The sequence below is a fragment of the uncultured Photobacterium sp. genome, assembly GCF_947502415.1.
GTDB lineage: Bacteria > Pseudomonadota > Gammaproteobacteria > Enterobacterales > Vibrionaceae > Photobacterium.
This window is the reverse complement of the sequence record NZ_CANMZV010000005.1, coordinates 173,015-230,685: the sequence shown is the minus strand read 5'-3', so window position 1 is coordinate 230,685 and position 57,671 is coordinate 173,015. Positions and strand designations below refer to the sequence as shown.

The 57,671-nt window shown below is 47.1% G+C and carries 58 protein-coding genes, 2 tRNA genes and 1 pseudogene (2 of these 61 running past the window's edge); 7 read left to right on the top strand and 54 right to left on the bottom strand.

Going from position 1 to position 57,671, the window contains the following annotated elements:
- The 47 genes from Q0852_RS07685 to Q0852_RS07455 all read right to left on the bottom strand — a co-directional run.
- Positions 1–723 carry the 5' portion of a chemotaxis protein CheW gene (locus tag Q0852_RS07685; RefSeq protein ID WP_367278113.1) on the bottom strand. The gene continues 606 nt to the left of window position 1, outside the view, so 723 of the gene's 1,329 nt are visible here — the first part of the coding sequence; the start codon lies at positions 721–723; its stop codon lies beyond the left edge, outside the window.
- The gene (locus Q0852_RS07680) at positions 713–1,492 is read right to left on the bottom strand and encodes a ParA family protein (RefSeq protein WP_299016206.1); all 780 of its coding nucleotides are present in this window, start codon (positions 1,490–1,492) and stop codon (positions 713–715) included. Before Q0852_RS07680 ends, Q0852_RS07685 begins: the two co-directional genes overlap by 11 nt.
- A gap of 10 nt (positions 1,493–1,502) precedes the next feature.
- Complete coding sequence (locus Q0852_RS07675) at positions 1,503–2,642, bottom strand: chemotaxis response regulator protein-glutamate methylesterase (RefSeq protein ID WP_299016203.1); 1,140 nt, start codon at positions 2,640–2,642, stop codon at positions 1,503–1,505.
- Positions 2,643–2,786: 144 nt separating this feature from the next.
- The gene (locus Q0852_RS07670; protein ID WP_299016198.1) at positions 2,787–5,087 is read right to left on the bottom strand and encodes a chemotaxis protein CheA; all 2,301 of its coding nucleotides are present in this window, start codon (positions 5,085–5,087) and stop codon (positions 2,787–2,789) included.
- Positions 5,088–5,096: 9 nt separating this feature from the next.
- A complete protein-coding gene (locus Q0852_RS07665; RefSeq protein WP_299016195.1) occupies positions 5,097–5,810 on the bottom strand; it encodes a protein phosphatase CheZ in 714 nt (237 codons plus the stop codon).
- A 36-nt stretch (positions 5,811–5,846) separates the two neighbouring features.
- Positions 5,847–6,218, bottom strand: coding sequence for a chemotaxis response regulator CheY (gene cheY, locus Q0852_RS07660; RefSeq protein WP_299016373.1), 372 nt, complete (start codon positions 6,216–6,218; stop codon positions 5,847–5,849).
- A 54-nt stretch (positions 6,219–6,272) separates the two neighbouring features.
- Positions 6,273–6,995 carry an RNA polymerase sigma factor FliA gene (locus tag Q0852_RS07655; protein ID WP_299016192.1) on the bottom strand — a complete coding sequence of 241 codons (723 nt, stop codon included), beginning with the start codon at positions 6,993–6,995 and terminating at the stop codon, positions 6,273–6,275.
- The gene (locus tag Q0852_RS07650) at positions 6,988–7,875 is read right to left on the bottom strand and encodes a MinD/ParA family protein (protein WP_299016189.1); all 888 of its coding nucleotides are present in this window, start codon (positions 7,873–7,875) and stop codon (positions 6,988–6,990) included. The genes Q0852_RS07655 and Q0852_RS07650 overlap by 8 nt, the downstream gene beginning before the upstream one ends.
- Positions 7,868–9,517, bottom strand: a complete 1,650-nt coding sequence (gene flhF / locus Q0852_RS07645) for a flagellar biosynthesis protein FlhF (RefSeq protein WP_299016187.1) — start codon at positions 9,515–9,517, stop codon at positions 7,868–7,870. Before flhF ends, Q0852_RS07650 begins: the two co-directional genes overlap by 8 nt.
- An 83-nt stretch (positions 9,518–9,600) precedes the next feature.
- Positions 9,601–11,697: a flagellar biosynthesis protein FlhA gene (gene flhA, locus Q0852_RS07640; protein WP_299016185.1), complete on the bottom strand. Its 2,097-nt coding sequence runs from the start codon at positions 11,695–11,697 to the stop codon at positions 9,601–9,603.
- A gap of 157 nt (positions 11,698–11,854) precedes the next feature.
- The gene (gene flhB, locus Q0852_RS07635; protein ID WP_299016182.1) at positions 11,855–12,985 is read right to left on the bottom strand and encodes a flagellar biosynthesis protein FlhB; all 1,131 of its coding nucleotides are present in this window, start codon (positions 12,983–12,985) and stop codon (positions 11,855–11,857) included.
- Position 12,986: 1 nt separating this feature from the next.
- On the bottom strand, positions 12,987–13,769 hold the full coding sequence (gene fliR, locus Q0852_RS07630; RefSeq protein WP_299016178.1) for a flagellar biosynthetic protein FliR: 783 nt from the start codon (positions 13,767–13,769) through the stop codon (positions 12,987–12,989).
- 34 nt (positions 13,770–13,803) lie between these two features.
- Positions 13,804–14,073, bottom strand: a complete 270-nt coding sequence (gene fliQ / locus Q0852_RS07625; protein WP_007466483.1) for a flagellar biosynthesis protein FliQ — start codon at positions 14,071–14,073, stop codon at positions 13,804–13,806.
- A 19-nt stretch (positions 14,074–14,092) separates the two neighbouring features.
- On the bottom strand, positions 14,093–14,944 hold the full coding sequence (fliP, locus tag Q0852_RS07620; RefSeq protein ID WP_299016172.1) for a flagellar type III secretion system pore protein FliP: 852 nt from the start codon (positions 14,942–14,944) through the stop codon (positions 14,093–14,095).
- On the bottom strand, positions 14,931–15,338 hold the full coding sequence (gene fliO / locus Q0852_RS07615) for a flagellar biosynthetic protein FliO (RefSeq protein WP_299016169.1): 408 nt from the start codon (positions 15,336–15,338) through the stop codon (positions 14,931–14,933). Before fliO ends, fliP begins: the two co-directional genes overlap by 14 nt.
- An 8-nt stretch (positions 15,339–15,346) precedes the next feature.
- A complete protein-coding gene (fliN, locus tag Q0852_RS07610; RefSeq protein WP_299016166.1) occupies positions 15,347–15,739 on the bottom strand; it encodes a flagellar motor switch protein FliN in 393 nt (130 codons plus the stop codon).
- A 16-nt stretch (positions 15,740–15,755) separates the two neighbouring features.
- Positions 15,756–16,808, bottom strand: a complete 1,053-nt coding sequence (gene fliM, locus Q0852_RS07605; protein WP_299016163.1) for a flagellar motor switch protein FliM — start codon at positions 16,806–16,808, stop codon at positions 15,756–15,758.
- A 7-nt stretch (positions 16,809–16,815) separates the two neighbouring features.
- Positions 16,816–17,310, bottom strand: a complete 495-nt coding sequence (gene fliL / locus Q0852_RS07600; RefSeq protein WP_299016160.1) for a flagellar basal body-associated protein FliL — start codon at positions 17,308–17,310, stop codon at positions 16,816–16,818.
- 55 nt (positions 17,311–17,365) lie between these two features.
- Positions 17,366–18,850: a flagellar hook-length control protein FliK gene (locus Q0852_RS07595; protein WP_299016157.1), complete on the bottom strand. Its 1,485-nt coding sequence runs from the start codon at positions 18,848–18,850 to the stop codon at positions 17,366–17,368.
- A 79-nt stretch (positions 18,851–18,929) separates the two neighbouring features.
- Complete coding sequence (gene fliJ / locus Q0852_RS07590) at positions 18,930–19,373, bottom strand: flagellar export protein FliJ (RefSeq protein WP_299016154.1); 444 nt, start codon at positions 19,371–19,373, stop codon at positions 18,930–18,932.
- 77 nt (positions 19,374–19,450) lie between these two features.
- The gene (gene fliI / locus Q0852_RS07585) at positions 19,451–20,776 is read right to left on the bottom strand and encodes a flagellar protein export ATPase FliI (RefSeq protein WP_299016151.1); all 1,326 of its coding nucleotides are present in this window, start codon (positions 20,774–20,776) and stop codon (positions 19,451–19,453) included.
- Complete coding sequence (gene fliH / locus Q0852_RS07580; protein ID WP_299016147.1) at positions 20,776–21,579, bottom strand: flagellar assembly protein FliH; 804 nt, start codon at positions 21,577–21,579, stop codon at positions 20,776–20,778. The genes fliI and fliH overlap by 1 nt, the downstream gene beginning before the upstream one ends.
- A gap of 32 nt (positions 21,580–21,611) precedes the next feature.
- On the bottom strand, positions 21,612–22,652 hold the full coding sequence (gene fliG, locus Q0852_RS07575; protein ID WP_299016144.1) for a flagellar motor switch protein FliG: 1,041 nt from the start codon (positions 22,650–22,652) through the stop codon (positions 21,612–21,614).
- Entirely contained in the window at positions 22,645–24,390 is a 1,746-nt protein-coding gene (gene fliF / locus Q0852_RS07570; protein ID WP_299016141.1) for a flagellar basal-body MS-ring/collar protein FliF, read from the bottom strand. Before fliF ends, fliG begins: the two co-directional genes overlap by 8 nt.
- Positions 24,391–24,405: 15 nt before the next feature.
- Entirely contained in the window at positions 24,406–24,717 is a 312-nt protein-coding gene (fliE, locus tag Q0852_RS07565) for a flagellar hook-basal body complex protein FliE (RefSeq protein ID WP_299016139.1), read from the bottom strand.
- A 139-nt stretch (positions 24,718–24,856) separates the two neighbouring features.
- Positions 24,857–26,239, bottom strand: a complete 1,383-nt coding sequence (locus Q0852_RS07560; protein WP_299016136.1) for a sigma-54 dependent transcriptional regulator — start codon at positions 26,237–26,239, stop codon at positions 24,857–24,859.
- Complete coding sequence (locus Q0852_RS07555; RefSeq protein WP_299016133.1) at positions 26,236–27,306, bottom strand: ATP-binding protein; 1,071 nt, start codon at positions 27,304–27,306, stop codon at positions 26,236–26,238. The genes Q0852_RS07560 and Q0852_RS07555 overlap by 4 nt, the downstream gene beginning before the upstream one ends.
- 138 nt (positions 27,307–27,444) lie before the next feature.
- Positions 27,445–28,902 carry a sigma-54 dependent transcriptional regulator gene (locus Q0852_RS07550; RefSeq protein WP_299016130.1) on the bottom strand — a complete coding sequence of 486 codons (1,458 nt, stop codon included), beginning with the start codon at positions 28,900–28,902 and terminating at the stop codon, positions 27,445–27,447.
- A 290-nt stretch (positions 28,903–29,192) separates the two neighbouring features.
- Positions 29,193–29,597: a flagellar export chaperone FliS gene (gene fliS, locus Q0852_RS07545; RefSeq protein ID WP_299016370.1), complete on the bottom strand. Its 405-nt coding sequence runs from the start codon at positions 29,595–29,597 to the stop codon at positions 29,193–29,195.
- 16 nt (positions 29,598–29,613) lie between these two features.
- Positions 29,614–29,898, bottom strand: coding sequence for a flagellar rod protein FlaI (locus tag Q0852_RS07540; protein WP_299016127.1), 285 nt, complete (start codon positions 29,896–29,898; stop codon positions 29,614–29,616).
- A gap of 26 nt (positions 29,899–29,924) precedes the next feature.
- The gene (gene fliD, locus Q0852_RS07535; RefSeq protein WP_299016124.1) at positions 29,925–31,292 is read right to left on the bottom strand and encodes a flagellar filament capping protein FliD; all 1,368 of its coding nucleotides are present in this window, start codon (positions 31,290–31,292) and stop codon (positions 29,925–29,927) included.
- Between the two features lie 23 nt (positions 31,293–31,315).
- Positions 31,316–31,795: a flagellar protein FlaG gene (locus Q0852_RS07530; protein ID WP_299016122.1), complete on the bottom strand. Its 480-nt coding sequence runs from the start codon at positions 31,793–31,795 to the stop codon at positions 31,316–31,318.
- A 64-nt stretch (positions 31,796–31,859) separates the two neighbouring features.
- Entirely contained in the window at positions 31,860–33,011 is a 1,152-nt protein-coding gene (locus tag Q0852_RS07525) for a flagellin (RefSeq protein ID WP_299016119.1), read from the bottom strand.
- A gap of 975 nt (positions 33,012–33,986) precedes the next feature.
- The gene (locus Q0852_RS07520) at positions 33,987–35,135 is read right to left on the bottom strand and encodes a flagellin (RefSeq protein ID WP_299016116.1); all 1,149 of its coding nucleotides are present in this window, start codon (positions 35,133–35,135) and stop codon (positions 33,987–33,989) included.
- 316 nt (positions 35,136–35,451) lie between these two features.
- The gene (gene flgL / locus Q0852_RS07515; protein WP_299016113.1) at positions 35,452–36,642 is read right to left on the bottom strand and encodes a flagellar hook-associated protein FlgL; all 1,191 of its coding nucleotides are present in this window, start codon (positions 36,640–36,642) and stop codon (positions 35,452–35,454) included.
- 18 nt (positions 36,643–36,660) lie between these two features.
- A complete protein-coding gene (gene flgK, locus Q0852_RS07510; protein WP_299016108.1) occupies positions 36,661–38,544 on the bottom strand; it encodes a flagellar hook-associated protein FlgK in 1,884 nt (627 codons plus the stop codon).
- Positions 38,545–38,777: 233 nt separating this feature from the next.
- Positions 38,778–39,764, bottom strand: coding sequence for a flagellar assembly peptidoglycan hydrolase FlgJ (gene flgJ / locus Q0852_RS07505; RefSeq protein ID WP_299016105.1), 987 nt, complete (start codon positions 39,762–39,764; stop codon positions 38,778–38,780).
- Positions 39,765–39,791: 27 nt separating this feature from the next.
- Positions 39,792–40,883, bottom strand: coding sequence for a flagellar basal body P-ring protein FlgI (locus Q0852_RS07500; protein WP_299016102.1), 1,092 nt, complete (start codon positions 40,881–40,883; stop codon positions 39,792–39,794).
- Positions 40,884–40,895: 12 nt separating this feature from the next.
- Positions 40,896–41,660, bottom strand: coding sequence for a flagellar basal body L-ring protein FlgH (gene flgH, locus Q0852_RS07495; RefSeq protein ID WP_299016099.1), 765 nt, complete (start codon positions 41,658–41,660; stop codon positions 40,896–40,898).
- Between the two features lie 17 nt (positions 41,661–41,677).
- Positions 41,678–42,466, bottom strand: coding sequence for a flagellar basal-body rod protein FlgG (flgG, locus tag Q0852_RS07490; RefSeq protein WP_299016096.1), 789 nt, complete (start codon positions 42,464–42,466; stop codon positions 41,678–41,680).
- A gap of 21 nt (positions 42,467–42,487) precedes the next feature.
- A complete protein-coding gene (flgF, locus tag Q0852_RS07485; RefSeq protein WP_299016093.1) occupies positions 42,488–43,237 on the bottom strand; it encodes a flagellar basal-body rod protein FlgF in 750 nt (249 codons plus the stop codon).
- 209 nt (positions 43,238–43,446) lie between these two features.
- A complete protein-coding gene (gene flgE, locus Q0852_RS07480) occupies positions 43,447–44,754 on the bottom strand; it encodes a flagellar hook protein FlgE (protein ID WP_299016090.1) in 1,308 nt (435 codons plus the stop codon).
- Between the two features lie 22 nt (positions 44,755–44,776).
- Positions 44,777–45,493: a flagellar hook assembly protein FlgD gene (flgD, locus tag Q0852_RS07475; RefSeq protein WP_299016087.1), complete on the bottom strand. Its 717-nt coding sequence runs from the start codon at positions 45,491–45,493 to the stop codon at positions 44,777–44,779.
- 18 nt (positions 45,494–45,511) lie between these two features.
- The gene (flgC, locus tag Q0852_RS07470; protein WP_299016085.1) at positions 45,512–45,928 is read right to left on the bottom strand and encodes a flagellar basal body rod protein FlgC; all 417 of its coding nucleotides are present in this window, start codon (positions 45,926–45,928) and stop codon (positions 45,512–45,514) included.
- A 3-nt stretch (positions 45,929–45,931) separates the two neighbouring features.
- Positions 45,932–46,327: a flagellar basal body rod protein FlgB gene (flgB, locus tag Q0852_RS07465; RefSeq protein ID WP_299016083.1), complete on the bottom strand. Its 396-nt coding sequence runs from the start codon at positions 46,325–46,327 to the stop codon at positions 45,932–45,934.
- A 222-nt stretch (positions 46,328–46,549) separates the two neighbouring features.
- Positions 46,550–47,380, bottom strand: coding sequence for a protein-glutamate O-methyltransferase CheR (locus Q0852_RS07460; protein ID WP_299016080.1), 831 nt, complete (start codon positions 47,378–47,380; stop codon positions 46,550–46,552).
- 19 nt (positions 47,381–47,399) lie between these two features.
- Positions 47,400–48,317, bottom strand: coding sequence for a chemotaxis protein (locus tag Q0852_RS07455; protein WP_299016078.1), 918 nt, complete (start codon positions 48,315–48,317; stop codon positions 47,400–47,402).
- A gap of 133 nt (positions 48,318–48,450) precedes the next feature.
- Between Q0852_RS07455 and flgA the strand changes: the two genes are divergently transcribed.
- From flgA to Q0852_RS07440, 3 genes are all read left to right on the top strand, one after another.
- Complete coding sequence (gene flgA, locus Q0852_RS07450; RefSeq protein ID WP_299016075.1) at positions 48,451–49,158, top strand: flagellar basal body P-ring formation chaperone FlgA; 708 nt, start codon at positions 48,451–48,453, stop codon at positions 49,156–49,158.
- 73 nt (positions 49,159–49,231) lie between these two features.
- Positions 49,232–49,555, top strand: a complete 324-nt coding sequence (gene flgM, locus Q0852_RS07445; RefSeq protein WP_299016072.1) for a flagellar biosynthesis anti-sigma factor FlgM — start codon at positions 49,232–49,234, stop codon at positions 49,553–49,555.
- A 44-nt stretch (positions 49,556–49,599) separates the two neighbouring features.
- A complete protein-coding gene (locus Q0852_RS07440; RefSeq protein ID WP_299016069.1) occupies positions 49,600–50,028 on the top strand; it encodes a flagellar export chaperone FlgN in 429 nt (142 codons plus the stop codon).
- A 126-nt stretch (positions 50,029–50,154) separates the two neighbouring features.
- Here the strand turns inward: Q0852_RS07440 and Q0852_RS23960 are convergent.
- The 4 genes and pseudogenes from Q0852_RS23960 to Q0852_RS07425 form a co-directional block, all read right to left on the bottom strand.
- Positions 50,155–50,508 (bottom strand): annotated as a pseudogene (locus tag Q0852_RS23960) (IS1 family transposase).
- Positions 50,509–50,573: 65 nt separating this feature from the next.
- The gene (locus Q0852_RS23955; protein ID WP_367278116.1) at positions 50,574–50,669 is read right to left on the bottom strand and encodes an IS1-like element transposase; all 96 of its coding nucleotides are present in this window, start codon (positions 50,667–50,669) and stop codon (positions 50,574–50,576) included.
- Between the two features lie 314 nt (positions 50,670–50,983).
- On the bottom strand, positions 50,984–51,409 hold the full coding sequence (locus tag Q0852_RS07430) for a flagellar biosynthesis protein FlgP (RefSeq protein WP_299016062.1): 426 nt from the start codon (positions 51,407–51,409) through the stop codon (positions 50,984–50,986).
- Between the two features lie 8 nt (positions 51,410–51,417).
- Entirely contained in the window at positions 51,418–52,053 is a 636-nt protein-coding gene (locus tag Q0852_RS07425) for a FlgO family outer membrane protein (protein ID WP_299016060.1), read from the bottom strand.
- A 202-nt stretch (positions 52,054–52,255) separates the two neighbouring features.
- Here Q0852_RS07425 and Q0852_RS07420 point away from each other — a divergent pair, with 202 nt between their 5' ends.
- The gene (locus tag Q0852_RS07420) at positions 52,256–53,392 is read left to right on the top strand and encodes a flagella assembly protein FlgT (protein WP_299016057.1); all 1,137 of its coding nucleotides are present in this window, start codon (positions 52,256–52,258) and stop codon (positions 53,390–53,392) included.
- A 61-nt stretch (positions 53,393–53,453) separates the two neighbouring features.
- Positions 53,454–53,530 (top strand) — tRNA-Arg (locus tag Q0852_RS07415).
- A gap of 248 nt (positions 53,531–53,778) precedes the next feature.
- On the opposite strand, the gene Q0852_RS07410 is transcribed toward Q0852_RS07415, so the two are convergent.
- Positions 53,779–53,854, bottom strand: a tRNA-Ala gene (locus Q0852_RS07410).
- Positions 53,855–54,115: 261 nt separating this feature from the next.
- On the opposite strand from Q0852_RS07410, the gene Q0852_RS07405 reads away from it, so the two are divergent.
- Positions 54,116–54,292 carry a hypothetical protein gene (locus tag Q0852_RS07405; protein ID WP_299016056.1) on the top strand — a complete coding sequence of 59 codons (177 nt, stop codon included), beginning with the start codon at positions 54,116–54,118 and terminating at the stop codon, positions 54,290–54,292.
- Between the two features lie 55 nt (positions 54,293–54,347).
- Here Q0852_RS07405 and gltX read toward each other — a convergent pair whose 3' ends face one another.
- Positions 54,348–55,772, bottom strand: a complete 1,425-nt coding sequence (gltX, locus tag Q0852_RS07400; RefSeq protein ID WP_299016054.1) for a glutamate--tRNA ligase — start codon at positions 55,770–55,772, stop codon at positions 54,348–54,350.
- Positions 55,773–56,193: 421 nt separating this feature from the next.
- Between gltX and Q0852_RS07395 the strand changes: the two genes are divergently transcribed.
- Positions 56,194–56,859, top strand: coding sequence for a DUF2057 domain-containing protein (locus tag Q0852_RS07395; protein WP_299016052.1), 666 nt, complete (start codon positions 56,194–56,196; stop codon positions 56,857–56,859).
- A 218-nt stretch (positions 56,860–57,077) separates the two neighbouring features.
- Here Q0852_RS07395 and Q0852_RS07390 read toward each other — a convergent pair whose 3' ends face one another.
- Positions 57,078–57,671: the 3' portion of a porin gene (locus tag Q0852_RS07390; protein WP_299016050.1), read on the bottom strand. The gene runs 516 nt beyond the window's last position; 594 of the gene's 1,110 nt are visible here — the last part of the coding sequence; its start codon lies beyond the right edge, outside the window — the gene reads right to left on this strand; the stop codon is at positions 57,078–57,080.

Genomic DNA, 57,671 nt, shown 5'->3' with positions numbered 1-57,671 from the left:
TTCAGGCTGCAGCACAGGCTCTGCCAATAGCGTTTCTTCTTCAGGTTGTACGGCAACATCAGCAATGGCTTCAGCTGGCATTGCAACCGGAGAATCAAGCTCCGCGTCATGCTCTGGTTCAGGTTCAGGCTGTATTTGGCTCATCTGGCTAAGCAGGCGCTGAACGCCTTCCAGTCCGGGACGCGATTCTTCGGCATAAGGTACAGCCGACACAATTTCAACTTTTTCCTGAACTTGCGGTACCCAGCTCAGTACCTTGCCAAGCGGTGACGACAAATTCAGCTCGACATCGATATCGGCTTCGTAGCTAATATCGGCTTCAGCAGCACTTTCCGACAACTGTTCGAAATCAAACGGCGCCGCCATATTTTCTTGCCTGGCATCTTCAGCAGGTAATTCATCAACATCCGATGATGTCCCCTGAATAGGCTGAGGCTCAGACGAAACGCACTCTTCTGCCGAAGAATTTCCGTTTTCAGCATCCAAACCGACATCGGTCGTATCCGCTGCACCATCCGAACTTGGAGCGTCAATTTCTTCTGCTTCAATCTCTACGGCGTCGGTATCGCCCACTGAACTTTCAGACTCGGGCTCTACTGCTTCAGTATTCTCAGCCTCAGGCTGTTCGACTGCTTCCGGTTCAACCTCTTCAGGCTCAACCAGCAGATCAAAGAAATAATCGTCCAGTACTTGTTCACTGGTAAGACGCTGTTTATCGCTCATCTTGATCCAGACGCTCCAGATAATTTAACAGGGTCTTATAGGCAAAAACGCCACGGCAACTACGAGCAAACAACGATGGCGGCATATGCTTGATACTCGCATCGCGGAACTTGGTATCAATTGGAACCGCTGAGGCCCAAACCTGCTCAGGGAAACGAACCTTCAATTCCTGCAACGTCTGCAACGATGCACGAGTACGCTTATCGTACATCGTCGGTATCACCGTTACCCTAAATCCAGACGCTCGGGATTTTTGCATGATCTGCAGGGTGCGCATCATGCGCTCAAGCCCCTTCATCGCCAAAAACTCAGTCTGAACAGGGATCAAAATCCGATCGCTGGCTGCCAATGCATTAACCATCATCACACCAAGGATCGGCGGGCAGTCAATCAGCACATAGTCATAATCATCCGCAAGGCTGTTTAATGCCTTCTTAAGCACTAGCCCCATCCCGCCACGGTTGCCCATCACCCTGTCCAGCGTCGCCAGCGACATATGGGCAGGAATAATATCGATATTCTTGAACTGCGTATTCAAAATAATCGGACGTACCGTATCACGGGACACCTCATTAAGCTGAAACAGATCAAACAAGCTTGCCGGTACATTATCGGCGTCAAAATTGAGATAGGTCGTCAACGAAGAATGAGGGTCGGTATCGACCAACAGTACCCGTTTATTACGCTCGCTCAACAGCCCCGCCAAGGAAACCGTCGTCGTCGTCTTGCCGACGCCGCCTTTTTGGTTGGCTATACTCCAAACGATCAACGCGAACTCCCTACGCCATCCCGATCTCAACCAGAATGCGCTCGGCAATCCGGTCTAGCGGTAAATCTTCGCTGGAAATACCAGCCTTCGCCACCGCCTGTGGCATACCGTATACCACACAACTGTCTTCATCCTGAGCCCAAATCGTCGATCCACTACTCTTCAGCATACGAGCCCCTTCCCTGCCATCAGCCCCCATGCCAGTCAACACCATTGACAATACCTTGTCATGATAAATTTTCGCAGCCGAACCAAAGGTAACATCAACGCATGGCTTGTAATTCATCCGATCACCGCCATCGACGATGCGAAGCCGCGCCGCGCCAGGACGACCATCCAGCATCATCTGCAAGCCACCTGGAGCCAAATAGGCCATACCTGGTTTCAACGTATCGCCGTCTTCTGCTTCCTTAACCCCGATTTTACAGAGATTATTCAGGCGAGCAGCAAACGCAGCGGTAAACGTTGCCGGCATGTGCTGGATCAATACAATTGGATAAGGGAAATTAGCTGGCAGCTTAGTTAGAATTTTCTGCAACGCAACGGGCCCACCTGTCGAGGTGCCAATCGCCATCAACTGGTATTTTTTACCGGACGCCTTAAAACGTGCCGCAGGTTTAGCTGCCGGGCGAACAGCTGGGCGAGCCTGAGCAGTAGCCGATGCCGTTGGACCTGCAACAGTCTTACGCACTTCACGAGCCGAAGTTGCAGCCGATGTAACAGCAGGGCGGGCCGTACGGCGCATAAATACACGCTTACGAGCCAATTCTCCAACACGTTTTTGCAGCAAACTCACCGCTTCATCACGGTTACGGGCAATATCTTCAAATTTCTTTGGCAGAAAATCCAGTGCACCGGCATCCAGCGCATCCAGTGTTGCTTTCGCCCCCTCATGGGTCAGAGACGAGAACATCAAAATCGGTGTCGGAGCACTCTTCATGATTTCACGCACGGCAGTGATACCATCCATAACAGGCATTTCAATGTCCATGGTGATCACATCCGGCTGAAGCTTCTTAGTCAGTTCAATGGCTTCTTTACCGTTAACGGCGTTACCAATGACCTCAAGACGAGGGTCAGAGTTAATAATTTCACTGACTCGACGACGGAAAAAGCTTGAATCATCCACCACCAATACTTTCACTGCCATATTATTCTTATCCCGTATCTATGAGTTTCCCAGCCTATAACAAACTGAACAATTACCTGGAACGATACTAAAGACACATATCAAAAACCAAGTAATGATTAAGTTCGCTATATTAGGGGCGTAAAAACGCCCCTAATCGGATTTTTAGCGCTCTGCGTAATGCTTCAGCAGATTTGGTACATCAAGGATCAAAGCAATATGACCATCGCTGGTGATCGTTGCCCCCGCCATACCTGGCGTACCCTGTAGCAACTCATCAAGCGGCTTGATCACCACCTCTTCCTGACCGATCAACGTATCAACCACAAAACCGATACGCTGGTGGCCAATCTGAACGATAACCACATGACCATGCTCGCGTTCACGCTTCGGAATACCAACAGCACCCAGCCAATCCTGCAGATAAAATAGCGGAACCGCCTTTTCACGAACGATAATGGTCAACTGACCATCAACGACGTTGGTCTTACGCAAATCAAGATGGAAGATCTCGTTAACACTCGCCAGTGGCAGTGCAAACGGCTGGTCAGCCACACCCACCATCAAAGTCGGCAAAATGGCTAGAGTCAGCGGTACCTTGATATCAATACGGGTTCCCTTACCCAGGGCCGAATCGATACTGATTGAACCATTTAGCTGGCTGATACCTGTCTTCACCACGTCCATGCCAACACCTCGACCAGAGATATCAGAGATCTCTTTCTTGGTCGAGAAGCCCGGGGCAAAAATCAGGTTATAACATTCGGAATCAGTCAAGCGCGATGCTGCATCAGCATCCATCACACCACGATCAACCGCAATACCACGCAGCTTGTCCGGGTCCATACCGCCACCATCATCTTCGATAGTCAGCAGAATATGATCCCCTTCCTGCGATGCAGACAACAGTACTGTGCCTGTACGCGGTTTACCTGCTTTCTCTCGAACATCAGGCATTTCGATACCGTGGTCAACCGAGTTACGCACTAAGTGAACCAACGGATCCGCCAGTGCCTCAACCAGGTTTTTATCCAGATCAGTATCTTCACCACGCATTTCCAGCACGATGTCTTTCTTCAAGCTACGCGCCAAGTCACGAACAACACGAGGGAAACGACCAAAAACTTTCTTGATTGGCTGCATTCGGGTTTTCATCACCGCGCCCTGCAGATCAGCTGTCACCACATCAAGGTTGGCAACGGCTTTCGACATTTCCTCGTCGTTGGTATTCAGACCAAGACTAACCAGACGGTTACGCACCAGTACCAGCTCACCCACCATGTTCATGATGGTATCAAGTGTTAAGGTATCAACACGAACTGTCACATCAGGTGTTGGCTTAGTCTTGTCTTTCGCTGCCACCGCCTTCGCTTTCGGTTCAGGCGCAGCTTTTGGTGCTGGTGCAGGCTTACTTGCCTCTACCAATGCAGAAGTTGGAGCAGGGGCGACTGGAGCTGAAACAGGTGCAGGCTTGGTTTCAGCCAACATCTCGGCTACAGGCTTGGTCGCAAAATCCAGTTCGTCAACGGAAGGACCTGGACCTTTGCCCGAACCATGAAGCTCATCTAACAACTTTTCGAACTCATCGTCGGTCATCAGATCATCGCCGTCATTGCTGGCACCGGTATCACTTGGTACCGTCGAAGTCAATACCACAGGCTCAGGTGCAGAAACAACGGGAGCAGCAGGAGCAACCGTCTCATCGCCGGCACCCGGACCTTTACCGGTTCCGTGAAGTTCATCCAGCAGACGCTCAAATTCATCATCGGTAATGTCGCCACTCTCAGCTTGAATCTGGCTGACAACATTAGGGGCATTATTTTGAGGTGCGGCCTGTGGAGCTGCGGCAGGCGCAGACTCTGAAGGGCCATTACCCGAACCATGAAGCTCATCAAGTAGACGATCGAACTCATCCTGGGTCATGTCATCAACAGAATCACCGGCAATCACCGAAGAAGAAGGCGCAGCAGATACTGGCGACTCCGCAACTGGCTTAACAACCGCCTCAACAACAGGTTCAGGAACCGCTACAGGCTCAGGTGCAATCACCTCAGGCTGGGCAAGTTCTTCTGCTGTTGGTGGCTGGCTGAAACGATGGAGCGCATCAAGCAGACTCTGCTCGGCAGGCACAATCGGTTCGTGATCCTGAACCTGGCTGAACATCTCATTAATTGTGTCCAGCGCTTCCAGGATCACATCCATCAATTCAGAAGTGACGCTTCGCTTGCCGGTACGCAGCAAGTCAAAAATATTCTCTGCCCCATGACATGCATCCACTAACGCAGTCAAAGAAAGGAAACCAGCGCCACCCTTCACAGTATGGAAGCCACGGAAAATCGCATTGAGCAGCTCTGAATCATCAGGGCTACGCTCAAGCTCTACCAGCTGCTCAGACAGCAACTCAAGAATTTCTCCTGCTTCAATTAAAAAATCCTGCAAGATGTCTTCGTCTAAATCAAAGCTCATATATTTCCCCTAAAATCCTAGACTCGACAGCAAGTCGTCAACGTCGTCCTGAGAAGACATGACATCAACACGCTCTTCACTGTTGACGATTGGCCCTTCCGGACTAAGCACACACTTTTCAACCGCGGCTTTGTCTTCTTGTTCCATGCCAAAGGCTTTAAGGATTTCAACTAATTGATCTTCCACTTCATGTACCAATTCGATAACACGACGTATTATCTGGCCGGTCAGATCCTGAAAATCCTGAGCCATTAATATCTCGGTTAATTGGCTGCGAAGTACAGTGCTGTCTTTTTCTGCCTCAACCAGCAAACGGTCAATTTCATGGCATAGCAACTTAAATTCATTTAACCCGATTTGCCCTGTCATCAATCGCTTCCATTGAGGCTGAATCTCAAGCAGGGTGTCATTCATCCTGTCAGCGATAGGCTGTATGCTATCAACGGCATCCATTGTTTTGTTCGCAGCGGATTCCGTTCTATCAATAACAAACAACAAACGGTCACGGGCATCAGGAATTTCGTTTTTCGCTATTTCATTGATACGGGGATCAAGACGAAAATTTGCCAACGAGTCATGTAACTGGCGGGTTAATTTACCCACTTCGGCATAAACAGGATCGCGGCTGTCGGACACTAATGTCTGGACCAGCATGTTGGCTTCATTCTGCTTCCCGCCTTCAAGCAAGCTTACAAGCTGTTTAGCCTGATCAAGTGAAATCATTATAGTTATTACCCTTTACGCGCCTGACGGTCGAAATTACTGCATACGCTCGAAGATCTTGTCTAATTTCTCTTTTAGTGTTGCGGCAGTAAATGGCTTAACGATATAACCGTTAACGCCCGCCTGCGCAGCTTCAATAATCTGCTCACGTTTTGCTTCAGCGGTGATCATCAGAACCGGCAGATGCTTCAATTCGTCATCAGCACGGATGTGCTTCAGCAAATCAATCCCCTGCATGCCTGGCATGTTCCAGTCGGTTACCACAAAATCAAACCCACCTTTTTCCAGCATAGGTAGCGCAGTCAATCCATCATCCGCCTCCTGGGTATTGTTAAAACCCAGATCACGTAGCAAGTTTTTAACGATACGGCGCATTGTTGAGAAGTCATCAACAATGAGGATTTTCATGTTTTTATTCAAAGTTGCCTCCACTGAGGTCACAGTGTTTTTATCTAATGTATATTAAGCAGCCCAAACCTTAAGTTTGGATCGCAAACGTTGCATTGCCTGACTATGAATCTGGCAGACCCGAGATTCACTCACCCCGATGACTGCACCAATCTCTTTGAGATTGAGCTCCTCATCATAGTAAAGAGACAGGACCAACGCCTCTCTTTCAGGCAGAGTCTTAATGGCTTTAGCCAATGATTGGCGAAAATTATCATCCACTACACCCTGAAATGGAAGATTTTCGTCAAGAGATTGCTCACTTGCTATGGCATCTTCCGATACACCCAGATCATCCATACCTATTAAGCGACCACAATTAACATCATTTAAGGCCTGGTGATACTGTTCGAGTGTCATTTCGAGATGTTCGGCAATTTCCTGATCATTTGGGTCACGCCCAAGCTCATTTTCCAGAAAAGAAATCGCTTCCGTAATCCGCCGGCTATTCTTGTAAACCGAACGAGGGACCCAATCCCCGCGCCGGATATCATCAAGCATTGCGCCGCGGATCCTGATCCCGGCAAAAGTTTCAAAACTAGCACCTTTGCTGGGGTCATAATTCTGCTGTGCTTCCAGGAGGCCAATCATACCAGCCTGGATTAAATCTTCTAACAAGACATTAGGTGGAAGTCTTCCCATCAAGTGATGGGCTATGCGCTTTACCAATGACGAATAACGCTCAATAAAGGCACTCGGACTTTCCTGATAACGTCCGTATGTCAGTGCTTTATTCACCAATAGAAACCTCTTCTGGTGCTCGCTTGACCAATAACTTCTCAACGAAGAATTCAAGATGACCAGCAGCACTGGTTGGTACCGGCCAGGTCAAGGCCTTCGTCGCCAAGGACGAAAGGGCTAATGCGGCCGGGCTACGCGGAAATGCATCAACCACAATTTTTTGACGCCTTACCGACTGACGAACACGGTCATCAAACGGCACACAGGCCACCAATTCCAGGTTCGCATGCAAAAAGCGTTCGGTAACGCGGGTCAGCTTGGCAAACAACTCGCGACCTTCACGATAGCTACGAACCATATTCGCAACAATCTTAAATCGCTGAACATCATATTCACAACTCAGGATCTTAATCAACGCATAAGCATCGGTAATTGAGGTTGGCTCATCACATACCACAACCAGCACATCCTGGGCTGCACGGGAGAAACTGAGTACCATATCAGAAATACCCGCTGCCGTATCTACCAACAGAACATCAATGTCATCTTCCAGGCTACTGAAAGCGCGAATTAATCCCATATGCTGGGTGGCCGATAGTTCTGCCATTCCCTGTGTCCCAGAAGAGGCAGGGATAATCTTCACACCGTACGGGCCTTCCACGATAATATCTTGCAAATCACAAACGCCAGCCAGTACATGGGACAAGTTGCGTCCGGCATGTAGCCCCAGCATAACATCAACATTGGCAAGTCCGAGATCGGCATCAAGCACCATCACACGCTTGCCCTGTTTGGCCATGGATATTGCCATGTTCAAAGTTACGTTGGTTTTACCCACCCCACCTTTACCGCCCGTAACAGTAATGACCTTAGTTGATGATAATTTTGTCATGCGGCGTAAACCGCTCGCTTGATCGTACATTGGGTTCTCAATCATAAAAGTCTGCCGCCTGATGTTCTGAACTATCACTACTCCAGAAATGAGAACGCTGGCTCAATTCTTGTTCTAGTAATTCATTCGCACGCGCTACCAGGTAGTCACCGGTTGCCACTTTAATGTCTTCAGGAACTCGCTGCCCATCCGCCAAATAAGCGATCGGTAGTGCATTCTGAATTGATACACATATCACTTCTCCCAAACTCAGCGATTCATCAAGCTTGGTCAAAACGCAACCCGATAGAGGGATACGGCGAAAATGTTCAATAGTTTCATGAAGTACACGGCGCTGTGCCGTCGAAGGCAGAACCAGATAACTGCGGATCTGCGAACCACTACTCTGCATCAGGGTGTCAAGCTGCTCCGATAGGCGAATATCACGCTGCCCCATACCCGCGGTATCAAGCAAAACCAGACGTCTGTGTCGCAACTGATGAAGTATATCAGCAAGTTCTTCAGCATCTTTGGCCACTCTTACCGGACAACCCATAATTCGCCCATAAGTCGCCAGTTGCTCATGGGCACCGATACGGTAAGTATCCGTGGTGACCAAGGCGATATCATCCGGGCCAAACTCCATTGCTGCTCGTGCCGCCAACTTAGCAATCGTGGTTGTTTTACCCACGCCAGTCGGCCCTAGCAAAGCAACGACTCCCCCATTTTCAAGGATACAGTCATTGGTTGTAATAATTTGATCAGACAGCAAATCTAACAGAGCCGGCAAAGCTTCATGAGCCGGTACATCCTCTGGAATATAACATGCCAGCTGATCGGATAACTCTGGGGATAATCCCATTTTTTCCAGGCGCTTAATCATCATCGCCCGCATCGGTTCACGACGTTCTACTTCCTGCCACATCAGGCCGGAAAGCTGATGCTCCAACAAGTGACGAATCGATGCCATTTCGTTACACATCATGTCCAGCTCATCACTCGAATGACTGCTGGCTTTCGGATCATAACGGGTCGGATCCAGACGATTGCCTTCACGGCTATTCTTTGCTTGGTTATTGTTTCCAAGGTGACTGCCACGCGAATAATCAGAGCGCATTTCCTGGTTTTTAGCTTGCGGGCGACAGTAATCACCAAGATCCAGCTCATGCTTTTGCTGGCGCTGGCCATAACGTGATGGCTCATTATTACCTGGCTGACGATGGTCCTGGTGCAGCGCACTACCGCTACCATACCCTGCCCCCTGCTGAGAATAGTTACTCGGCGCAGAACGGCGTTCAGGTCCATCGTAATTACGAGCGGCAGGATCTTGTCCTTGCTGTTTCGACTGACGTTTAAGCAATGCCGACAGTGAATCCACTTCTGTTTCTGCAGGGCCATCCTGCTGACTGTCGCCAGTATAATTCTGCAGCACATTAGCAAAGCGGTTAACATCTGATTGTTTCAACTGCACTTTGTCATCAGCCAGCTTACGCTTGGCCTGACCTAACCGCTCCGCCAGAGCGTTACGAGTAGTTAGCTGCGAAACCTGTGGCTGTTCATTAGAACCGTCAGTATCAACCGCAGCGACAATCTCGACACCGCCGGTCACTTTTTTATTCGACATGATCACCGCATCAGCACCGAGTTCTTCTTTGACTTCATTCAGTGCGGCTCGCATGTCCTTGGCAAAAAATCGCTTAATTTTCAATCTTTTCTTCCCGTTTTATTACGCTCATGCTTACGGCATCTTTCCCGCCAAGCTAGCCAAATCGTACAGTATCGATTCTAACCTTAATTACCCACAGCGTTTACGATACGTATCTGCTTTTCATCAGGTACTTCCTGGTAAGAAAGCACACGCAGCGATGGGATAGTGTTTTTGACAAACTTGGCAAGCGTTGACCGTAACACACCGGAAGTCAGTAATACGGCAGGCTCTCCTTTCAGCTCCTGTTGCTGAGTGGCCTCGGTCAATGAGCGCTGCAGGCGCTCTGCCAGCCCTGGTTCAATACCGGAAGACTCACCTCCGGCAGACTGCATAGTTTTATGCAATATTTGTTCCAGCTCAGGAACCAGAGTTATCACTGGAAGCTCTGGCTCTATGCCATTGATTGCTTGGCAAATTAGTCGTTTCAAGCCGATTCTGACAGCAGCAGTCAGGATGTCAGAATCTTGACTCTTCGATGAGTACTCAGAAAGCGTCTGGACAATTGTCCGAATATCACGAATCGGGATACCTTCATGCAGCAGGTTCTGCAGCACTTTAACCACCACACCCAACGACAGCTGATCCGGAACAAATGCCTCAACCAGTTTAGGTGTTGTCTGGCCGAGCATTTCAAGTAAGTTCTGCACTTCTTCATGACCCAGCAGCTGCGAAGCACTGTTAGTAAGAATCTGGCTCAAATGGGTAGCCAGCACTGTTGCTGAATCTACCACGGTATAACCCAGTGCCTGCGCATGCTCACGCTGCGCTTCCATAATCCATACGGCATCAAGGCCAAATGCCGGGTCAGTTGTTGCTTCACCGTCAATGGTGCCAAACACCTGTCCCGGGTTAATTGCCAGTTCCATATTCGGATGAATATTAGCCTCACCGCAAGTGACGCCCATCAGGCTTATACGATAAGTATTTGGCGGTAACTCCAGATTATCACGAATATGGACAGGCGGGATCAGGAAACCAAAGTCCTGAGATAACTTCTTACGAACCCCTTTGACTCGATCAAGCAGCTCACCGCCTTGCTCTTTATCTACCATTGGTATTAGACGATAACCAACCTCAAGCCCAACAATATCAACAGGCTGGACATCATCCCACGATAGTTCTTTCTGGCTTGGCTGGGCGGCCAGCTCGGTTGACGGCTCTTCAGCTTCAGCCACAGCCGCAACTTGCTGTTTCTTGATCTGCCAGTAGGCAAGACCACCGATCATTGCAGCCAACAACAAAAAAGGTATATGAGGCATCCCCGGAACAATCCCCATCACAAACAGGATCACCCCGGTGATAATCAATGCTTGAGGATTGTTGAACATCTGGAACACCATCTGTTGCCCCATATCCTCGTCAGTATTTTGACGAGTCACCATCATTGCCGCACCAATAGATAGCAGCAATGACGGGATCTGAGCAACCAGACCATCACCAATGGTCAGCAGGCTGTATATTTCTATCGCATCACCAAAAGCCAGACCGTGCTGGCCCATACCGATAACCAAACCACCGATAATGTTGATACAGAGGATCAGGATACCGGCAATCGCATCCCCTTTTACGAATTTAGACGCACCGTCCATTGAACCGTAAAAATCAGCTTCCTTGGTTACCTCAAAACGGCGGGTTCTGGCCTGCTCCTGGTCAATTAACCCGGCATTAAGGTCAGCATCGATTGCCATCTGCTTTCCCGGTAAAGCATCAAGGGTAAAGCGTGCACTAACTTCCGAAATACGGCCAGCACCTTTGGTAACAACCATGAAGTTAATAATCATCAAGATCAGGAAGACCACAAGACCAACGGCATAGTTACCGCCAATCACCACCGAACCAAACGCATCAATGACCTGACCGGCCGCATCAGAACCTTCATGACCGTATAGCAAGACCACACGGGTTGATGCAACGTTCAAAGCCAGACGCAGCAAAGTGGCAATCAGAAGAACAGTAGGGAAAGCGGCAAAATCAAGTGGACGACGGGTATAAACGGTAACGAGTAACACCACCAGCGCCAGCGCGATATTGAAAGAGAAAGCCATATCCAGCAAGAGCGGAGGCATAGGCAGCACAACCATCGCCAAGGTTGACAAAACCATGACGGGGGCGCCTATTGATGGCATAGACTGTAAGCGCGATAAAGGCAATTTATCCGCAAATGGTATCGAAAGCTTCATTCAATCTAACTATTTTTGAGGTGATGATTCTAAGAAGTACCGAGCATTCTAGCCCTTTCAACTCCAACCAGGAACCTTCAAAGCAATAATCATACCTCTTTGAACGCCAAACTTTTGACATGCATACAGTTATACCGCTATCTCAACCTCAATAATTTTAATGGCGGAGCTCTGGCGGGATATTCGTCACTTCTTTCGACAGCTGCGGCTTTTGTCCGCGCCCTTTGCGGTATTGCTTCAGCTGGAAAATATATGCCAAGACCTGGGCCACTGCGGTAAACAGACCGTCAGGGATTTGTTGCTCAAGTTCTGTCGTGTGATAAATCGCACGAGCAAGTGGGGGCGCAGGCACAATATCAATCTCATTATTGTTGGCAATTTCCCTGATTTTAAGTGCAATATGGTCAACACCTTTGGCAATAACTATCGGTGCCGAATCTATTTTCGGATCATAACGCAAGGCTACCGAGAAGTGCTCCGGGTTGGTAATCACAACATCAGCCTGCGGCACATCAGCCATCATCCGACGCTGGGCCATTTCACGTTGCAACATCCGAATCCGGCCTTTAACCTCCGGTTTACCTTCAGAATCTTTGAATTCGTCTTTCACTTCCTGCTTTGTCATTTTCAGCTGTTCATTGTGTTGCCAAATCTGATAGGGAATATCAATAGCTACCACTATCAGCAGCGAGCAACAAATCAAAAGGACAAATCCGGATAATATATCAAGCGCATGAAACATGTTCTGCGGGTAGATTTCAACGCTGAGCTGGAAGAAATCTTCCAGACTGTCATTCATCAGATAAAAAGCGACGCCAGCAACCAGCGAAACTTTAAGGATCGATTTGATAAGCTCGACAATACTCTGCTTGCCAAGCATCCGCTTGAAACCACTAATCGGATTGATTTTTGAAAGTTTCGGGCTTGCAGCCTCGGTCGAGAAGCTGATCCCGCCAAGGCCGACCGCACCTATAATCGCAGCCACAAACAAAAAAACCAACACCAACACCAGCGGCAGAGCAACATGCCAGACCGATGAGGTAATGACAAAAAAGAGTTTATTGAGGTCGTAAATCTCTTCACGAGTGAGCGAAAACATATTCATCATGACTTCGGCGAGTCCCTTACCCAGGATTTCACCAAACCACATCAGGCTGACGGCACCTGCCACCAACACAACAACTGAAGCTAATTCTCTTGAGCGCGGTACTTGCCCCTTTTCCCGCGCCTGCTGAAGCCTTCGGGGTGTGGCGTCTTCGGTACGTTCCTGACCATCAGCATCTGACATATCAACAATCTACCCTAATTAAACTACAGATTTGGCTAAAGCCCACATCCCAGTTGTGTTCATACTGCGGCACCATCGCAGCAACCAAGAACCAACTAATCACTAAGCCAAGCAGCAAAGCAAACGAAAAGCCCAGAGAGAAAATATTCAGCTGCGGTGCGGCACGGGTCATAACACCAAACGATAGGTTTACAGTCAGCAAAGCGATGATCCCGGCCAAAGCCATATTCAGCCCAGCTTTGAACATATGACCAAACCAGCCCGCTAGTTGATAATAATCCACAGGCTGGAACATTGCCTCACCAATAGGCAAAGTCTTAAAGCTCATTACTACTATATTCAGCATGGCCAAGTGGCCGTCAGTGGCAAGAAACAGCATAATAGCCAAAAACAGATAAAACTGGCCCAGTACCGGTGTGTTCTGGCCATTAGCTGGGTCGACCATAGAAGCAAAGCCCAAGCTCGACTGCATACCGAGGATCTGACCTAGTAAGACAAAGGTCTGGGTGACAAACTGAGTTACCAGCCCCATCGAGACACCGATAATAACCTGCTGAGCGGTGATCAGAAACCCGCCAACAGACAACAGTTCATACTCTCGAGGAACCTGAGGCAACATCGGCATCACTGCGAAAGTAATCGTCAGCGAAAGATAAAATCTGATCCTTGCCGACACAAAACGAGCGCCGAAAAAGGTCATCACCATCAACATTGCCGAGATCCGTGTCAGCGGCCAAAAGTAATTGGCGATCAACTCCAATAACAGGGTCGATGGATAAGACATCCGGCTACTCACTCATCTAGGTCAATTAACAGCGCTAATACAACAGCTGCGGGATCTGCTCGATAATGCGATAGAAGTAGTCCATCAGCATCTGCGTCATCATATGGCCAAAAAACATCAAAGCCAGCAAAGTAACAATCAATCGCGGCAAGAAACTCAAAGTCTGTTCGTTGATCGATGTGGCCGCCTGGAAAATAGCCACCACCAGACCGATCAAAAGGCCCGGTACCACAATGGCACAGACCATCAACAAAACCATGTACAACGCGTCTTGGAAAATTTCGACAAACGCTTCAGGTGTCATTATGTGCTCCCCTTCAGCATTACGTGCCGAAACTGCCAGCCAGTGTCGACAGTATCAAGTTCCAACCATCAACCAGGACAAACAACATCAACTTAAATGGCAAGGATACAATCATCGGTGACAACATCATCATACCCATTGCCATCAATACTGACGCCACCACAAGATCAATGATCAAAAATGGCAGGAACAACATAAAGCCAATCTGAAATGCCGTTTTAAGCTCCGATGTGATAAATGCAGGGATCAGCACCGTCATCGGCACTTCCTGCGGATCGGTAGCATCCGAGCCCGACATGTTGACGAAACTTTCTAAATCCTTGACCCGCGTCTGCTTAAGCATAAACGCCCGCAATGGTGCCTGAGCCGCAGTCAGTGCCTGCGGGGCTGTCATCTGTTCATTGAGGTAAGGCTGAATCGCCTCGTTATTGATACGATCCAGCACCGGTGACATGATGAAAAACGTCATGAACATTGCAATACCGATGATCACTTGGTTCGACGGCGTCTGCTGCAAACCCATCGCCTGCCTCAAAATCGACATCACAACCACTATCCGAGTAAAGGATGTCATCAAGATCACGATAGCTGGCAAGAAGCCCAACGCCGTCATCAGCGCAAGAATCTGCAAAGTCACCGAATAGTCTTCGCTGCCATCAGGGTTCACCGTAACAGAAAAAGCAGGTATCCCGCCGCTTCCGCCGGTCGTCATCAGGCGCATCGCCCCCGACTCATTCTGCATCTTACTGACAGTGACACTGTTGCCAACAGCCGAAGACAAACCAGGGTCTTCAGTTTCAGCCATAGCAGGGAACGTCAGAACAAGACTAAAAACCGCCAGGACAGCGGCCAGAAAACTATTTCTTATCATTCTTTTTCAGTAACTTATTTAAGTGAGCGGCAAACTCACCACCACTTTGTTCCTCTTCCATGGACAACGGCTGATCCAGCTTGCTCAACAATGAAATATTCTGCTGGGTTACACCCACCAGCAACTGCTCATCCCCAACCTGCAACAATACAATTCGCTCACGTTGCCCAACAGGCAACTGGCGAATAATTTTAATGGAACCATCTGCACCCTGGATCCCTGGCAACTTCATCCGCTTGAGCACCCAGGCCAGGAATAAAATCAGCATCACTACCAGAATAAGCGCAGCCAGCGTAGTCGCGATATTCATTTCATTGGCAGGCGCAGCCAAAGCCGGCATGCTGATTGATGCGAACAACAGCGCAGCAACCAACCTCGCTAGAGAGCTTTTCATGACCAACCTTAACGCAATTTCTTAATACGCTCGGTCTGGCTGATCACATCAGTCAGACGAATACCAAACTTATCATTGACCACGACCACTTCGCCGTGAGCAATCAGAGTACCGTTAACCATTACATCCAAAGATTCACCGGCAACACGATCCAGTTCAACAACTGAGCCCTGGTTCAACTGCAGTAAATTACGGATACTAATTTGTGAGCGTCCGACTTCCATCGAAATTGTCACGGGAATATCCAGAATCGTATCAAGCTTTCGACGTTCATCTTCAGTAATAGGCGCACTATCATCAGTCAGCTCTTCCAGCGGTGCTGGCTGGGCACTTTCATCAATTGCCTGTTCAGCTATTGCCGCAGCCCAATCATCGGCAATTTGTTGATCATTTTGAGACATAAACTACACCTGTTATCTAATCGTCATCGTCGTCATGCAAACTAAGCAGCGCCGAACCAAGTTCATCACGGTCAAGGAATGCCAAATCGGTTTTCACCATATCAGGCCGCTTGAGTTTTTCTGTTATTTTAAGCGCAACATTATCACCCGACTTACCCATCTTAGCCCGGTATGACGGAAGATCTTCTACAAACACTGTTGTCGCTTCCGGCATATCAATCGGGATCACATCACCCGGCCGCAGCTCCATCAAATCTCTCAATGACAAGTCTACATCCATCAGCTTGGCGCGGATATTAACTGGCACATCCATGATTTCATCACGCAATGCCTTGCTCCAGCGCACGTCGGTATCCATCTTGTCACTCTGGACACCAGCATCAAGTAGTTCACGGATCGGCTCAACCATCGAGTACGGCATCACTACGTGGAAATCACCACCACCACCGTCAACTTCAATATGGAATGAGCTAACGACGATCACTTCCGTCGGGCTAACAATGTTGGCCATCGTCGGGTTGACTTCCGAATCAAGGTATTCGAAGTCAACCCCCATCACCGGAGACCAAGCCTCACGATAATCCTCAAACACCAACTTCAGCAACATCTGGACAATACGTCGCTCGGTAGGCGTAAACTCACGCCCTTCAATCTTGGCATGGAATCGCCCATCACCACCGAAGAAGTTTTCCACTAGAATGAAAACCAAGCGAGCTTCCATGGTGATCAGCGCCGTCCCTTTCAACGGACGAAAACGCACCATGTTCAAACTTGTCGGTACATAAAGAGTATTCTGATACTCCCCGAACTTAATCATCTGTACGCCATTAATCGACACTTCTGCGGTTTTTCGCAGCATGTTAAACAAGCTGATCCGCATATGGCGCGCAAAGCGTTCGTTGATCAGCTCAAGGGTGGGCATCCGCCCACGAACAATCCTGTCTTGCGATGAGAAATCAAACTGGACAACACCCGCACCAAGTTCCAAGCTGGAACCCTGATCATCTTCAACGTCATCAACACCATGTAACAGGGCATCAATTTCGTCTTGAGTTAATAAGTCACTCACATTCAGCCTATTGCATTACAAAACCAGTGAAGAGTACGCGTTCAACCACTTTCTGACCAGATACTTTTGTCAATGCATTTTGCACCGCAAACAATGCCTGCTGGCGCAGATGTGTCCGACCATTCGATGTTCGCAACTGATCTACGGTTGCTGCGCCAAAAGTCTGCAGCAACGTACTCTCGATTAACGGTATATGCTGGTTGGCCGTGGCCTCATTACTGTCACCACGCACCATCAGCTGTACTTTTACCTGAACCAGGCGATCACGTTGTTCACCCGTCACATTAAAGATAAATGGCTGTGGCAGAATCACATAATATGCCGGCTCTACTTTTGCCGACTTCGTCGTCTCGACAGTCTCGGTCACTTCCTCATCCGAAGATAAATCATCACCCATCATAAACCATGCACCGACACCACCGCCGAGCAACAATACAACAACGACAGCTATGACAATAAACAGCTTTTTTTTACTGCCTGAATTTTCTGTGCCCTCAGCCATAATATTTATGTTCCTTTAGTTATTCTTTTTGACAATCCTGGTTGAGCTATTGTCTTTATGCATAATAATCAACGCGATCAGATGACTGACTCACGTACATATCGATAGGTTCAGCACTTCCGAGTTCAGCTTCACCTTGATGAGCAGAACCGCTACCTGATTGGCCACCACGACCATTTTGCTGTCCCTGAGCATGCTGATTCGACTGCCTCGCATTATCCTGCTGCACGGAACTCTGAGCTAGTTGCAACCCTTGCTGGTTCAGTAACTCTCGCAACCGCGGCATAGCCTGTTCAACCAAATCTCGCGTTTGCTGATTACCGACAGTAAACTGAACCGAAGCCTGATCCTGGTTCAACGATAATTTAATTTGTAATTTACCCAACTCCGGCGGATCGAGACGAATATCAACATGCTTAAGGTTTTTCGACATCATCATCTGCACACGTTCAGCAAGCTCATCTCCCGCCTGCTCTTTACTCAGCTGTAGCGGACTCTGTGCCTGCGCCGTTTGTGCTGCCTCCGCACGAGCTTGAGCTAATGTCTGGCCCTGCGATGTTGTCAGCCCTGACAATGTATGGCTAATATCTGATTTCGCCTCAGCGCCACCATTATCAGCACCGCCAGCCTCAAGAGCTGCGGCCATGGCTGCTGAACCCGTAGCCAAATCAGCAATACTGGCTTCAGCATCAGAAAATTGCGGCTGACCGGCATTTGCTGTCGCTAATGCACTTGTGGCAAAAACACTCTCCAGCTTTCCTTTCATATCTGCTGTATCTGCCAATGCTTGTTGTTGCTGCAGATTCAACTCAGCCGCTTTGTTCCCTGCCGATTGCAGCAAATCTCCAGATTGCTGCGAAGCCTGCTGCATGTTCTTAACTTCAGCAGCAACAGCTGAAGCCGCCGTTCCAAGAACAAAAATCGGCGCAATAGCCTCATCACTATCAACCTCATCCTCCGACACCTTCTCAATATTACCGGCTTCTTTAGAAAGTGGGGCGGCAAATACCTTAGCCAGTTGCTCCTGGTTCAAGCCGGGGGCAAATTTTTCCGTTGTCTCATCGCCAGTTTGTTTAATATTGGCCAAAGGTTGTTCATTATCTTGTGATGATATTGCCTCTTCCGGCGGCAAATCTTTGCCTGCAGATGAACTTGTAGCTGACTGCGCCAACTGCTTGTTCGATGCCGACAAACGGTTAAGCACTTCTTCACCATCACTCATTATCTGTTGCTTTTTTGACGAATCAAGCTCGGAATCACTCTTATCAGATTGGCTGATTGAGTTTTGTCCATTCTGTTCACCAGGCATCTGGCTTTTGCCGGATGCTTCATCTACATCAGAAGCTGCTTCAGTTGCCTTAACCTTATCCGCTTTTGGTTTACTGCCTGCGGTAGCCTGAAATTCTTCAGCAAAGCTACCAGCGTCTTTATTTTTTATACTGCTGGCTTCCGGTGACAAAGCAGAACTGGCTTTTGCGCTTCCGTTTTTGACCGGAGCTGGCGATGCGGTATCAGAAGTCAATAAGCGAGATGAAAACATAAAGGCTCTTTATATTAGAGTAACATTACAGCTATAGATGCAAAAATCACACCATCACAAGAAAAGTATTTTGTTCATCTTATCGACGTAGCTTACGGGCAAACTGCAAAGTCGCAAACTCGTCCATCATTGTCTGCTCTTGCTTGTCACGCAGTGCCTGACGCTCTGCCTGTTTCTTTTCCTGCAGCCACTCTATTGACTGACGCTTTTTCCGCATTTCATTCCAGAACTCGCTACACTGTTCGACTTGCTGCTCGAACTGTCCGCCAGCCTCTTTCTGCTTAACCAGCGTCTCATCCAACTGGCCGAGAAACTTCTGTAAATGGTTGTATGAACTGGCACTCAGCCCGTCCAGCCCCCTGGCCGTTAATTGCTGGCAATAATCCAACCGGTATTGCTCAATCTGCTGAAGCTGCTGGTAATAGGTATCTCGTTCAATGCGAGCATTATTGAGTGCAAGCGAGGCCTTGTGCTCGTCATCTTTGGCACGTTCCAGTATCAGCTCTAATGCGCTATCTGCCATTGTTGCTCCGGTTGCTTGTTTACCTAGCTAAATAAAAGTCTGACCTATCCACAAAAAAGAAAAAGCTCAGTTTAGTTTTAATTACCACCTAAAACCGAACGTAACATGTTCACACACATGTCATACGGTACCGATTCTTTCATCGCCTGCTGTAAATAGGTATCCAACTTAGGCTTAAAGGTAAAAGCCTGATCAATAGTCGGATCCGTACCCGGCTTATAAGCACCTATCGATACCAAATCCTGGTTCTTACGACATATCGACAAGATCTGGCGAACCGCTTTGGACATCAGCATATGTTCTTCACTGACAATCGCCGGCATTACACGGCTGACAGAACGTTCAACATCAATCGCCGGATAGTGACCCGCATCTGCCATTTCACGGGAAAGAACAATATGGCCATCCAGAATCGCCCGCGAGGCATCAGCAATCGGATCCTGTAAGTCATCCCCTTCGGTCAGAACGGTAAAGAAAGCAGTAATCGAGCCTTGGTGTTCCCCACCGTTACCAGCACGCTCAACCAATGCTGGCAGCTTAGCAAATACAGAGGGCGGATAGCCCTTAGTCGCAGGCGGCTCACCAACTGACAAGGCGATTTCACGTTGGGCTTGAGCAAAACGGGTCAACGAATCCATCAGAAGCAAAACATCCAACCCCTGATCACGGAAATATTCGGCAATGGTCAGCGATGTCTGGCACCCTTTCAGGCGCATCAATGGCGAGGCATCGGCTGGCGCAGCCACCACAACAGCACGCTGGCGTCCTTCCTCCCCCAAAATCTCGTCGATAAACTCTTTAACTTCTCGTCCACGCTCACCGATCAACCCAACGACAACCACTTGGGCTGTAGTTCCCCGAGTCATCATCCCCAATGTGACCGACTTACCGACACCGGATCCGGCAAACAACCCGATACGCTGTCCCTTACCTACACTCAACAAACCGTTAATAGCCTTCAGACCTACATCAAGTGGCTCTTTAATTGGCTTTCTGGCCAGAGGGTTAATGGGTTCGGCATTGAACGAAGCGCGGTTGGCAGTATAAATCTCACCCATGCCATCAAGCGGATTTCCGACACCATCAATAACCCGTCCCAACAATTCAGGGCCAACAGGAAGGCCACTATCATGCATCAGAGGTGTCACCTTGGCACCAGGCATAATACCGGTCACAGATTCACTGGGCATCAGGTAAAGAGTTTCACCAGAGAAGCCAATCACTTCAGCTTCAATATCACCATTAACGGTTTCTACGCGGCACTGGCTTCCAACCGGCGCCCGGCAACCAACAGCTTCAAGAGTCAGGCCGATAACACGAACCAAGCGTCCAGATGCTACCGGACGAGAAGAAAGGTTTTGAGTTTGATAGCGAGAAAGGCGCTCAGCCAGGGTTGTAGACATTACAGCCCTCCGTTGGTCTGCTGGCTATTCGCCCCACTAAATTGTTGTAATAAATGACGGATACGGTCTTCGATAAAATAATCAATACTGGAGTCACCGGATTGAACCTGTAAGTCACCGCGATTCAGCGACGGCTCAGCTTGCAAATTCCACTTTCTTTCAGCCAGATTTTCTTCACCATAAGCTTCTTTGACCAAAGCAAGGTCTTCCGGATGCAGGTTGATCTGGGTTTGTCGGTCAGCAACCGGCAACGCACCAATCACTTCACGGATCGTATTCAGAATAACGTGAGGATTGGTTTGTACTTCCACCCGAATAAGCTCTCGCGTCAGGCTTGTAACCAAACCCAGAACTTGACTTTCAACGTCACTGTCAAGCTGTTGCTGGGGGGCGGCCAGCTTTTCAATTAACTGGGTCAGATAGCCAACTTGCTCACTAATTTGTGTCTGCCCCTGTTCCAAACCCTGCTGCAGCCCCTGTTCCAGCCCGTCTTTCTGACCGACTTCAAGGCCCTCGATTTTACCGGCCTCATAACCTTCAGCATGACCGGCTGTCCGCCCTTCGGCAAGGCCTTCCTCATAAGCAGAATGACGAATATCTTCCAAGTCGGCGGCTGTCAGCGGTGGCGGGCCCTGCTCTTCCTCCTCTTCGGGAAGATCTGGCTGCCAATGCGGGTCATAGTTAATGGCATTATCAACAGGCGCATTATGATCGTCGTCATAATCCGGGTAATCCCAACGCTCAAGCTCCTGCGCCTGATGCTCAGCGACGCGCAGGAAACCACGACGGCGCTCAAAAGACATAATTTGCCCTTATTACGTTACTCTGAAAAGTATTACAAGAACTCATCAGCACCACCTCCAGACAGCATTAACTCACCGGAATCAGACAAACGACGGGCAATTGACAGAATTTCTTTCTGGGCTGCTTCCACATCGGCAACACGAATTGGTCCCATTGCATCCAAATCATCCTTCAGCATTTCAGCCGCACGTTTCGACATATTACGGAAAAGTTTATCACGCAGCATATCATCAGCTCCCTTAAGGGCTTTTTGCAACTGCTCCTGCGGTATATCACGCAGCAAGGTCTGGATGCCACGATCGTCCACTTCCGCCAGGTTATCAAATACAAACATCAGATCTTCAATCTGTGTTGCCATATCTTCATCACTTTCACGGATCTGATCCATCAGCAGACCTTCGATGTTATTGTCGAGGTAGTTCATAATTTCTGCCGCAGCCTTCGTACCACCGATCTTCGCAGCCTGAGCACCAGCCTGACCAGCAAACTGTTTCTCCATAATGTCATTCAGTTCATGGAGTGCTGCTGGCTGAACTTCTTCAAGGTTGGCGATACGCATCATCAAGTCAAGACGTACGCGTTCTGGGAACTGTGCCAGGATCTCAGCCGATTGCTCTGGTTCAAGGTAAGACAGCACGATAGTCTGGATCTGTGGGTGTTCGTTAAGAATAATGCTAGCCACCTGACGCGGATCCATCCATTTCAGTGAATCCAGACCACGAGAACCACTTCCCATGAGGATCTGATCAACCAGGTTGCTCGCCTTATCTTCACCCAATGCCGCCACCAACGCATTACGGACAAAGTCTTCACTGCCCATACCGATACAGGTGTATTTCTGGATATCTTCTAAAAAGTGGCGGTGAACCGCAGATACTTTTTCCTGGCTCAGATCAGCCATCGAAGCCATTACACCACCAACGCGCTGAACCTGTTTAGGATCCAAGTGACGGATGATACTTGCCGCATCCTGCTCACTCAGACTAAGCAACAAAATCGCGGCCTTATCAGCCCCAGTTAGTGTCGAGAGATCAAACTTTTTTTCTTCTGTGGTTTCGACTTCGTTAGCCATCTTCACTCATCCAAGTTTTCACGACCTGCGCAGCCAGATCCGGTTCATTTGCTACCAGAGCCCTAACGGCTTTAAGTAGATCTTCATCTTTATGCAGATTAGGTAGGTTCAAGCTACTGCTAAGTTCAAGGACATCAGCGCCATCAAGTTCCGCACCAATAAGATCAATACCATCTTCACCATCAGCAAGGATCGGCAAACCATTTTCATCCAATGGCGTACCATCTGCCGCCTGGTTCGGATAAAGCAACTTGCGCATCGCCGGACGAACCAACACCAGCATAACAACAATAATAACCAATGCCGCAGCCAACCAGCGAACCCAAGTATCAAAGTTCGGGTGTTCCCAGATAGGTAAATCGGCAATCTGTTCTTGTTCTGGCACTGCGAACGGAACAGAAATAACTTCTAATAAATCACCACGGCCATTAGAGAAACCCACGCCGCCCTTTAGAAGACGACTAATTTTGGCTAGCTCAGCTTCACTTACCGGGACTCGGGTGATTTCGCCAGTTTCCGGGTTAACCACTTGCTTGTAGTCAATTGCAACCGATACGGTTTGGCGGCTAATAACACCGGTTTGTGCACGCTTATGACGAATTTTGGTATCAAGCTCAAAATTACGAGTCGCCTCACGATGAACTGAACCATTGTTTGAGCCTTTGCCCGATTGCAAGTCAGCAATATCTTGCGGAATCGATGAATCAGCCGGTGGCTGGTTACTTAGAGCACCAGGAATACCGGCAACAATGTTGCCATTGTTATAATCTTCCAGTGTATATTCACTTCGGGTTGACGGAGTCGCCGGGTCATATTGCTTTTGCGTCTCTTCAACCGCACTGAAATCCATCGACACATCAACTTGGGAGGTATAGTTACCCAATCCCAGAACTGGAATCAAAATTGCGTCAATTTTCTCACGTAGAGCTTGTTCCTGCTTCCGCTCAAGCTCATATTCTTTGCGCTGTGCCGCCGCACTCGGGTCTTCGGTACCTGAGCTTAGCAAACGGCCATGCTGGTCTGTTACGGTTACCCGGGTCGGTCTGAGGCCTGGCACCGCCGTTGCAACCATATCAACAATCGAGTCAACTTCCTGCTGCCCCAGAGAACCATTAGTTCCCAAGGTCAAAAAAACTGTTGCCGACGCCTGCTGGTTATGGCGAACAAAAACACTTTGCTTAGGAATTGCCAACAGGACCTGCGCCTTACGAACCTGGCGAATTTGCTCAATAGCCCTCGCCAACTGGCGCTCACGGCTTAACTTAAGACGCTCTCGTTCCAGACGCTGGGATACACCGAATCCCATATCTTTCAGCAGGATATCATCGCCTTCTTCCACACTGTTATTCAGACCAGCGCGGGTCATTTCGAGTTTGACGGATGAAAACACATCGGCGGGAACACGAATCGTATTGCCATCCAGGGTGTACTCGATTTTTTTCTGATCAAAATGATCAAGGATAGGGATCAGCTCTTCTGTTTCGAAAGTACCAAGAGGACGCATCTCCGGCTCTTTTAGCCAGGCGACGACCAGCACAATCAATGCTACACAGATCGCAACAGAGAGCACCAGAATGACCTGGCGCAGCAAATCAAGATTGCCCAGCATGCTATCGACACGCGTGGCACTCTTCTCTTCTGTATCAAGGTCTTGTAGTTCCAACTCGGTGTCTGTGACAACCGGAGCCGGGGCATTACCAGCAACTGCTAACTCGTTGTTTGAAGATGGTTCCGACACTGACTATTTCCTGAATTACACTGGCATATTCATTAATTCTTTGTACGCTTCGACCATCTTATTACGTACTTGTACGGTCGCATCAAAAGCTACGCTGGATTTGTTACGGGCAATCATCACGTCAGACAAAGTTACGTTGCGGTCTCCCTGATCAAAGCGGGTTGCCAGGTCACTCGACGCAGACTGAAGGTTATTTACTGTTTTTATGGCATTACCCAGTGCCGCCCCAAAATCCGCACTGACCTGCTGGCCAGTTGCCGGACGTGAACTGCTCTGAGCTTCCAATTTCAATGCCTGCATTTCGGCTTGTAGTCCGTTGACTTTCATTCTCTTCCCCACACAGTCAAATGATTGTCACTTTGGTTAATATAGTGACGTTTTTTATTCGTTTGAGATACTTTTGTACTGTTACTAGCAAGCTTAACGCCAACTTAGCTAAAAAAAGCCAAAAAATAGAAATATCACCCTAAACTGGGATGTCAATTCCAGTATCACGCATTTTCGCCAATTTATAGCGAAGGGTTCGCGGGCTAATGCCCAACTTATCAGCGACATCTTTCCGGCGCCCGTCACAAGCTCGGATGGTCTCCAAGATAATGGCAAATTCCTGCTCACGCAGCTCGTTCCCCAAGCCTGCCAATGATGGCGATACCTGAACGGGCTCAATAACCGGTGCCATGGCTGTCGATTCCACCGCGCTTTGCAGGCTTTGTGCATCCAGCCAGTCCAGCCCTTCAAGCAAAATGTGGTCATTTTCAATGCTATTGCCATCACAAAGGATCAGTGCCCGTTGAATCACATTATCTAGCTCGCGGACATTACCCGGCCATGCATACTGTTGCAGCTTCATTAATGCCGACTGACTGATTTTTGGCATCGGCAATCCCTGCTTCACGCAATGTCGCTCTGTCAGGTAAGTGGCCAGAGGTGCAATATCACCCTTTCGCTCGGCCAATGCAGGCCATACTAACGGAAATACATTCAGGCGGTAATACAAATCTTCACGAAAATGCCCTTCAGCCACATACTGCTTCAGGTCACGGTTACTGGTTGCCAGTACCCGCACATCCAACTTAATACTCTTACGACTGCCTAAACGTTCAACTTCACGTTCCTGCAACACTCGCAGCAGCTTAGCCTGAAGGCTCAGATCCATCTCGCTGATTTCATCAAGCAAAATCGTACCACCCTGCGCCTGCTCAAACTTACCCGGACACGCCTGAACAGCCCCGGTAAACGCTCCTTTCTCATAACCGAACAAAGTCGCTTCGAGCATATTATCTGGAATAGCAGCACAGTTAATGGCGATAAACGGGCCATCACTGCGGTGGGAGTGTTCGTGAATGTAACGAGACATCACTTCCTTACCCGAACCACTTGGCCCCAGAACCATCACACTGGCATCCGTCTTGGCCACTTTCTCTGCCAGCGCCAACAACTTGAGTGATTTTTCATCCGCGACGATCGCACGCCCCGACACGTTCTTAACCGGCGCATAGCGACTCACCATATTCAATAACACTTCCGGTGCAAAAGGCTTAGCCATATAGTCAATCGCACCATCTTTCATTGCCGATACCGCACCCTCGATATTAGCATAAGCTGTCATCAACAATACTGGCAACTTAGGCCAGTGCTGCTTGATACTACGCAACAATCCAAGACCGTCCATACCAGCCATCTGCACATCGGAAACAACAATGTCGACAGGTTCAGATTTCAACAACAATAAGGCTTGTTCAGCACTTTCTGCCTCAAGCCACTGATAACCCGCCAATGCCAAGGTATCGACCAGAGCTTCGCGTAGCCCTTCATCATCCTCAACAACTAGTACACGGCTTTGATTCATCGTAACTCTCCAATTGCTGCTTCGTTCTCGTTTTGGGCGGTTTCAGGCTTGGAAGCCTGAGTATCAGCCAAAGGAAGCGTCAATGTAAAACACGCCCCTTTGCCTAGCTCGGATTCTAATAACAAACGCCCTTTATGGGCAGAAGCCACCATTTGTACAACAGCAAGACCGAGCCCGGTTCCCTGCTGCCTTGTCGTAAAGAAAGGTTCCAGGATCTTGACCTGCATTTCAGGTTCAATACCCGGGCCATTATCCAGCACCGACAAATGAATCGCCTTGTCGTGTAGCTGGCAATTAACCGCAACCTTACACTTCTTCCCAGCCATCTGGATTGCATTCGTAATCAGGTTACTTATTGCGCTTGCCAAAGCATTGGGATTACCCAAAATCTCCAAGCTTTCATCATCGCAATCAATACTGAAATCCACCTGGTTGGCCACGACCATTGCCTCGACCATGTTTTCCAGCTCATTGAGCAGGCTCTCCATCGAAAACAGCTCGACAACTTTATTATCCCCACCTTTGGCAAACAGCAGCATATCATTAACCTGCTTTTCCAAATCACGAAGGCGATCGACTAATTTGGCTTGAAATCGTTCTCGGGTCTGAGAATTCAAGTTCGGTGACGATAAATTAGAGGCATATAACATTGCACTCGATAGCGGAGTACGCACTTGGTGTGCCAATGACGCTACCATTTTCCCCAATGACGACAACCGCTGCATTTCACTGATCCGCGACTGTAGCAGGCGAGTTTCCGTCATATCTGTAATAAAAATCAACTGTCCACTATCGGACGCTGAAATAGCCAATTTTACCTTACGCCCGCTACGTAAGGAAACTTCGTGACCATCATCTTCTTGAGGATCAAAAGCCCGCTGGATAACGGAAAACCAACGTTCTCCTTCAAGCGGCTTGCCAAGCAAGCGATGGGCTTCGGGATTGGCTTCACAAACAGTGCCCATCGAGTCGAGAAAAATAACCCCTGACGGCATGACATCCAGCACCTGCTGATAACGGCCAACTTGCTGTGTTAATGTGCCTAGCGGAGATACGTTGTCGCCCATGTAATACCTGATCAGTTCGCATAAAAGTCTTAATGAAGCACTTTTTATGCCAAAATAAAACCAATAGTATCAACAGGTTGTAACCTAGAGAAGGAAACTGACGGCGTCAAGAAAATGACACCATCGGAATTATTTGCCTTATCGAAGATCTTCTTTGTTAAGGCCGTACTTACGCATTTTTTCAACCAGCGTAGTACGTCGCATACCCAGCATGTCGGCAGCTCGCGCCACTACACCTGTTTGTGCCTCAAGAGCCTGTCGGATCATCTCCACTTCCAGCTCTGCCAGCATCTCCTTCAGATTAACACCTTCAGGAGGCAGGTCATTGCCCGGTGAACCATCTTCCGGCTCAACATAACTGGTAGCAAACATATCAGCAAGAGCTGCACGCTCCTGATCTTCAGTCGATAAGAAATGTTCTTCCGGCTGGAAATCTGGCAGCTCATTGTAACGGTACTTCATCGGTAGATGATTCACATCTACCATTTCGCCCGGATACAAAATGATCAAACGCTCAACCAGGTTCGCCAACTCACGAACATTGCCCGGCCAATCATGATCCATCAAAGATGAAATCGCCCGCGGAGTAAAATGAACACGTTTCGCCCCTTCCGCTTCCATTCGAGCCAACAACTCTTGCAATAACAGCGGAACATCACCGATACGATCACGCAATGCTGGCATCTCGATTGGGAAAACATTCAAACGATAATACAGATCCTCACGGAACGTATTTTCACTGATCATCACATCCAGATTACGGTGAGTTGCAGCAACGATACGAACATCAGCCTTGATGGTGCCATTACCACCAACACGTTCGAAACAGCGCTCTTGCAGAACTCGCAATAGCTTAACCTGCATCGACATCGGCATATCACCAATTTCGTCAAGAAATAATGTACCACCTTCAGCCAACTCAAAACGGCCTTTACGGGCTGCAATTGCACCGGTAAACGCACCCTTTTCATGACCAAACAACTCGCTTTCCAGTAAGTCCGGCGGGATCGCGCCACAGTTAACTGGTACGAAGGGACCTTTACCTCGAGATGAATGGTAGTGAATATTACGAGCCACGACTTCCTTGCCAGTACCAGATTCACCTAGAATCAAAACGCTAGCATCAGTTACAGCCACTTGCTCTACCAAGTGACGAATCTCGCTAATCGCTTCGCTACGACCGACCATGCTGCGGAATAATGTATTTTTCCGGGCCAGCTGCGGCACCTGGAACGCTCGCTTGCCAAGAAATTCCTGACAATGGCGTAAAGCATCCGATAATTGTCCGTAATGAAGAGGCAACTCAAGCTCACCGACATAATTCGGTAAGCCAGCCAATTCACGGGCATGATCCGATAATGCAATGACGGGAATATGATTATGAATTCGCAGGAAGTCCAGAGTCTTATTAAGTGATTTACCGGTACTTATTTTTCCCAGTAAACAGGCACTCCAATCCTTTTTCCAAAGCGAATTATCCACCTCGTTTGTTGAAACAGCCTCATGCTGTTCTCCAACAAAATTAAGAATGACACCAAGGTCATGACGATGCTGCTGATCGTCATCAATTACGAGGGTTTTAGCTAAAGCTTGCATAGGAGAGATATTGCCTGCCTTTATAGGATGTTCTATTTCTGTGGCTTTTATACCAAACTGGATAACTTTTAATTACATTTAAAATTATTCAGCTTAGTATTACTGAGGAACAGCAACCAAAAATTATTGATATCCATTGTAATAAAAGCTCAGGATAAGGCAACCAAGGACACACAAAAGCTGTGAAGCCCGTACAAAGGAAAATGCAATTCAGCTTATTTTAGCTTATTTTTTGGCTTCCAGACACCGGAAGCCAATAACAAACTAACTTCATAAGAGCAAAATAACAACTACATATCAAGCTGTGTCATACTGTGAAATTCCGTCGGGATCTGATCCCAAGCAGACTTAATTCCGCGCAACATTTCAATAACATCATCAATCGGCTCGGCCAGGTTTTCCTGGTTTGCCTTGTAGATTTGCTGAATCATAAACTCGTACAAAGAGTCTAGGTTTGATGCAACATCACCACCATCATCCATCGATAAACAGCTGCGCAGGCTGATCACGATATCCAACGCTTTACCCAAGCGCTCACCCTTTACCGCAATTGAGCCCTGCTGCATGGCAACCTTGCCTTGGATCAAACGCTCAATTGCTCCAGCCATTAGCATCGAAACCACCCGGTGCGGCGATGCCGATGTTAACTGACTATCCACTGAGACTCGTTTATAAGCCTGTAGAGATCCTCTCATTGTCATTTTTCTAACCTTACCGAAATTTATTGTAAACCTGCATCGAGCGTTGCCCGTGCTGTAGTCGCTGAAGCTGACTTGCTGATCTGTCCCGGCGTAGGCAGATCTGTTCAAGTAAGCACGACGTTCGTTCGACGGCCGCCTGCCACGCTGTTTTTTCCAGGAGTTCAGACTGGGCCATTAACGCACGCAAGATCTGTTCACGCTGCTGCAATAACTGCTGCAACAGTTCAGGGTCTACATCCCCTTCAGCGGAGAGCATAACCTCCAATTCACTGTCTAGCTGTTGTAAATGCTGCATGCGTGACTCTCTTACCTAATTCATTACTACGGCATCATACTCATCATTGAGCTGAGCTGACCTTTCATCTTACCCATAGCGCTATCCATAGCGCTAAACTGATCATGGGTACGCTTCTGAACACCTTCCATCCGGCGATTCAGATTGGTTTGCTCTGTATTCAGACGCATCATCTGATCACTGAGGCTATTCTGCCGCCCCTTGATACTGCCGGTGATCCCTGTATGGGCATGGATTAAATCTTCGACCCGTCGGGCAAAACCATTCCGGCTACCAAAAAACTCGCCAACATCGGAAAAGTTTTGTTCAAGCTGTCTGTCCAGCAAATCGTAGTCAATTTCTAGACGGCCGGCCATGGTTGTCATCACCCCGAGTTCACTCAGTGTTTTGACCGTGTCCGGGGCACCTTCGATTGGGGAAGAAAATGCGGAACGTAACTGATTATTCACGGTACGGATAATACTATCGCCCACCAATGGTCCTTTTTCCTGAGTTTCAGGATCAAACTTGGCCAGTTGTTGGGACGTTTCGAAAAACTGGTTATAAGCGTTAACAAACTGTTCTATCGCTCCGCCAACGGCAACACGGTCATAAGCCACGTCTATGACGGCATCCGAATCGCCTTTGCTATCTGCCATAGCGACCAGATTGAGATCGACACCCTTAATAGCATCTTTAATCGTGTTGGAATCGCTAGTCACCGTTGCCAGCCCGTCAATAACGACTTTAGCATCCTTGGCAACCTGCATTTCACTCATCATGTTGACTTCATTATTGGGGTTGAAGCCAAATTTTTGCAGTGTACTGGCAACTGGGGCATCAACTCGCACCTTAATCGAATTCTGCTCGCCGCTTTTATCAGCAGACAAAACCAAGCGGGCACCGGCATCATCTTTGATCACTGAGGCCATAACGCCGGTATTCGATGGATGACGGTTGATCTGGCGAACAACATCAATAATCTTGCTTTCGTTTTCAGGGATGTCAACATCAAACTTGCTGCCACCCAATGAAATTGCAAGCTTGCCGGCCCCCATCGTTTTATCTTCATCAAAAGTTCCGGATACAACCTTGTGAGATTGCGCCAACTGCTCAATCTTAACGCTATATTTCCCAGGGATTGCCTCATGTGAAGCTTTGGCTGTCAGCACATCGTTGTTATCTGATGAAGCAGTTCGTGCCGATAGATCATGGTTACGACGAAAATCGGCCATCATAAATTTCATGTCATTCAGCGAACCTTTCAACTTGCCGTAGGCACTGATGCTGACATCAACGTTATCTCGGCGCTCATTTATCCGCGCTTCTTTCGGAGCCCGCTCTGCCTCAACGATTTTGTTAACCATGCTGTTAATATCAAAACCGGAAGCCGTGGCTGCTGCGCCTATATTCATTGACTACCTCAAATGATGTCGATTTACACTTTCGTCTGTAACAACCCTCCCGAGTGAGCGGCAAGCTGTCGGGATAATGCTAACATATCTTCATCAGGTAGTTGACGAACAACATCACCGGTACGCTTATCGTAAATGATGACGATGTTTTTGCCAGACTCTTCATCAATCCGAAAAGCCAGCCCTTTATTGAGCGTACTACCGACGAACTCTTCGATACGCTCTACTACCTTTTCCAACTCCTCGCGCTGCAGCTTACGCTGCTGAACAACATCGATACTTTGTTCAACCCGATGAACAGCTGATTCGCTTTTGTCACTGCTTGATGCTACTGACGACTGATTACGAATAGGAGTTGCGGCAGATAAAGGCTCCTGATAAGGACTATTATATTTATGAGCAATATTTGTGCCAACAGAGGAATGGGTGCCAACAGAGGAATGGGTGCCATTCTCAGAAGAACGGGGAGGAAGTGAAGAAGTAGAAACAGGTTTGACATCCATATTCTTTCACCTTCTGATAGCAGAAAACGGCAAGGAGCTGCCCCCTTACCGTTATTACGAGATATTAACCTAGCAGGCTCAGTGCCGCTTGAGGCGCCTGTTTTGCCTGAGCAAGGATAGACGTAGATGCCTGAGAAAGAATCTGGTTCTGCGTCAAAGTTGTTGTTTCTTTCGCAAAGTCAGTATCACGAATACGACTGTTAGATGCGTTTACGTTCTCGTTAGCGTTCTCTAAGTTGTTGATTGTGTAACCAAAACGGTTCTGAGTAGCACCCAGATCCGCACGGTGGGAGTCAACATACTTCATCGCACCATCAAGAATCGCAACTGCTTGCTGCGCACCACCAACCGAAGTAACGTCAATCTCTGAAACCGTCAGATTTGCTGCAGTACCACCGATTGTTGCATCAACATCTTTACCGTCGCTGCCAAGCATGGTCATAGCGCCAGTTTTAACGCCCACAGTACCGTCAGTAGTGAACAGTTGCAATTCACCATTTTCAGAAACCGATGCGTTGATCTGGTCATTCTGGCCGTTGATGCGAGTTGCGATCTCTTCGATATCGTCGCCCTTAACCAGGTTAACATTGATATCTGTTACCGCACCACTGATCTTATCAGTAACAGTCAGGCCAACAGTAGTGTCTGCTTTCAGTGTAGAGTCAGCTGGTGCAGTTTTGTCAGAAACCAGCATGCTGCCACCCATATCAGAACCGTCGGAACGCATATTCTTGAAGCTCATCTGTACCGCTTCACCTGAGTCTGCACCCACCTGGAACGAACGAGAACCGAATGTGCCGTTTAGCAGCTTAGTACCACCAAAAGACGTAGTTTCTGCGATACGGTTAAGTTCATCGTTCAGCGATGCAACTTCTGTCTGGATTGATTCACGGTCTTCCTGTGAGTTAGAGCCGTTAGCAGACTGCAGTGACAAGTCACGCATACGTTGCAGGATACTGGTTGTTTCCTGCATAGAACCCTCAGCGGTCTGTGCCATTGAGATACCGTCGTTGGCATTACGTACTGCTACGTCTAAACCACGACTCTGGGTCATCAAACGGTTAGAGATCTGCAGACCTGCCGCATCGTCTTTTGCACTGTTGATCTTGCTACCAGTAGAAAGACGCTCCATCGAGTCGCCCTGAGCTTCAGTAGCCTTACCCAGAAAGCGCTGAGCGGTCATTGCAGAAACGTTAGTATTTACTGTAACTGCCATAATGTTTCTCCTTAAGTAATCGATATGGCTTGCCCAGCCCTGCCGGAAAAACCTTGTTATTCTTCGTACATGACTTTTAACGGCATACGATTGGAAACCTTTAAGATTTTTTTTAATTTTTTTTGTGGTAACTCTGAAAAGTGATCAGATTCATGAAGATACAGAAAGGAGAGAAGCGAAGAATCGGTAACAGGAATATAAAATAAAATCTTCAATAATCAGACACTAATATCGATAACCAGCTCAGTTGCTAAGTGCTAAGTGCTAAGAATAATCTTGTCTTAGTTTTAAACAATCGAGTTGGAGGAGGCCTCACACACTACCGTACAAGCGTGGGTCACATACGGCGGTTCCGAGATATACCAATCTTATGATTAGCTTAAATATTCTTTCTTAACTCCAACGCCACTGTGGCTTGTCTCTCTTCACTGATCATGGTTCCATTTCCGACTTCACCATTTTTATCAACGTAGCTGTAGGGGTTCTACTCTTTGTCTGAGACCCTAAAGACATTGAGAATTTGTGAATTGTATAATCTCGGTTCAGACCTTCCTTACATTTGTAATGTACTATGCCCTCTGCTGACTTCTTATCAACCTTCGTTAAGCATCTCTGCTAACCTAGTCTATGAGACAGTTGATAAGATCTCCCGAGGTAAGATGCCACCCTTTCCCATAGCTCTGCCTGATTTACATAGTCACACTTCTGTTCGAGGCTCTGGGCTATTCTATCTATTACTAGGTTACCCAAGTTGACTATGCCTACTATCAAATTTTTGTCCGTCAAAGCTATGTTTTGCCATTTGCTTCCTTCAGATTCCACCTCACGGTGGACCCCCTTGCATAGGCTAACAGTTCCTGCTCGACAAGGCCCGTAGAGGACTTTCACCTCCTAGGTTAACACCATGCTCGGCGCACAACAAAAACGGCAAGGGGTTGCCCCCTTGCCGTTTTCGCTCATTCCGAGAACGGAAAATTATTGCAGCAAAGTCAATGCAGCCTGAGGTATCTGCTTGGCCTGAGCCAAGATCGATGTACTCGCCTGCTGTAGGATCTGACTCTTTGTCATTTCCGTCGTTTCCTTCGCGAAATCAGTATCGCGAATACGACTGTTAGACTGCGATACGTTTTCAGAAATATTCGCCAAGTTGTTAATTGTGTGGCCTAAACGGTTCTGCTTCGCACCCAAATCCGCACGTTGGGTATCAAGATACTTCAATGCTGCATCAATGATTGGCACCGCCTGCTGCGCACCACCGACAGACTCAACATCAATACCGCCGACGGTAACGTTCTGAGCAGCACCAGCAATATCACCAGGAGCGACTTTGCCGTCCTCATTAAGCATACTCATCTTGCCCTGAGTAATTGTCAGCTCACCACCATCTGCAAACAGCTGCAGCTCACCCTTTTCGCTTACCGAAGCATTAACAGCACTATTTTGACCATTGATGCGGGTTGCAATTTCTTCGATATCGTCACCTTTTAGCAGGTCAACGCTAGCGTCGGTCTTATTACCAAACTGATCCGTTACCGAAAAACTAACAGTTGCATCGGCATTCAAAATTGCTTTTGGCTCAATTATGGTTGTTGATACCAACAGGCTACCGCCCATCTTTTCATAGTCAGCACGAACACTATCCATACCCATGATCAAGGCTTCACCGGAATCAGCACCGATCTGGAAAGCCGCTTCACCAAAAGTACCATTTAGAAGCTTTCGACCACCAAATGCCGTTGTTTCTGCAATACGGTTCAATTCATCCTGAAGCGCTGTCACTTCTTGCTGAATCGCTACACGGTCTTCTTCTGAGTTAGCACCGTTGGCTGACTGCAGGGACAAATCTCGCATACGCTGCAAGATACTAGTGGATTCCTGCATCGCACCTTCAGCTGTTTGCGCAATTGAAATACCGTCGTTGGCATTACGCATTGCGACATTCAGGCCACGCGTCTGTGCAACCAAACGGTTTGAAATCTGCAGACCTGCAGCATCGTCTTTAGCACTATTGATCTTACTACCTGTAGAAAGACGTTCCATAGAGGTATTCAGATCACTTGTTGCTTTGCCCAGGTAACGCTGCGCAGTCATGGCAGACACGTTGGTGTTAACTGTTACACCCATTTTGCTCTCCTTTGACTTTCGCTAAGTTAGCGAAACAGCCTACCCGCAACAGTCAGTACTAAAGACAGTGAAGCGGGGCCAGCCATATATGTAAATTATTTAGGCAATTCACTTGCCACCAAGATTATCTTTATTTATTTTCAAGCAACCATCGTGCCAAAAATAAAACATTAGATAAGAACAATTTATACTGAGTTATCATCTTTTGTTTCAGTAGGTGGCAACCGAATGCCTATCTGGTTTGCCGTTTTTCCGTCCTTTAGAAACCTTTGCCGTAACAAGGAGTTAAAAACTACTTTTAAAATACCGCACAGTATTAAATATAATTAAACAGGTTTAGATCCTTAGTTTGAGCGAAGGCCTGTTGGGATGCCTGTAGAGCCATCATATTTTCATTCAGCTCAATAACCGCAGTAGCATAATCAAGATCTTCCAGCGTTCCGCGCGCCTGACTCATGACGATATTGAAATCCTCATGCATATCTTCCTGACGATCCAGCGTTTGTAATCGGGTTCCGATTTCCGATCTTGCCCGGTTAATATGCTTAAAACCTTCCGACAGCTCAGCCACAGCCTGGTGAAGTTCACCCGATGCCGATGCATTCGACACACTTCGCTCCGATAATTCAATACTGCGCCTGAATGCATCAAACACATTCACTTTGTCCTGACGTGTCAGCTCAATCACATCACCGTTTTCGATATCGCCTTCCACATCGATCTGCAACGTTCCCCATTCGATCCCTTTGCTCGGATCGTACTGAGCACTACTAACCACGCTGCCATTTTGGAACAGATGGTATGAAGTGCCGGCAGGGGTTGAAGAGAACTCCACCCTGTAGCTGGCCTGATCAGCATTATTGGAATTTCGAGCCTGAGACAACAACAGTAACGAACCGCTTTGCAAGCCGTACTCTGGCTGGTAATCGCCGTAAGGGTTATCCACTTCCATAAACAACTTATCGCCAGCATCATTGATCGGTATATCCACGGCAGTTGCAACCTTCGCCATTCGCTGATAACTGTCACCGGCATAAGTTACATGCCCGCTGTTATCCCGGAAAAACGGCTGCTTGCTATATTGAGTACCTGAAAAAATGAAGTTGCCGGACTCATCCTTGGCATTAGCCAAGTTCATGAAGTTATCAAAAAGCCCCTGCATGTCTTGTTTGTGCGCGATCCGATCGTCAGCAGACAAAGAGCCGTTAACCATCAACATGGTTTTACGCTTGGCTTCATCAAGCAAGCTTTCCACTTCGGTGATCACCGATTCTTCATTATCCAGACGGTTTCGAGCCAAAGTGATCGACTTTAGCGACTGCTCGATCTGAGTGCTCTGCTGATCAAAGTTCTGAATATAGATAGAGGAGACAGGATCATCGCCAGCTGTGAGCAGGCGTTTACCGGAAGCTAGTTGCTCCTGGTTTTCCGCGACTTTCACCTGCTGCCGGTTCATGTCGTTGGCAACAGAACTGTAGTTATGGAAACTGGCAATTCGGCTAATCATAATAATCAGTCTCCTTTATTAGCGGGACGCGTTAAGTAATGTGTCAAAGGTTTCATTCGCCACTGTCATAATCCGCGACGAAGCCATATAAGATTGCTGAAATTTCATCATGTTTGCCGCTTCCTCATCGAGGTTAACCCCCCCGATTTCTGCTACCCGGCTTTCTGCCGCATCTTTCTCTACCAAGCCCACTTCTTTTAGGCGAGCGGCCGATGCTTTCTGCACACCCATTTCGGTATTCAGCCCCTGGTAGACATCAATGACCGTCGAGCGACCACCATCCATCACCTTCGTGGACTGCAAGGTTTGCATCTTGATCAAGTTGCCATTATCGCCATCAGCTCCGTTCAAATTAACGGCAAATAAGTCGCCACCGACCGCGCCCTGCCCTAGGGTAAAACCTGTTCCACCGACAACCACTTCACCCGTTGGCGGGTATGGCTGTGGGGGCTGCAAAATATTGCCTTTCATATCAAGAACGGCAAACTGGCTGGCATCCGGCGATACAGCCACCTGAAACTCAGACAGACCGCCGGCACGTGTAATATTAAACGGTGCCTGGCCTTGGGTTTTACTTGCCGAACTTAAATAACTCTGGGCGGCAATTTTTGCCGAGTCATTCATCGTGACACTGATATCACCTGCTGCCGAACGGGTTGGACGAAGGACAATACGCTCTCCGGCTTTCATCGGCGTATCCATTTCAACCCGGAATCCATCCATAACAAAGGCTGGCGGAGTGCCACTCGGGATCACCTTCTGCCGGGAACCATCCGGTAATGCCAAGGTATGCTGGCTACCATCAAATGTCAGATCGTATTCTCCAATTTTCAGCGCATTCAAATCCTCGATATACACTTTCAAATCAGCATTAGAGCCCGGGGGCAACATCGCTCTTGCCGCAGCAACGGCAGGATCGTTAACATCGCGGAACATATTTCCACCCACCTGACCGTTCAGATCCAAGCCCTGCTGCTGCAGATTATTGACTGAATCGGCAAAGCCGATAGAGATACGCCCCATCTCATCCATGCCATGGGAGAGGGTTTCATCTCGAAACTGAAACAATGCCGCCATCTTGCCGCCAATATCATCGTTACGGATAGTTTTAAGCGACTTACCTTCAACTATAGCCAGCTGAGTCTGCTGCGGATCCGGTTTGCCGTTAACCATTCGTAGTTCACTGCATTCGGTTCCTGATACCAGCGTATGGCCACTGCCAATCATGATATTGAAGGTTTCAGCGTTCTTACGGGAAACACTGACTTTGGTGTATTGCGACAGCTCATTGATCAGGTTCTGGTGACGGTCCATCAAATCATTATCATGCTTCGATACCGGAGTTTTCACCAATGCCTTATGGACATCTACCAACTCTTGGGCAATGTCATTAATTCGGCCTAATGTCTGGGAAAGTACTTCGTTGGTTTCGGATTTCTGACGAGCCAGAATTGTGTGGTTGTCGTTAAGTCCGGCCGCCACCAATTTCGCTTTTTCAAGAACAACTGTACGCGCGCCCATATCGCTAGGGCTATCAGCCAAGGCTTTGACAGCGTCGTACCACTGATTCATGTCTTCCGGGATTTTCTTGGCACTGTTAGCCAGCATACTATCCAAGCGGCCAAGCTGAGATTCCCGCTCTGTGGCGTAGCTAAGATTGGTGGTCGTTAAATTTAGCTCATCGGTAGCAAACTGATCATAGCCGCGGCGAACTTCTGCCGCATGCACACCAGTACCGTACTGGTTGCCCCCCCACCACATAGGGGCATTAGCTTGCTGTACCACAGACTGACGGCTGTAGCCTTCAGTATTAACATTATTAATGTTATGGCTGGTCGTGTTTAACTGACGCTGTGCAGTCAAAACGCCTTGGGTACCCATATTTAGCAAGTCAAACCCCATGAAGCCTCCAGTAAATTGAGGGGGTTACAAATCATTCAGGTTATAACAAGCAAAAAACGTTCCAACTTTTACCAGCAGATAAGACTTTGATTTATATGGGAGAGCAATACTGAGGGATGCTTACTTTTTAAGCTGGGGCAATGACTTGCCGAATCGTAGATAGAAAATGGCAGGAAGTGATCAGCAGCAATTTTTATAGTTCAAACATCGCTGCTAACCCTTTAATAAAAGACTTACTTCATTAACTGATTGACCTTATTCATCACGTTAATAATCTTATCTGAATACTGGGGATCGGTCGCATAACCGGCTTTATGCAGATTTCGGATGAACTTAACCGGATCCGCCGGTTGTTCCAGGGCTTCAGAATAACGTGGGTTGTCATTCAAAAAGCGTACGTAATCGTTGAAGCTTTCCTGATAACTTTCATAAGAACGAAATGCCGCTCGTTCCTGCACCGGAATACCGTTATGAAACTCCAGAGTATTCGTCGCCACTTTCAAACCGGACCAGCGTGGGTCAGCCTTGATATTAAACAGATTATTACTGTTATCAGCGGCATTTTTGATCACTTTCTTACCCCAGCCAGTTTCCAGTGCGGCTTGTGCTATCAGCACCGATGGCTCTGTACCCAAGGCATGAGCTGCTTTCTCGGCATAAGGACGCATCCGCGTTACAAAATCTTCTGGTGATTCAAAAGTAAGATTATTATCTAGTGACTTCGGCGCCATCATGGCTGATGCCGCAGCCGTCACTTCCGTTTGAGGCATCGCTTTCCAAGGGCCATTTTCTATCGGAGAAACTACTGCAGTATCCGACTTAGCAACCACATTATCCAGTGGCTTAGCCTGAGGTATATCAGGACGCTGCGGTAACGCCGCTTGCTCTGAAGGCCCGTTTTTTGCTGCCTCATTCATCTCTTCGCCGCCAAGCTGTGAAACGATAAGATCTGCAAGACCTAATGAACCTGTCGAGCTCAGCTCACTGGCCATCTGTTCATCATGCATTTGCTCAAAGAACTTGGTATTGCTGCTGCTCATCAAGTCAGATTCAAAAGCCTCATTGGCTTCACGCATCGACTTAAACAACATCTGAGTGAAGATCGCCTCGAACTGCTCGGCAGCCGCTCGCAAAGACGCACCTTCATCTTCTTTGATCCCCGACCTTAATCGCTCAAGGTTGGATATATCATGGATAAAACCCGGATCAGTTGTTTTCATATCACCCTCGAGATCCTGAAACCTCAATTAAATAATGATCAGCTGGCCTTCTATTGCCCCGGCCTGCTTCAGTGCCTGCAAAATTGCCATTAAATCCGACGGTGCTGCGCCAACTTGGTTCACAGCCCTAACCAGCTCATCGAGCGTGATCCCCGGCTCAAACTTGAACATACGTGAGTCTTCCTCGGTCACCTGAATATCCGAGTTAGGCACAACAACTGTGTTTCCTCCCGAAAAGCCATTTGGCTGGCTTACCGAGTAGTTTTCTTTAATCGAGACCGTCATTCCACCGTGAGTTATAGCAGCCGGTTTCAACTTCACATTCTGGCCAACCACAATAGTGCCTGTACGGGAGTTTACAATGATCTTTGCCGCCCCTTCAGCCGGGTCAAACTCCAGGTTTTCAATAGTCGACAAAAATGCTACGCGCTGGCTAACATCTCTCGGAGCACGTACACGAATAGAGGTGGCATCCACCGCCGCCGCCATCTGAGGGCCAAGGAACTGATTAATAGCATCAGCCATACGCTGAGCGGTAGTAAAATCAGGTTCAAACAGATTAAACGTCAGGAAATCGCCACGACCAAATGGGTTGGGCACTTCACGCTCGACCATTGCACCATTTGAAATACGGCCGACAGTCGGGTTATTACCCACAATTTTCGAACCATCTGCCCCTGTTGCACTGAACCCACCAACAACCAGGCTACCCTGTGCAATCGCATACACTTTACCGTCCAAACCTTTCAGGAAAGTTTGCAACAAAGTACCACCACGTAGACTTTTGGCCGAACCAATTGATGATACGGTGATATCAATACTCTGGCCCTGTTTGGTAAACGGTGGCAACGTTGCATTTACCGCAACTGCCGCTACGTTCTTTGTTTTCGGTTTAGTGCCCGGCGGCAGCTGAATTCCGAAATTTTGCAACATGGCATTGAAGCTCTGATCAGTAAACGGCGTAGTTTCCCCCGTTCCCGGTAAACCGACAACCAGGCCGTAACCTACCAACTGGTTACTCCGCACCCCAGCCACGGCCGAGACATCTTTAATTCGTGCTGCCTGTAACGGCAACGCCAGCACCATCATCAAGCCAAAGCAAAAAGTCCGTAATTTCATTATGAAACTCCGTTAGATACTAACGTTGAAAAAGCGAGCTAACCAACCCTGCTCCTGCACATCTTGTCGGTCACCAGTGCCGGAATACTGTATACGTGCATTAGCAATTCGGGTTGAAGCAATGGTGTTTTCCTGACTGATATCATCCGGGCGAACCGTTCCGCTCACACGGATATATTCATCACCGGTATTCAGGGTCAACCACTTCTCACCACGTACCAGCAGGTTGCCGTTAGCCAGCACATCGATAACTTCAACTGAAATCGAACCCTTGATACTGTTGCTCTGATCTGCCGACGTACTGCCAGCAAACTTGTTGGCGTTGCTCACAGCATATGACAAATCACGTTCACCAATTTTTACAGCTTGTCCACCCAGTTGTAGTGGATCCATCGACATATCTGTCGACTTATCTAAATCAGAACTGGCACTTTTCTTAGCCTGGGTTTTCTCTTCCAGTAAGATAGTGACAATATCACCAATACCACGAGGTTTAGTGTCATCATACAAGTCTTGTGCACCGGTAACATCAAACAGGGAGCCCGTTGCTGTCGCATAATGCTCCGGCTTCTCCTGCGGAAGTACACTTGCCCATGCAGGATCACCTGCCTGTGGGTCTTCGCGGCGGCGCATCATCTCAATAAGTGTCGAACTCTCTTCAGTCGAACCTTCAACTGCGTCAATCATGGTTGTCGCCTGACTGATATCAGACTCTTTAACCGGCAGCTGAGTACAACCGGAGAGCACAATCACTAGACCTGCGATGAGTTTTCTCATTGCCACTTTAACTCCTGTTATAGCTGCTGGTTAACGTAGCTAAGCATTTGGTCAACAGTCGAGATCACTTTAGAGTTCATTTCATATACCCGTTGTGCCTCAATCATGTTTACCAGCTCTTCAGTTACGTTAACGTTAGAAGTTTCCAGCATCGACTGACGAACTGAACCAAAACCGTCCAAGCCCGGAACACCTTCCTGAGCATCACCGCTGGCACCGGTCGGCAAGAACAAGTTCTGACCTATTGGCTCAAGGCCGCCCGGGTTGATGAAATCCACTGTGGTGATCTGACCGAGCACCTGGTTTTCCTGCTGGCCACGAATACGGGCAGAGACTTCACCATCAGTACCGACAGTAATGCCAACCGCATCTTCAGGAACGACAATTTCAGGCTGAAGCACATAGCCCGAGCCACTAGTTACCAACTGACCTTCACCATTAATCGTGAACTGACCATTACGGGTATAACCCATGTTGCCATCTGGAAGCAGGATCTGAAAGAAACCATCCCCCTCAATCATCATGTCCATCGCATTGTTGGTGGTCTGGGTATTACCCTGGGTAAACACCTTCTGTGTCGCGACAACTTTCGAACCGGCACCAAGCATCAGGCCAGATGGCAGCTCTGTATCCTGAGTAGACTGGCCACCCGGTTGGTTAATATTCTGATAAAACAGATCTTCAAATACAGCCCGGCTTTTCTTAAAACCTACTGTTGAGGCGTTAGCCAGGTTGTTGGAAATGGTCGAGATATTCGTTTGCTGAGCGTCAAGACCGGTTTTACTTACCCATAAAGCTGGATGCATGTTTTATTCCTTATTATCGGTTTAGCCTAAACGCATCAATGAAGCGGACGAAGCATCCATCTCTTCTGCGGTTTTCATTAATTTGACCTGCATTTCAAAGTGTCGCTGTAGATCAATCATGCTTGTCATTTCACCCACAGCATTGACATTACTGCCTTCAAGGGCACCTTTTAGCAAGGTCACACCGGCATCAGCGTCATATGTTTGGCCAGGATTTTTCGGCTTGAACAATCCGTTGACGTCTTTATATAAATCACGGTTATCGGGACGTACCAGCTTCAGGCGGTCAACCACCTCCATTGCTTCCGGTGGTGCCCCCTGAGGTAATACAGAAATTGTCCCGTCATTACCAATTTCAATTTTGCTGATTGGAAGAGGAATAAATATCGGAGCGCCACCTTCACCAAGCATCAGGTTACCATTGCTATTTTGCAGCATTCCGGTCTGATCGATTTTCAGGTGGCCGGCACGAGTATACGCTTCTTGACCCGATGGGTCTAAAACCGTCAACCAGCCGTCGCCTTCAACAGTCACATCCAGATCACGGCCTGTCGTCATTACCGCACCTTGGGAAAAGTCTTGTCCCGGACGTTCAGTCATCGCAAAAACACGAGACGGCAAACCTTCACCGTAAGCCTGCATACTACGCGCCTGCTCTAGGTCTGCGCGAAAACCGGTTGTTCTCACGTTGGCAAGGTTGTTGGCATGTAACTGCATACCATACATATCTTGCTTAGCACCACTCATGGCCAAATACAGTGCGCGATCCATTATCAACTCTCCAATCACAATCTAGTGGTTTTAAAGCAATAAGTATGCCAGCGTTTTTTTTTGTTAAAAAACAATAATTTAAACGCATCGCCTTGGGAGTAAGGCTAAGGAGGGACAATTTTCTGACAGTTACGGACAAAACTTGCCGCTCATTCAGTATCGGACTGAACGAGCGGGAATAGTAATATTATCCGCTATATTGAAGTAAATTAACGAATTTGTAGGATAGTCTGTTGTAACTGGTTATCCACTTCCAGAGCTCGGGAATTTGCCTGGAAGTTACGCTGAGCGGTGATCAAATCCACCAACTCCTGAGTCATGTCAATGTTTGACTGTTCCAGCGTACCACTCTTCACGGTGCCAAAAGCGCCCTGACTTGCTTCACCCCAAATAGCAGCACCAGAATCCTGACTCACTACCCACTGAGTGCCGCCTTTTGATGCTAAGCCCTGCTCGTTTGGTACACGTACCATACCGACACGGCCAAGCGTCACGTTTTCACCGTTACTGTAGGTTGCAACAATCGAACCTTTCGCATCGATATCGACTTTAGCAAGGTAACCCGTTGTCGCACCGTCTTCATTGAAGCGACGAACCTCAAACGGCGCAGCATACTGAGTCGGAGAGTCAAAATTAATGCTCATCACTTGGTTTTCATCTGCACCATTCAAATACAGACCAGCCCCGGCCGCGCCAAGCGGCTCTGTGATAACAGGCTGGCCGTCGTTAATCGAAGCCACCGAACCGTCTGAATTAAAGTCAATGGTACTACCTTGCTGACCAGTGGCTGTTGCCGCGCCACCATTAGTCACATTCACTGGCTTCTCACCATTGCCATCCGTTGCAGTGTAGTAAACAGACCAACGGTTTGGCGTAGTGTTATCTTTAACGTAATACGTCGTCATTTTGTATGGCTGACCCAAAGAGTCATGAATAGTTACAGACGTCGATTTGTTATAGGTATTCGGATCATTGAAATCAAACTGCTTCGGATCTTTAGGGTCACCACCAGCTGGTAAGTTAACGCCAACATTCAAGTTTGTTGAAGCACGAGGCTGACCAAACTGATCCGGCACTTGTAAGGACTGGGATTCATAGGATGTTACCTGATCGGTCTCCTGATCCACCTGATAACCTAGCAGGAACTGGCCTTCCGAGTTGACGATATTATTATCTTTATCCAAGTGAAAAGCACCGTTACGCGTCAGGCTGTTATTCTGCGGCTGCAGCTTATCATCGGCAACAGCAAAGAAACCACTACCTGAAATACGAAGGTCCATCGGGTTATTAGTATAGATACTCGAACCTTCATGGAATTGCTGAGCAACAACAGATGACTGAACACCACCACCTGTTGTTGTCTTGGCGTTCGAAAAGACCGAGTTAGAGTAGACATCACTAAATTCAGCACGAGATTCTTTAAAACCAAAAGAATTCGAGTTGGCAATGTTGTTACTTGTGGTATTCAGGTCTTTCTGCGATGCCCCGATACCACTAAGAGAAATATTAAAACCCATGTTAAGAATTTCCTAAGGTCTATTATACTTGGCCGACTTCAAGTACTTCAGCTAGTTTAAATGGCGAGTCAAAGCCCGCGAGGTTAAGCATGACATTGCCATCACCGTTACCAAGCAACACGCTGTTGACATTCGCATAGGTAGACACATCAAATTCCCGGCTTTCACCATCAACCAGCCCGGCAACTTTTAGCTGATAGCGACCTTCAGGCAACGCATTGCCACTTTCATCGGTACCGTCCCATTCCACGCGATGTTCGCCTGGTGGTTTCGCCCCCATGTCGAAGGTTTTAATTAACTGGCCCTGCTCGTTTTCGATCCTGACCATCATATTGTTTAACGCCTGAGGTAACTTCACCATACCGGCCACGCCACCGTCAGCCTTCTTGACCCCGGTTGAACTCGGAATTAGCACATCACGCCCGACCAGAGAAGAAGCCTGAAGCGCCTGATTCGAGGTCATAGCAGAGTTAAGGCTGCCAAATTGCTCATTCATCTGACTGATCCCGTCAACCGTTGCAAATGATGCCATTTGGGCAATCATCTGATCGTTGCCAACAGGCTTGAACGGATCTTGCTGTGCAAGCTGCTTCGTCAAAAGAGAAAGAAAGTCTTCCTGCTTAAGCTCATTCTGCCCTGTTGTAACTTTCTGGTCTTCCTGCAGCTTTTTCTCTTGCATCCCCTTGAGCTGGTCAAGGTAGGACAAATTGCTTTGACCTGCGCCGTTAATACCGGTCATAACAGTAACTCCTTACCCTTATTTACCCATCTGCAATGTGCTCATCAACATCTGCTTACTAGAATCTGCCACCTGGACATTACTTTGATAAGAACGAGAAGCTGAAATCATGTTTGCCATTTCTTCCATTACGTTAACATTTGGCTTATAGATATAACCTTCAGCATTCGCCAACGGGTGATCTGGGTTATATTCCGCACGTAACGGCTTCTGGCTTTCAACAATACCTTTAACCTGAACAGGTACACTGTCATCGCGCTGGTAACTGGCACTCTTCAGCGCCGCTGCAAATATTGGATGGCGAGCTTTATATGTCTCTTCGGCAGAACTACTCACACTATTGGCGTTAGCCAAGTTACTTGACGTCGTGTTCAAGCGCACAGACTCTGCACTCATCGCCGATCCGCTGACATTAAAAATGTTAAACAAGCTCATTTATTATTCTCCTTTTAATGCCTTGCTCAGGTTTTTGAACTTTGAGCCCAGAAAGTCGAGAGACGCTTGGTATTCCAATGAGTTCTGCATAAACAGGTTACGCTCAAGCTGTGCATCAACGGTATTACCATCACCAGTATCCGGTTGATTCGGTACACGGTACTTTTGCTCGCCCATCAATTTTGTAGAGGCAGAAATATGCCGACCATTAGTGCGGCTAAGGCCAATCTTTGCCTCTGATGTTGCCGCACTCAATGCGCGTTGAAAATCGATGTCTTTTGCTTTGTAGCCAGGAGTATTGGCATTGGCGATGTTACTAGCCAATGTTTCCGCGCGCTTATTGCGTACACCGACGGTATGCTGATGAACACCTAGAGCTTTATCAAAAGAAATAGACATAACTGCCTCCATAAATCGTTATTGATATATAAGCAAATGGTATGCCAACAATACTGAGAGGAGGTAAACTAAATTGAGAAAAAAGAAGAAGGGGGAATTGAGTATCGAGGAAAAGGTCAGGTTCCTCGATCACTCAGGAGTCTAGGCAGTTGGGATATAACCTAAATGCTATGTCATGCTTTGTGTTTATCAAGAACCTAAGTTCTGATAAACCCACAGCAGCTATTTAAGCTTATAAATAATCCCAGGGTTACAGCGGATCATCTCAAACTTGTCAGTCAGACCCGTTAGCGATTCCGAGGCACCAAGCAACAGGTAACCTCCTGGGTTCAGGCTTGCAGCCATCTGGTTAAGTACCTTCGCCTTCATTTCAGGCGAGAAGTAAATCAGAACGTTGCGACAGAAAATCACATCGAACTTGCCCAGCAACGCATAACTGTCTTTCAGGTTTTGCGGACGGAAGTTAACCATTCGCTTCACCTTATCATTCACCTTCATTCGGCCATCACCATTGTTTTCAAAGAAAACGCGGCGACGATCCGGTGAAAGGCCCCGGCTCAAAGCCAGGTTGTCATACACACCGGCACGACATGTATCCAGCATGGTCTGCGAAATATCTGTCGCTGTGATCTGAACACCGCTGGTGAGCATACCAGGTCGGCGTCCTTGAGTTTCCAGCACAATCATCGCTATCGAATACGGCTCCTGACCGGAGGAGCTGGCTGACGACCAAATCTTGAGCGGGCGCTTGTTTGCAGCAAGCTCCGGCAAGATTTTGTCTGCTAGCACCGTATACGGATAGGTATCGCGGAACCATAACGTCTCGTTAGTCGTCATGGCATCCACAGCCGCTACACGCAATTCACGATTACGTCCACTGATCACTAGTTGCAGTAACTCAGAAAGAGATGATAGCGAAAATCGGCTGACCAAAGGACTCAGACGGCTGCGCACTAAATACTGCTTACTGTCGCCAAGTACAATGCCGCATTGCGCTTCAAGAAAACGACAAAAATCACGGTATTCCTGGTCTTTTATTGTTATAGCTGTCATCTACTACTCTATTTTCAGTTTATTCCGGCATAGCGGCCTTAACCGCAGCCCCCAGCTCATCAGGGTTAAACTTAGGGATGAATGCATTAGCACCAACACGCTCAACCATAGCTTGGTTAAAGACACCGCTTAGTGACGTATGCAAAATCACATGCAGATCTTTCAAGCTGGCATTATTACGAATTTCAGCTGTCAATGTATAGCCATCCATCTCTGGCATTTCAATATCTGAAATTACCAGAGCAAGCTGTTCATAAATACTTGCTTCTTTCGCCATTTCCCTCAGCTTTTCGATTGCTTCCTTACCGTCTTTGACAAGAACGCATTCACAACCAATGGCTTCAATCGCACGCTGGATCTGCTTACGGGCAACACTGGAGTCATCAGCTACCAGTACCCGACGGATCACAGGCATATCAGCAACCAGCTCTTCAAGTACAGTACCCGAGATATCTGTATCTACCGGAGAAATTTCATCCAGGATTTTTTCAACATCCAGAATTTCTACCAGCTCATCATCGATTTCTGTCACCGCAGTAAGGTAGTTTTCTTTACCTGCACCTTTTGGTGGCGGAAGGATCGACTCCCAGTTCATATTAATGATGCGCTCAACAGATGAGACAAGGAAACCTTGGATCGAACGATTAAATTCCGAAATGATCACAAAACAGTTATCCAAGTCATCAATTGGACGACCGCCAGTAGCCAAACTCATATCGATAACAGAGATTGTCTGCCCACGAATATGTGCAATCCCTTTTACTAATGGATGCAAATTTGGCATTGTAGTCAACTTGGGGCACTGAAGTACCTCTTTGACTTTAAATACGTTTATACCATAGCGCTGGCGTCTGTTGAGCCTAAAGGTTAATAGTTCCAACCGGTTTTGACCAACAAGCTGGGTGCGCTGATTCACTGAATCAAGTATCCCCGACATAAGGGTGACTCCATGTTATGCGTTTTTATTTCTATACGTGTACGATAAGTACAGTACGCTTATCGTACAACACATATGATGAGCATCGAAACTAATTGTAGCCCCTGAGACTATGCATTAAAGAGTAAAAACCGTGACCCAAAGAACACATTTAACACTCCTAGTCATTATTATCGGCCTGCCGGCAATTTTCTTTAGCACAATTACGTCAGCAGCGCCTCAAAACATCCTAGATAGGGTACAACATACCGCTGAAGAATTCGTCAAAAAAATCGTCGAAACGCCGCAAAATGGGCAACTCACTGTCAAAGCAGCAAATTTAGATTCACGACTCAAACTGACAGCTTGTTCTACTCCACTCGTCAGCTCAATTCCCGGTAAACAGAACCTGTCGGGTAATGTTACCGTCTTAATCCGCTGTGAGCCAGAAAACTGGCAGGTTTATGTTCCCGTTCGGATACAGCTCCTTCTGCCACTGGTAGTCGCAACCACCCCCCTGTCCCGAGGAGTCGTGCTAACTGCATCGGATCTGGCCATCAAGATGATTGAAACCCGCTTTCAGCGCGGAGTGGTATTTGAACATCCTCAACAAATTATTGGCTCCAAAGTAAAACGGAACGTCAATATCGGAGAAGCCGTTCAAGGTGGTGATATTTGCCTGGTATGCCGCAATGACTCTGTCCTTATCAAAGCTGGCGGAAATGGACTGGATATTATCACCAAGGGAATAGCCCTGTCTGACGGCTCTCTCGGGGAGCAAATCCGGGTACAAAATACTAAGTCAAAACGCGTTATCGATGGTATTATCACTGGCGTTGGTGAAGTGACAGTAAATTTTTAATTAAATGCTAAAGTTATTACAGGGACAGCCGAAATAGAAACTGTCTCTAGTTTATTGTTCAAAGGCTTAATTTATGGCAAGTATTGATCAGCTTCGATCCGGTCATCCAATGACCACAGCTCGAAGCAATAACAACAGCATTTCTGGCTCAGCTTCAGGCTCTGCGAAAAATCAACAAGTTGCAGCTCCAGGAGGCGGCCAGAAAGATGCCGTTTCACTGAGTTCTCAAGGCAAGGCAGCCGGACAAATCCACCAACAGCTTGCGGCTGAACCAAGCTTTGACAACGCCAAAGTCGCAGCAATTAAAGACGCCATATCAAATGGCGAATACAAAATTGATGCAGATAAGCTGGCATCAAATATGTTGAAGTTTGAAGATGAGCTACAAGGCCTATAGCCACAGACAGGCCTGTTGCAACCTGTGATTATAGAGAGAAACGCATGTCCCAAACTATCGAACAGTTACTAGAGCTGCAACTGGCGACCCTGGTTTCTCTCTCTCGCCTGCTGGAACAAGAAAAAGAAGCGATTGTTGCACGTAAATCGGCTGACATCGCTAAACTTGCGACAGACAAGCTTGCCTTAATAAACAAGATTCAGCAACAAGATCACCTAATTGCAAGCCATGCCCATAGCCAGCAGCTGACAGAAGATCCTGATCTGGCAGAAAAAGTTGAATCTATTAAAACAACAGTCTCGCGCTGCAAGGAAATCAACGAAATCAACGGCGAGGCTCTGCAACGAGCTCAGTTGAGTTTCCACAAACTCAATAATCTCTTCCAACAAAGCCGTGGCAAACAACAAATGACGTATAATAGCAGCGGTGCGGCACAAAATATCCGCTCACTAGGAACCAATATTAAAGCGTAATTAAGCGACAATAATTAAAGCGTATTAAGCTAAGCGGCAAAGAATAGCCAATCAAGAAAACAGCCCGAAACTGACCCTCTTCTCTTTTTACCATCCATTTTTCGGTCGTGACTCAAAAGTGTTGGATTATAGATAGAACTCTCGCCCGATGAATGTGCCGATGACCTTGTCATGCATTTCTTCAGATTTTGAAAAACCAATGGTTCTGCGAACCAAACGCTTTAGTCTTGAACGCAATGTTAGATTGGTTCTCTCGATTCGTTGAGTAAAACGCTTACCTACAATATGCTTTTCTCTCGGTAAAGTACTGGCATAAACACTGAAATCATCGGTGCAAAAGAAGCTAATATTAAGGGCGAAAGCAGGCCTAAGAGCGTAAGTAGAGCATCTGTGTTCCGTTTACCAAAAGCATGGGCAATGACTCGTTTATAACGAGGCTCCCACATACCAAAGCCAACGGCGATGCTTCTTGTTGACCACAAATGACCACTGTTCATCGACCTCACATATCAACTCAAGATTAGCTGTATCGAATGGGATGGTCGTCACTTGTCTTGACAAGAGTTTTTTAAAGTGTTCAATACCGTGTTGTAAGCAACGTTCAGTACCCTTCCAGTTTCTCTGACGCCAGAGCTATTCATTGCCATATCAACGATTTTTCTTTGACACCAGGCCGACAGGCTTCGTAGGCGTATTCCAATTGAAAGGTTCGCTTACAATCAAGACATCTGAACCGTTGAAATCCGCCAGAACCAGTACCGTATTTACGCACGAGTTAAGTTTGGTGGCAGAAACGACATTTTACTTGGATGGTTGCCATAGGTGAGGTACTTACAAGGAAAAGTGGATAGACTAACACATATCAACCTATTTGAGTCATGACCCTTTTTTCACAACATACAACATGAGAGGCGAAGCGAATATATATACTACACCGCTTCGCCATTTATCAGTTTTAGAACAAAGTCTCTTGGTTAGTAGGAACATGGTAAACCTCACCATGTTGCTTCATACGATCCATCTTTCGAAGATCCAGTTGCATCTCCGTGACATAACTATCGCCGACCGGATAGCTACGAAGTACCTCAGCACCGCGAATAATACCATCGACCGCACCATCAGTATTCTCAATCCCCAACTGCTGATCTTCCATTCCAGCCCGGGCACTGATCCGCATACCGTACACTTGTTCGGTCAGCTCGCGATAAGCATCAATCTTGGATGCTCTCATCGCCCTTACTCGTTTTTCCTCTATGGTTCGGCCACGCTGCTCGCTGATGGACGCATAGCCCACTGCGGTGATCAGATCTTCATTGCGAATCTGGGTCAGAGGCTGACAACCAGCCAACAAGAAAATCACCAGCATAAACCAATAACGCATAACAACTCCTAAGGTTTTAACACTACGGTATTGCGCTCAAGGGTATTCGCTTTACTGCGAATAATCACGCCATCCTGTACCCGCATTTTATTCAATGTATCGAGGTCACGTCCAATCCGGTCGGCTGGCAAAAAGCCCTGTGCCGTAGCAATCACCACTCGTGAACGCATACCAATAATACGGGCATTAAGCAGAACCCCGCCACCTTGTCTTAACATTGTACCTGTCAGCACGTAATCAACAGGTTGTTCCGATGCCAGCTCACGCCAGTTTCTACTGATCGTAAAGTCACCATCAGCAGTCACTTTAATCGCACCTGTTGCTTTATAATCAACAACGGTATAACCCCGCTGCTGCATCTGGAAAATAAAGCCTTCAGTTACAGTATTGCCCAGCCAGTTGGTTTCACTCATGTCCTGCAGATCAACAAATGAAGTGACAGCCAGCGGCGTTTTTGCACTTAGGTACTGGTTCGATGTCACCAACTGCTCAGTAAGCCCTTCGATAAAGAAGTCCATCGTATGACGAGGCGTTTCCGTTAACAAAAAAGAACTCCCTGAGTAGGGTTCTTTTCCGTTATATATCGGAGAGTATGAGCAAGATACAGTCATCGCTGTCAGTATCAGGACTATCCATTTTTTCATTCTTGCCTGCTCCGGATGAAAAGAGAGTTGTAGACTGTTATCGTTCATAGACAGAAAAACTTTACCGATTAATTCCTTATCTATACAAAAATGCTATAAGGAACACTCTTTGCATGACACTAATATACTTGATAGAAGAAACGGCAAGTTTTATCTTCAGCTAAACAATTGGCAAGCAATTTTCATACCTAAGTTGAATACCATGAATAAAAAACTAAAAAAGCTCTTTAGTAGCCTATGCTTAATCGCTTCATTCCAGGCCAATGCCGCCAAGATGGAAGTAACAGGCACGGCCATGATACTTGAAAGTGAAAGTACAGCCAGAATCAATGCGCTAGAAGATGCAGTTTACCAGGCTATGGGATACGTCGGAGCCGATATAGCCAGTTTTTCCCACCTTCGCCCCTACCTCGCAACCGAGCAGCAGGAATATCAATTCAGCGGCAATGAAGTACGCCACGTCATGGTCTTGGACACCAAAAAGAAAGGCGGCAAATATTACCTAACGGCACGTATCGATCTTTACCCATCGGCAAAGAGTTGCCACAAAATCCAATATAAAAAAAGTGTATTACTGGGTAACTTCAACATCACATCCCCTCAGCATGCGTCAATGGGTGGAGTTTATAAACTGGGCAATGACTTTACCCATATGCTTAAGCGCCAAATTGAACGAAAATCCCAAAGCTTTATCGTCTCAGGCGTAACACGGGTACCGATCAATGCCGGTCAGCCAAGTACACTGATGATGCTGGCAGAAGACAATGACGCCCAATATATCATTAACGGTCAAATAACTGACTTAACATCAACGCTAGATCAAAAGGTAATCCGGGATGATAAGATCAACCGTCAATTTGCCGCCACGCTAGAAATTATCGACGGAAAAACCGGCGAGACTCTGATGCAGAACAATTACCGAGAGGTCGCTCAATGGCCTTTTTCCAAAGTCAGCCAAGTTGATACCCATAGCGCCCGTTTCTGGCAATCCAGTTATGGTCAGGCAGTACAAAGAGTCAGCCGCAATATGATGCTGGATCTGGAAACAGCCCTATCCTGCCGAACCAGCCTGCCGGAGGTTGTGAACGTCTTTGGCAATACCGTTCATATCAACATTGGCCGCATTCACGGTATCCAACGCGGCGATCAACTAAAACTATGGCATAGCGCCGGGTTTATCGATCAACAGGGTATCCCGCGCAATCATATGGTTCAAACCGATATCACCCTAACCGCTGAACGGATTTACGAAAAATCAGCAGAGCTTTCTGTTGAGCAGACAGATTTAGCCAGCAGCATCCAACCTGGTGATTTACTGACCAAGCAGTTACCTCGATGATACTAATTGCTTAAAAAAAGAAAGATTTTAGGTATAATGGCAATTCAAGCGCAAACTTGAAGCTCCCTTAGCTCAGCTGGATAGAGCGTCCCCCTCCTAAGGGGAAGGCCACAGGTTCGACTCCTGTAGGGAGCGCCATTTCTCTATGGCATGCTTTTTATCTAATCTGCACACCACCCTAAACAGTTATCCAAATTCCCTTACTTAGCAATTTTGAATAACCCTAACAATTCAATACCTCATACCAAACTGAATAATAATTGCCCTTCATTATCACCTCTGAATACCAACTCAGTCCTTCCGATCATAAGCACCAATAACAAAAAACCCCGCCGAAGCGAGGTTCCTGTAATGTCTTTCTCAAATAAGAGAAAAACATAAAAAATTGGTGGAGCTAAGCGGGATCGAACCGCTGACCTCTTGCATGCCATGCAAGCGCTCTCCCAGCTGAGCTATAGCCCCAAAGGGTGAGAAAATAATAAAAACACTCTTAAATCATGTCAATAGCGATATATCCCAACACTAACACAAGCTCATATTTTTGCTATCTCGTTCACATTTCACTCTCCATTGCTATTCAGCAGCCCTATCATGCCTCATTTATGGTAGGCAAACCAATGCTTAATAAGATTTGAAAAAAATGATCGTGATCTACGCTTTAACTGTGTCTACTGATAATAAATTCACTACACAGTGTAAAGTAAGTATGGAGAAGTAAGGCGTATGAAAAAACTAGCTGCCCTAGGGGCTATCATCATGTTAGCTGCTAGCTTTAATACCTCAGCATTCCTTCTTGCTGGTGAGCATGTTGAGATACCGAAGAGAGCAATTCAAGAATGTGCCACAGCCGAAAGTTTTTTTGACTGTGTTAAGAAATACCAAGAGAGAACTAAAAAATGAAAAAAAAGCGGAAGAGGCTAATCACCTCTTCCGCTTTAACTTCCATCACAACTAATTAAGCGTTGGCTTCACGCTCAGCAATGAAAGCCAATGCCATATTGATTCGCTCAACCACACGATCTTTTCCAACAAGCTGCATTACAGCATCAACAGATGGCGACTGGCCTTGACCTGTAACAGCAACGCGGAGTGGCATACCAACTTTACCCATACCAAGCTCAAGCTCTTCACAAGTTTCTTTAATAACATTGTGCAGATTTTCAGTTGTCCACTCTGTAAGCGCTTCAACTTTAGCAAGTGCCAGTGCCAGTGCTTCTTTTGCAACTGGACGAAGGTGTTTCTTGGCCGCCCCAGCTTCAAATTCGCTAAAATCCTGATAGAAGTAGCGAGATTGCTCAGCCAGTTCAATCAAAGTATGACAACGCTCACCCACGAGCTTGATCACATCAGTGATCGCTGGGCCGTTAGCAATATCAATTTCTTTCTGATCCAAATGCCATTGCAGGTACTTAGCCACATACTCAGGCTCTGCAGTCTTGATGTAGTGGTTGTTCAACCACAATAGCTTATCTGTGTTGAAGGCAGATGCTGACTTACTGATAGAATCCAGGCTAAACAGCTTAATCATCTCTTCTAGTGAGAAGATTTCCTGATCACCATGCGACCAACCAAGACGAACAAGGTAGTTCAATAGCGCCTGAGGCAGATAACCTTCATCACGATACTGCATTACGCTTACGGCACCATGACGCTTAGACAGTTTCGCACCATCATCACCGAGGATCATCGCACAGTGCGCAAATTCAGGTACCGGCGCACCCAATGCCTTGTAGATATTAATCTGACGAGGTGTATTGTTAATATGGTCTTCACCACGAACAACCTGGGTAATCCCCATATCCCAGTCATCAACAACCACACAGAAGTTGTAAGTCGGGCTACCGTCAGCACGACGAATGATCAGATCATCAAGTTCGCTGTTCGCAATTTCGATACGGCCACGAACATGATCTTCAAATACCACAGTACCTTCTTTCGGGTTACGGAAACGAATAACAAATGGCGTTTCTTCCGTAGCTGCACCATTTGCCTCCATCACCTTTGGATGGTTCGCATCGTAACGAGGCTTCAGACCAGCAGCCATCTGCTCTTCACGAAGCTCCTCAAGTAACTCTTTCGGACAGTAGCATTTATAAGCCTTGTCTTCAGTCAGTAACTGGTCAATTAGCTGATTGTAACGATCAAAGCGCTTAGTCTGGTAGTAAGGACCTTCATCCCAGTTCAAACCAAGCCATTCCATACCTTCAAGGATGGCATCAATCGCTTCTTGTGTAGAGCGCTCCAAGTCAGTGTCTTCAATACGAAGAACAAATTCACCGCCCATGTGCTTAGCAAACAACCAAGAATAAAGTGCAGTACGAGCACCACCAACATGAAGAAAGCCTGTAGGGCTTGGAGCAAAACGAGTTTTAACCGTCATGAAAGAACCTTAAATAAGAATGATGACACATACGGCGATGCGACCGCACCACCTTCATCGATAAGGATGCATTTTACCACCAGTCTTGTAATCCTCAATACAGTTGTGCCCTATCAGATTTTTCCTAATCCCCCCTAAACGCTCATAACACAACCATGTCGGGACGCAAAACACAGTCACCAGTGATGATTGCGACACAAAATGACATTCTACAAAAGAATAATCCATTATCTGTAAATTCATGATTAAAGCCCAGGCGAATAACCTCAATACATGAAAAAACACATCTTGTGACTCCTCTCTTATTTCATGACAAATTAATAAAAAGCAGCATGAAACAGTATTTCTATAAGTTATTATAAGTGATGAAATATTAATTATTTTTTGCTTTTACCTGCAATAAAAAAGAGGCTCTACTTCAATGAAAAAACGCATTATCACCTGTAGCCTACTTAGCCTGCTATCACTACCTGTTGCCGCAGACGTAAAGTTAGAACTACCTAAGGAAGTATCGATCTTATCAATTAATGGCGAAGATGGGAGAAGTGGCTTATTATCATTCGTCAGTTCACACCCTGATCAAATAACACTCCCTAACGGGCAAAACCAAATCGTCTATGAAATCCAAAAAATTTATAACAAAGGTTCAAGCCAGGGGAAAAAATATCGGTCAGCTCCACAAGTACTAAGCTTTAATAGTGTCGATGAAAAATTGACGATGACAATCCCACCATTAGCTTCTTACGAATCAGCACAAAAATTTGATAAATCAATATCCATAAGCTTAAAAAACACGTCCGGAGCTTCTATTGATTACACCAACGAGAAGCTTCCTCTTGATGGCTTTTCATTATCCAGAAATTATGCAAACTTATTAGCCAGTTACAATCAATCTAAAAACATAAATACGGCTAACATTAACGCCAACAATATAAACCCGCCCACTCAAAAAAACATAACCTCTTCAAATTATCATGAACAGCAAACATCATCTTCTAAACTGATAACTTTAAAAAACGTTTATAATCAAATGAGTGAAGAAGAAAAACAAGAATTCCTTAGCTGGGCAATCAAAAACATCAACTGAAAACTTTATCCTGCTATAGCCAGGTTATCTCCGTGACCTGGCTCCCTCTATAAATTAACCTCCACTTTCAATTAAAACCCGCTTCAATATAAATCACACCAGCAAATAAACTAAAAATACCAATAGAGCCATTACTACTTTACTTTATGATTGATACAAATAAAAAAGGCTTCAGTTACCTGAAGCCTTTCAAGAACATTAATCTCTTTAATTAAAGATTAGAAGTACCACTCAGTACCAACACGGACCATTACATCACCTTCGCCATCGTTGCTGTGCTCAGCAATACGAAGGAATGTATAAACGCTATTGAAGCTATAGCCGAATTCACCAGTGATGGTTTCAAAGTCTAAAGTTGTATCTTCCTTAGTATCTGTTTCACCAGTTTGGTTGGCATAACCTAGGCGGAACAGGGCATCGCCCATGTAGTAGTTAGCCTGAAGCGAGAAAGCATCGATTTCACGCTTATCATAATCGAAACCGCCCTTGTTGGTTGCATCGTATTCGCCTACTTTATAAGCAGCTGCAAACATCAAACTGTCAATAGGACGAAGTTCAAAGCCCGCAAAGTATGCATCAGTATCACCGACAGAACCTTGCTTGCCAGCCTCATTTAGAGTGCCATCTTTATTAAAGGTCGCATCACTTCCTGATGCAAAAACAGTATCCTCACCTAACTCAAACGCTGCATGTAGGGTTAGCATATCAACAGGAGCGATCGAAACTTTACCACCTACGAATGATGAATCGCTTGATTTCTCACTACCTTTACCGTACGACAAGCTAAATGTCAGCATATCGGCAATTGATGC

Coding starts and splice junctions, on each gene's coding strand:
- Q0852_RS07675 (WP_299016203.1), bottom strand. CDS start 2,642: ATGGCAGTGAAAGTATTGGTGGTGGATGATTCAAGCTTTTTCCGTCGT.
- Q0852_RS07670 (WP_299016198.1), bottom strand. CDS start 5,087: ATGAGCTTTGATTTAGACGAAGACATCTTGCAGGATTTTTTAATTGAA.
- Q0852_RS07665 (WP_299016195.1), bottom strand. CDS start 5,810: ATGATTTCACTTGATCAGGCTAAACAGCTTGTAAGCTTGCTTGAAGGC.
- cheY (WP_299016373.1), bottom strand. CDS start 6,218: ATGAAAATCCTCATTGTTGATGACTTCTCAACAATGCGCCGTATCGTT.
- Q0852_RS07650 (WP_299016189.1), bottom strand. CDS start 7,875: ATGATTGAGAACCCAATGTACGATCAAGCGAGCGGTTTACGCCGCATG.
- flhA (WP_299016185.1), bottom strand. CDS start 11,697: ATGAAGCTTTCGATACCATTTGCGGATAAATTGCCTTTATCGCGCTTA.
- flhB (WP_299016182.1), bottom strand. CDS start 12,985: ATGTCAGATGCTGATGGTCAGGAACGTACCGAAGACGCCACACCCCGA.
- fliR (WP_299016178.1), bottom strand. CDS start 13,769: ATGTCTTATCCATCGACCCTGTTATTGGAGTTGATCGCCAATTACTTT.
- fliQ (WP_007466483.1), bottom strand. CDS start 14,073: ATGACACCTGAAGCGTTTGTCGAAATTTTCCAAGACGCGTTGTACATG.
- fliP (WP_299016172.1), bottom strand. CDS start 14,944: ATGATAAGAAATAGTTTTCTGGCCGCTGTCCTGGCGGTTTTTAGTCTT.
- fliO (WP_299016169.1), bottom strand. CDS start 15,338: ATGAAAAGCTCTCTAGCGAGGTTGGTTGCTGCGCTGTTGTTCGCATCA.
- fliN (WP_299016166.1), bottom strand. CDS start 15,739: ATGTCTCAAAATGATCAACAAATTGCCGATGATTGGGCTGCGGCAATA.
- fliL (WP_299016160.1), bottom strand. CDS start 17,310: ATGGCTGAGGGCACAGAAAATTCAGGCAGTAAAAAAAAGCTGTTTATT.
- Q0852_RS07595 (WP_299016157.1), bottom strand. CDS start 18,850: ATGTTTTCATCTCGCTTATTGACTTCTGATACCGCATCGCCAGCTCCG.
- fliJ (WP_299016154.1), bottom strand. CDS start 19,373: ATGGCAGATAGCGCATTAGAGCTGATACTGGAACGTGCCAAAGATGAC.
- fliI (WP_299016151.1), bottom strand. CDS start 20,776: ATGTCTACAACCCTGGCTGAGCGCCTTTCTCGCTATCAAACTCAAAAC.
- fliH (WP_299016147.1), bottom strand. CDS start 21,579: ATGTCTTTTGAGCGCCGTCGTGGTTTCCTGCGCGTCGCTGAGCATCAG.
- fliG (WP_299016144.1), bottom strand. CDS start 22,652: ATGGCTAACGAAGTCGAAACCACAGAAGAAAAAAAGTTTGATCTCTCG.
- fliE (WP_299016139.1), bottom strand. CDS start 24,717: ATGAAAGTCAACGGACTACAAGCCGAAATGCAGGCATTGAAATTGGAA.
- Q0852_RS07560 (WP_299016136.1), bottom strand. CDS start 26,239: ATGAATCAAAGCCGTGTACTAGTTGTTGAGGATGATGAAGGGCTACGC.
- Q0852_RS07555 (WP_299016133.1), bottom strand. CDS start 27,306: ATGGGCGACAACGTATCTCCGCTAGGCACATTAACACAGCAAGTTGGC.
- Q0852_RS07550 (WP_299016130.1), bottom strand. CDS start 28,902: ATGCAAGCTTTAGCTAAAACCCTCGTAATTGATGACGATCAGCAGCAT.
- fliS (WP_299016370.1), bottom strand. CDS start 29,597: ATGAGAGGATCTCTACAGGCTTATAAACGAGTCTCAGTGGATAGTCAG.
- Q0852_RS07540 (WP_299016127.1), bottom strand. CDS start 29,898: ATGCAGCATTTACAACAGCTAGACAGTGAATTGGAGGTTATGCTCTCC.
- fliD (WP_299016124.1), bottom strand. CDS start 31,292: ATGAATATAGGCGCAGCAGCCACGGCTTCCGGTTTTGATATTAACAGC.
- Q0852_RS07530 (WP_299016122.1), bottom strand. CDS start 31,795: ATGGATGTCAAACCTGTTTCTACTTCTTCACTTCCTCCCCGTTCTTCT.
- Q0852_RS07525 (WP_299016119.1), bottom strand. CDS start 33,011: ATGGCAGTTACAGTAAATACTAACGTTTCTGCAATGACCGCTCAGCGC.
- Q0852_RS07520 (WP_299016116.1), bottom strand. CDS start 35,135: ATGGGTGTAACAGTTAACACCAACGTGTCTGCCATGACTGCGCAGCGT.
- flgL (WP_299016113.1), bottom strand. CDS start 36,642: ATGATTAGCCGAATTGCCAGTTTCCATAACTACAGTTCTGTTGCCAAC.
- flgK (WP_299016108.1), bottom strand. CDS start 38,544: ATGGGGTTTGACTTGCTAAATATGGGTACCCAAGGCGTTTTGACTGCA.
- flgJ (WP_299016105.1), bottom strand. CDS start 39,764: ATGAAAACAACTGATCCGGGTTTTATCCATGATATATCCAACCTTGAG.
- Q0852_RS07500 (WP_299016102.1), bottom strand. CDS start 40,883: ATGAAATTACGGACTTTTTGCTTTGGCTTGATGATGGTGCTGGCGTTG.
- flgH (WP_299016099.1), bottom strand. CDS start 41,660: ATGAGAAAACTCATCGCAGGTCTAGTGATTGTGCTCTCCGGTTGTACT.
- flgG (WP_299016096.1), bottom strand. CDS start 42,466: ATGCATCCAGCTTTATGGGTAAGTAAAACCGGTCTTGACGCTCAGCAA.
- flgF (WP_299016093.1), bottom strand. CDS start 43,237: ATGGATCGCGCACTGTATTTGGCCATGAGTGGTGCTAAGCAAGATATG.
- flgE (WP_299016090.1), bottom strand. CDS start 44,754: ATGGGTTTTAATATTTCTCTTAGTGGTATCGGGGCATCGCAGAAAGAC.
- flgD (WP_299016087.1), bottom strand. CDS start 45,493: ATGACCGGTATTAACGGCGCAGGTCAAAGCAATTTGTCCTACCTTGAC.
- flgC (WP_299016085.1), bottom strand. CDS start 45,928: ATGAGCTTGTTTAACATTTTTAATGTCAGCGGATCGGCGATGAGTGCA.
- flgB (WP_299016083.1), bottom strand. CDS start 46,327: ATGTCTATTTCTTTTGATAAAGCTCTAGGTGTTCATCAGCATACCGTC.
- Q0852_RS07460 (WP_299016080.1), bottom strand. CDS start 47,380: ATGACAGCTATAACAATAAAAGACCAGGAATACCGTGATTTTTGTCGT.
- Q0852_RS07455 (WP_299016078.1), bottom strand. CDS start 48,317: ATGTCGGGGATACTTGATTCAGTGAATCAGCGCACCCAGCTTGTTGGT.
- flgM (WP_299016072.1), top strand. CDS start 49,232: ATGGCAAGTATTGATCAGCTTCGATCCGGTCATCCAATGACCACAGCT.
- Q0852_RS07440 (WP_299016069.1), top strand. CDS start 49,600: ATGTCCCAAACTATCGAACAGTTACTAGAGCTGCAACTGGCGACCCTG.
- Q0852_RS23955 (WP_367278116.1), bottom strand. CDS start 50,669: ATGAATAGCTCTGGCGTCAGAGAAACTGGAAGGGTACTGAACGTTGCT.
- Q0852_RS07430 (WP_299016062.1), bottom strand. CDS start 51,409: ATGCGTTATTGGTTTATGCTGGTGATTTTCTTGTTGGCTGGTTGTCAG.
- Q0852_RS07425 (WP_299016060.1), bottom strand. CDS start 52,053: ATGAAAAAATGGATAGTCCTGATACTGACAGCGATGACTGTATCTTGC.
- Q0852_RS07420 (WP_299016057.1), top strand. CDS start 52,256: ATGAATAAAAAACTAAAAAAGCTCTTTAGTAGCCTATGCTTAATCGCT.
- Q0852_RS07405 (WP_299016056.1), top strand. CDS start 54,116: ATGAAAAAACTAGCTGCCCTAGGGGCTATCATCATGTTAGCTGCTAGC.
- gltX (WP_299016054.1), bottom strand. CDS start 55,772: ATGACGGTTAAAACTCGTTTTGCTCCAAGCCCTACAGGCTTTCTTCAT.
- Q0852_RS07395 (WP_299016052.1), top strand. CDS start 56,194: ATGAAAAAACGCATTATCACCTGTAGCCTACTTAGCCTGCTATCACTA.